Origin of the sequence: Myxococcus sp. AS-1-15 (assembly GCF_020037055.1) — a bacterium.
GTDB classification, from domain to species: Bacteria; Myxococcota; Myxococcia; order Myxococcales; family Myxococcaceae; genus Myxococcus; species Myxococcus fulvus.
In genome coordinates, this window is the sequence record NZ_JAIQDF010000014.1 from 230,687 (window position 1) to 288,357 (window position 57,671).

Sequence of the window (57,671 nt, forward strand, 5' to 3'; positions counted from 1 at the left end):
AGTGGCGCGGCTCCTCACACCAGCTCGAGCCCGCCATGGCGCTGCTCGCGTATGCCCGGCGCTTCGGCTCGGCGGTGACGGCGCTCGCCGCCAGTCGGCAGGGGCGCAAGGACCTGGCGCCCGTCATTGGCTACGCGGGCAACGTGCTCGAGGACCTGGCGCTCGCCGTGGAGCACCGCCGCGCACCGTCCCCGCTGCCCCGGTCCGCGGCGCAGGAGGGCCTGGACGTGCTCTCCCGCACCCAGATGGACCGGCTGGTGCGTCAGCTCACCGTGCTTCACAAGGCCACTGTGCGCGCGGCGCCGCAGCTCACGGGGTGAGTCCTCGAATCAGGTCCGCTCGATGCGCGCCAGCAGCCGGCGCAGGTCCTCGTTGACGCTGGCGTACTGGGTGACGCCCTGCTCGGCCTGGAGCTGCTTGCGCAGGTCCGGCAGCGACGTCTCTCGCACCTTCTTCGCCGCGTCCTGCGAGCCGTCCACCAACCACCCCATGGCGAGGATGAGCGCCAGGCGAACCTCCGTGTCGCGCTCGGACAGCTTCGCGGCGAGCGCCGGCGCGTGCTCCGCCGAGCCAGCGCGCCCCACCTCCAGCGCCGCGCGCTCCATCATCGGCTTGGTCGCCTTGTCCATGCGCTGCACCCAGCAGCCCGCGTTGCCCGTGCACGCCTGACCCGCCTCCAGCAGCGCCGCGTGCGCGGTGATTTCATCCGCGCGCTTCTTGCCCAGCCCCGCCGCGTCCTCGCAGCCTTCCTCCTGCGTGGCCTTGCAGTCGGCCGCGGTGTGCGCCGGCTCACCGGTGGCCAGCTTCTGCAGGATGGGCTGCTCGCGTGCGTCACCCAACATCGCCAGCCCCTTCACCGCCACCTCGCGCGCATACCAGTCACCCGTGCCCGCGGCCTTCTCCAGCGCGGGGAGCGCGTCGCGGCCGCCCAGCCGCACCAGCGCCTTCACGTACGCGTCACGCACCGTGGGGTCCGTCTCCAGCACCAGCGTCGTCAGCGGCTTCACCGCCTCCGTCGCGCGCAGGCGGCCCAGCGCGTCCGCCGCCTGCATCCGCACCAGCGCCTGGATCTGCACGTCCGAGTGCGAGAACGACAGCAGCTTGAGCAGCGGCTCCACCGCGCGCTTCTCACGCAAATCCCCCAGCACCGTCGCCGCCTTCATCGGGTAGCTGGCCGGGTTGACGCCGTTCGTCTTCGCCCACGCGAGCAGCTCCGCGTCACGCCCCTCCAGCGCGGGCAGCAGCGCGTCCGCCGCGGGCTGGCCCAGCTGGAACAGCGCGAAGCTGCTCTCCACGTAGAAGGACTTGCCCTTGCGCTCCTTGGTCAGCATCCGGATGAGCGCCGGCGCCGCGCGGCCGTCACCGATGTGGCCCAGCGCCTCGATGGCCTTCTTGTTGAGGAACGGCTCCACGCCCTCGTCCGTGGCCAGGACGATGAGCGGCTCCACCGCCTCCTTCGCCTTCATGCTCCCCAGGACTTGAATGGCCTCGATGCGCGCGTACGTGTCCTTGGCCCTCAACAGCGGCACCAGCGCGGGCACGGCGCGCACGTCGCCGATGGCGCCCAGCGCCGTCACCATCGCCTTGTTCGCCAGCTGCGAGGACATGTCGCCCGCGGCCGGGTCGATGGCCGCCGACAGCGCCTCCACCGACGAGGCGTGGTGCACGTCGCCAATCGCGCGGGCCAGCGCCGCCTTCACCTCGGGCTTGCGCTCCTGCGAGAGCGCCTCGTGCAGCATGGGCAGGAAGCTCTCGTTGACCTTCGTCTTCGTCCGCATCGCCTCGATGAGGCGCACCCGGTCCTCGGCTCGCCGCGTCTGCTGGAGCGTCCCGGCCCAGTAGTCGGGCGAGTTCGGGTCCGACTTACAGGCGACAAAACAGAGAACAGCGGCAACACACCACGCTGCGAGGGGGCGGCTCATCGAGGCTCCTGGGCGTCGTCTGCGGGGTTGTCCTGTCCGGAGTCGTAAACCTCCTGTCACGAAGGAAGCAAACCACCCAGGTCACCTGGGGTACGCTGGTCAACGACATGTCCGACGACACTCACAAGGCGCCGCGCCCGGGCTACACCCGACGGACCTACCTGCTCGACCGGGAATTCCAGCTCAAGTACATCCTTCTGCTGGCTGGCATCGGTGCGGGCAGCGTGGCGGTGTTCGGAGCCCTGGCGTACCGGCTCCATGCCTCCTCGGTGGACTCCGGCGTGGAAGCGGGTGACTCCATCATGTGGCTCACCGTGCTGGGCTCGGTGGGGCTGGGGGCGCTGTTGGGCCTGTTCGGCCTGCTCTTCACCCATCGGGTGGCGGGCCCCGTCCATGTGATGAGCCTGTATGTCGCCGCGCTGGCCGCCGGGCGCTATCCCCGGCTGCGGCCCCTGCGCAAGAAGGACGAATTGAAGCGCTTCTTCGACCGCTTCAGCGAGGCGGTGGACCGCATCCGCCAGCGCGAGGCGGACGAGGCGCACGCCCTGGAGGGCGCCCTGGCCGCGTTGAAGCCGGTGGCCACCACCCCTGAGGCGCGCGAGGCGCTGGAAACCCTGTCCGCGCTGTGCACGCGCAAGCGTCAAGCAGTGGACAATCCCACCGCGAGCACCTTCAAGTCCGTGGCTTGAAGCCTGCCCCGAGGAGAGCCCGAACAACATGAGCAGACCCCGCATCGTCTTCATGGGCACGCCGGATTTCGCCGTGTCATCGCTCGAAGCCTGTTTCGACCTGGGCGACGTGGTCGCCGTCGTCACCCAGCCGGACAAGCCCAAGGGGCGCGGCAACACGGTGACGGCGCCGCCGGTGAAGGAGCTGGCCGTCGCGCGCGGCGTGCCCGTGTTCCAGCCGGCCAAGCTGCGCACGCCCCCGTTCGTCGAGGAGCTGCGCCGCTTCTCGCCGGACGTCTGCGTGGTGACGGCCTATGGCCGCATCCTCCCCAAGGACATCCTGGAGCTGCCGCCCAAGGGCTGCGTCAACGTGCACGGCTCGCTGTTGCCGCGCTTCCGGGGCGCCGCGCCCATCCAGTGGTCCATCGCGCACGGGGACACGGAGACGGGCGTGTCGCTGATGGTGATGGATGAGGGCCTGGACACCGGCCCCGTGCTCGCGATGAAGCGCCTGCCCATCGGCCCCGAGGACACGAGCGCCACCATGTACCCGAAGCTGGCCGCGCTGGGCGGCGAGGTGCTGCGCGAGTTCCTGCCGGCGTACCTGAGCGGGGCGCTCAAGCCGGTGCCCCAGCCCTCGGAGGGCGTGGTGCTGGCGCCCATCATCGAGAAGGAGGAGGGGAAGCTGGACTTCACCCGTCCCGCCATCGCGCTGGAGCGCAGGCTGCGCGCCTTCACGCCGTGGCCCGGGGCGTTCACCTCGATGGGCGGCAAGCTGGTGAAGGTGCACCGCGTGAAGGTGGCGCAGGGGAAGGGCGCGCCGGGCACGGTGTTGTCCGCGGGCGCGGAGGGCATCGAGGTGGCGTGCGGCGAGGGCTCGCTCGTGCTGCTGGACATCCAGTTGGAAGGCAAGCGGGTGATGAAGGCGGCGGAGTTCCTCACGGGCCACAAGCTGGCCGTGGGCAGCCAGCCGTTCGGCACCTAGTCGATGGCCACGACGAGACGGACTCTTTCGAGTACAGGCGCATGGGTATGAGACTGCTGGTGTTGCACGGGCCGAACCTGAACCTGCTGGGCGTGCGTGAGGGCGGGCGCGGGCTGTCGGACCTGGATGCCGCGCTGAAGGCGCGCGCGAAGTCGCTGGGGATGGAGCTGACCGTCCTCCAGTCCAACCACGAGGGCGCGCTGCTGGACGCGCTCGCCGCCCATCGTGAGAAGGTGGACGGCGTCCTCGTCAACCCGGCGGGCCTGTTCGGCTCCTACGCGCTCAAGGAGGGACTGGAGCTGGTGGGGCTGCCCGCCATCGAGGTCATGCTGCGGCCGCCCGCGCGCGAGTCCGTGGTGGCCGAGGCGTGTGTCCTCCAGGTGCACGGGGCCGGTGGCTTCGAGCCGTACCTGGAGGCGCTGGAGACCTTCGCCAGCGGCGTCTTCACGCCCGGGAGCGCGAGCAAGACGCCCGAGGGTGATGACGACGAGGACCTCATCCGGTCCCCGAGGAAGTCGAAGAGCACGCCCGAGTCGAAGGGCGGCAAGACGCTGGGGCGGAAGACCGCCGCGCAGGACGACGCGCCGGAGCCCAAGGGGGGCAAGACGCTCGGGCGCAAGCCGTCCTCGGCGAAGGACGACGCCCCCGAGTCGAAGGGCGGCAAGACGCTGGGGCGGGGGACGAAGTCCGCCTCGGTGACGACGGACCTGCTCACGCGGGCGCTGGTGCACCAGAAGATCTCCGACCGGCTCGCGGGCCGGCTCACCGCCGCGGAGCTGGCCTCCTGGGCGCGCTCCCGCTATGAGGCCCTCCAGCGCGGACTGCCCGCGGAGCAGGGCCAGCGGGCCGTGCTCGAGGAGCAGCTCCAGCGCCTCACGCTGTCCCACCTCCCCTCGACGCGGCTCTCCGATGAGCAGCTCGTGGACCTGATGACCCGGCTCGACGAAGGATGAATCCCCGCGCTCTCGCCATCCTCGTGCTGGCGCGCGTCCGCGCAACGGACGCCTACCTCAACGTGGTGCTGGACACGATGCTGTCCGAGTCACCGCCCAAGGACCCGCGCGACGCGGGCCTCGCCACGGAGCTGACCTACGGCGCCACCCGCCGGCAGCTCGCGCTCGACTACGCCATCACCCGCTTCGCCGACCGCAAGCTGGACGCCATGGAGGACCGCGTGCTCGCGGCCCTGCGCATCGGCGCCTATCAAATCTTCCACACCCGCGTGCCCGCGCGCGCCGCGGTGGCGGAGACTGTGCAGGCGCTCAAGGAGGTCGGCCTCACCCGCGCGGCGGGCTTCACCAACGCCATCCTGCGCAAGCTCGCGGAGCTGCCCTCGCCGCCCTTGCCGTCGCCGTCCGACGTGGCCCACCACCTGTCCGTGCGCGAGAGTCATCCGCAGTGGCTGGTGGAGCGCTGGCTGCGCCAGTTCGGCCGCGAGCGCGCCGAGGCCATGCTGGTGGCCGACAACCAGTCCCCGCCCGTCGTCATCCGCGCCAACACCGCGAAGGTGACGCGCGACGCGCTGCTCACCCAGCTGCAGGAGGTGGGCGTCGACGCGAAGGCCGCCACCGTGTCCCCCGTGGGCATCATCCTGCCGCCGGTGGGCCGCGTGGAGGACGTCTACGGCTTCTCGGAGGGCCTGTGGCAGGTGCAGGACGAGGCCGCCCAGCTCGTCGGCGTGTACGGCGCCATCCCCGCGTCCGCCCGCGTGCTGGACGCATGCGCCGCCCCCGGTGGCAAGTCCTGTCACCTGGCGCAGGAGCACGACGTCGTCGCGGTGGACCTGCACGCCCACAAGCTGAGGAAGATCGACGGCGAGGCGAAGCGCCTGGGCCTGACGTCGCGCTTGAAGGCCTACGCGCACGACGCGGCGGAGCCGTTCCCGGAGGCGTGGGGCGAGTTCCACGCGATGCTGGTGGACGCGCCGTGCTCGGGGCTGGGCACGCTGCGCCGTCACCCGGAGCTGCGCTACCGCCGCAAGGAGGAGGACCTCTCGCGGCTGGCCACGCTGCAGCGGCGCATCCTGGAGAACTGCCAGGAGTCGGTGCCGGCGGGCGGGCTGCTCGTCTACGCGGTGTGCACCATGGAGCCGCAGGAGGGGCAGGACCAGGTGGAGATGTTCCTGCGCAGCCACCCGGAGTGGACGGCGGAGCCGCCCGTGTTGCCGGGACTCAAGCTGCCGCTCACCCAGGCCTACTTGAGGACGCTGCCGGGTCCGGAGGGCTTCGACGGGTTCTTCGCCGCGCGCCTCCGGAAGCTCTACTGAAGAAGGCTCAGGCCTCCTCGGTGGCGGGCAGGTTCGCCGCCGCCTTGAAGGCCTCCAGCACCGCCGCCGAGGCGCGGTCCAGGTACTTGCCCTTGCGGATGAGCAGGCCGATGGGCCGCGACACGGGCCCCTCCGCGAAGGGCTTGGCCACCAGCGAGCCGCCCTTCACCTCGCCCTGCGCGGTGGACACCGGGAGGATGGCCACGCCCAGGCCCATCTCCACCGCCCGCTTGATGGTCTCCACGTTGTCCATCTCCATCACCGGGTTGATGTCGATGTTCTTCTCGCGGAAGAGCCGGTCCAGCGCCTTGCGCGTGGGCGCCTCGCGGTCGAACGCGATGAAGGGCACGCCCGACAGCGCCGTGAGGCTCACCTTCGCCTTGGAGGCGAACGCGTGGCCCGGCGCGCACACGACGGCCAGCTTGTCGTCGCGGAAGGGCAGGATGTCCACGCCCGCGCGCGGCTGCGGGTACGCCACGATTCCAATCTCCGCCGCGCCCAGAATCACGTCGTCGTAGACCTGGTCGTTGCGGCGGTAGTTCAGCCGCATGTTGACCTTGGGGTGCGCCTTGAGCAGCTGCTTCTGCACCGCGTTCAATTCGTGCAGACCCACCGAGTAGATGGTGGACACGGTGCTCGTGCCGGCCACCTCCGTCGCCTGCTCGCGAATCTCCTGCTCCACCTCCGCGAAGCGGGCCAGAATCTCCTTGCAGCCGCGGAACAGCCGCTCGCCCGCCGGCGTCGGCGTCACCTGCCGGGCGCTGCGCGACAGGAGCTTCTGCTCGTAGCGGTTCTCCAGCGCGCGAATCTGCTGGCTCACCGCCGACTGCGTGACGTGGTTGAGCTGCGCCGCTCGCGAGAAGGAGCCGGTCTCCACCACATCACAGAACATTTTCAGGGACTCGAGCTGCATGGCCGCTCCCTACTCCCGAACCTAATGGCCTGGCCACTATTAATTAGTCAGCCTACGTCACACCGCCAAATGAGCTAACCCTTCAAGTCGGCCGGCTGTCGGGCGAAAGAAGGACGAGGGCCCCGGAGGGCTGGTGCTCAGGGCGCCTGGGGCGGGACGGGCGGGCGACGACGCACCAGGACGAAGAGGGCGCTGCCCAGGGCGACGAGGGCGCCGCCCGCGAGGCTCTGGAAGCGGCCCAGCTCGTGTGTGGCCTGCTGGAGCAGTTCGCACTCGGGTCCGGACAGCCCCGTGCACTCCAGCGTGCCGAACAGGCCCCTGAGGCCCGCGGCGAAGAGGCCCAGGCCGCCGAGGAGCAGACCTCCGGCCAGCCCCAGCGCGGCGGCGCGCGGCAGCGAGGGCTTGGGAGGGGGCGGCGGAGCGGAGGGCATGGTGGGAGGGTAGCTATAGCCGCGAGCGGCGGGCGGGCTCAACGGGCGAGGGGCAGGCCGCGTATGCTCGCGCACCATGCGAATCCTCTACGGTGTCGTCGGCGAAGGCATGGGCCATGCGACGCGCTCCCGCGTGCTCCTCGAGGAGCTCACGAAGAAGCACGAGGTCCACATCGTCGTCTCCGGGCGGGCCCAGGACTACCTGGCCAAACGCTTCCAGAACGTGCACGGCATCTGGGGGCTGACCTTGGCGTACGAGGGCAACTCGGTGAAGAAGTGGCAGACGGTGCTGCAGAACCTCACCGGCGCGGTGAAGGGCTGGCCGCAGAACGTGCGCCAGTACTTCGAGCTGGTGGACGACTTCAAGCCCGACGTCGTCGTCAGCGACTTCGAGTCCTTCAGCTACCTGTTCGCGCGCACCCACCGGCTGCCCGTCATCAGCGTGGACAACATGCAGGTCATCAACCGCTGTCAGCACGAGCCGTCGCTGCTGGCCGGGTACGAGGACAGCTTCGAGACCTCGCGCGCCATCGTGAAGGCGAAGCTGCCGGGCGCCTTCCACTACCTGGTGACGACGTTCTTCTACCCGCCCGTGCGCAAGCGCCGCACCACGCTGGCCCCGTCGATCCTGCGGCCCGAAATCATCGAGGCGAGGTCGGAGCCCGGCGAGCACCTGCTCGTCTACCAGACGTCCACCACCAACACCGCGCTGCCGGACATCCTCAAGGCCGCGGGCATCCCCTGCCGCGTGTACGGGCTGCGAAGGGACCTCACCGAGGACCTGGTGGACGGCAACCTCACGTACCGGCCGTTCAGCGAGAAGGGCTTCATCGACGACTTGCGCACGTCCCGCGGCGTGGTCGCCAGCGGCGGCTTCACGCTGATGAGCGAGGCCGTCTACCTGCGCAAGCCCGTGCTGAGCATCCCGCTGGAGGGCCAGTTCGAGCAGATCATCAACGCCCTGTACCTGGAGAAGCTGGGGTACGGGATGTACGTGAAGACGCTGACGGTGGACGCGCTCAAGGAGTTCCTTTCGCGCGTGCCGCGCTGCCAGCAGGCGCTCCAGGGCTACGAGCAGGAGGGCAACACGAAGATGCTCACCGCGCTCGAGGAGCAGCTCGCCCTGGCGTACGAGCACCGGGGGCACTGGGCCATGGAGATGGCCCAGGACTGACGCCCCGCGCGGCGCCCCTGTCAGTGCAGGGGCACGTCCTGGTTGTTGTTGCGCTCCGCGGCCCTGCGCGACAGCTCGGTGAGCCAGGAGCGGGTGAGGGGCGTCTGGCTGTCGACGCCTCGGTGCGCGTCCTGGCTGCTGCTCTGCGGGAGCAGCCGGTTGGCCCAGGCGAGCAGCGTGGCGGTGAGCTCGGGCGCGAGCGCGCGGCCCACCGCGCCCAGCTTCGCGGCCGCGCCCACCAGCACCTCCGCGTCGCCCCGACGGCAGCCGTCCAGGATGAGGCGCGCGGAGCGCTCGGCGCTCACGGAGACGCCGGGCAGCGAGTCGCTGATGGAGAACCACGCGTACTCCGCCTCGTGCTGGCCCTTGAAGCGCGCGTTGAGCGGGCTGCCGGTGCGCATGAGGCCCGGGCACACGGTGGTGACCCGGATGCCGTCCTGGCGCAGCTCCGCGCGCAGTCCATCCGACAGGCCCACCAGCGCGAACTTGCTGGCGGAGTAGGGCAACAGGTGCGGCACGCTGAGCCTGCCGCCCACGGAGGCGATGTTGACGATGCGCCCCTCGCGCCGCTGCTTCATCGCGGGCAGCACCGCGAGCGTCGTGTACAGGGGGCCCCACAGGTGCGTGTCCACCGCGTCCTCGAAGTCCTCCACCGTCATGGACTCCATCGGCCCCACCTGGATGGTGCCCGCGTTGTTGATGAGCACGTCCACCGCGCCCCAGTGCTCCAGCACCGCGCCCACCATCGCCTCCACCTGCACGGAGTCGCGCACGTCGCACGGCAGCGCGAGCACCTCGCCGCCCTCGCGCTCCAGCTCCTCGAGCGCCCGCTCCAGGGACTGCGTGTCGCGGCCGCACAGCGCCACGCGCGCGCCCTCGCGCACCAGCTGGCGGCAGAGCACCAGCCCCAGCCCGCGCGAGCCGCCGGTGACGAGCACCGTGCGCCCCTCGAATGAATAGCGCGGGCGTCTGAGGAGCCCGCGCAGCCCCAGCGCCGCGCCGATGCCGGCCGCCGCCAGCGTGCCGGGGGTGAAGCGCGCCGCCGTCCTGTTCTTGCGCCAGTCCGCCATGAGGTGACCTCCGGGAAGCCTTCAGGGCGCGGGAGCCGCGGCCGAGGTGTCGTACTGGGTGAAGCGCTCGAGCAGCGGGCGCACGCGCCGGGCCGCGTCCTTGCCGCACAGGTGGTGGCGCAGCCGCCCGTCCGCGTCGAAGACGAGCCACGCGGGCGTCTGCTTCACGCCGTACGCGCGGGCCATGGAGCCGTCATCCACGGCGATGGGGTAGACCAGCCCGTGCTCGCGCGCGAAGGCCTCCACCGCGTTGGTGTCTCGCAGCTCGCTGGCGGAGTGGGTGACGTCCACGCCGATGACCTTCAGCCCGCGCGGACCGAACTCCGCGAGGAAGCGCTGCAGGGACGCGAAGTCGTTGGCGTCCGCGTCCTCGGCCAGCGAGAAGAAGTGGAGGAGCACCGGCAGCTCGTCCAGCTCCGAGACGTGGACGGGCGCGTTGATCCACCCGCCATCCGGGTCCAACAGGGTGAGGGGAATGTCATGCGTGGGCATACGGGCTCCCGCGAAAGGGGCTGGGACTTGAGGGACGCTCCTCAAGCTATGCATCCCCCAACGCCCGCCCGGACCGGGGTGCCGGCCGCCTGCCCGGAGCAGAACGTCCGGCGCGGCTGTCGCTGGACGGCAGGCCCTCCGAGAGGGCAGACAGTCGCTCTCATGCGCATCCCCGATTTCAAGCTGGAGCGGTACTTCGCGCGCTGGGAGTTCGCCGCGCCCTACACGCTGTGCTCCTCCGACATCGAGGGCTGGAAGATGAAGGAGCTGCTGGCGCTCGCCGACCCGGACGCGCTGGGGCGCTGGGAGGCGCTCACGCTCGGCTACACGGAGGCCCCGGGGCTGCCCGCGCTGCGCGACGAAATCGCCACGCTCTACCCGGGCCTGTCGTCGGACGAGGTGCTGACCTTCGCGGGCGCCGAGGAGGCGGTGTTCATCCTGATGAACGTGCTCTTGGGTCCAGGCGACCACGCCGTCGTCACCTGGCCGGGCTACCAGTCCCTGTACGAGGTGGCGCGCGCCACCGGCGCCGACGTGACGCTGCTGCCCCTGCGCGAGGAGGATGGCTGGGCGTTCGACGTGGAGGCGCTTCGCCGCGCGCTCACGCCGAGCACGAAGCTGGTGGTGGTGAACTTCCCCCACAACCCCACCGGCGCGCTGCCGGACCTGGCCACGTTCCAGGCGCTGTGCGCGCTGTGCGACGAGCGCGGCATCCACCTGCTCTCCGACGAGGTGTACCGGCTGCTGGAGCACGACGCGTCGGCGCGGCTGCCCGCGGCCGTGTCGCTGTCGCCGCGCGCCTTCAGCCTGGGCGTCATGTCCAAGGCCTTCGGCCTCGCGGGGCTTCGCGTGGGGTGGCTCGCCTGCCGCGACGTGGACGTGCTGCGCCGGTGCATGGCGTACAAGGACTACACGACCATCTGCAACAGCGCCCCCAGCGAGGTGCTCTCCCTCATCGCCCTGCGCGCCAAGGAGCGCGTGCTGGCGCGGAGCCGCGCGCTGCTCGCCTCGAACCTGGCCCTGCTGGACGACTTCTTCGCGCGCCACGCGGACACGTTCCACTGGGTGCGTCCGCGCGCCGGCAGCGTGGCCTTCCCGCGGCTGCTCCGCGAACAGCCCGTGGCGCACTTCACCGACGCGCTCGTCCAGCGCGAGGGCGTGCTGCTGCTCCCCGGAGACGTCTATGACTTCCCGGGCAATCACTTCCGTCTCGGCCTGGGGCGCACCAGCCTGCCCGAAGCCCTGTCACGCCTGGAGCGCTTCGTCTCCGACACCCGGTGAGACAACACACGTGTGACAGAGGACGACGCATTGCGTCAGGTTTTGCGCCGGGTTCACGGTTTCCGTGTTCTCGACCTTTTACACCCCGAGACTCTAGAGTGGACGCTCCCCTGTCCGGTCCCCCACCCGACGGGCAGCTCCCCCACTCCGAGCCGGAGGCGTTCCACGATGAAGAAGCTGATGGGTACGGCGGTTGCCGCAGCAACGCTGTTGTTCGGTACGCAGGCCTTCGCGACCGACTACACGCTGTGGATTCACGGACGCAACGGTGGAACCACGCAGGCGGGCAACTACGCCGACTTCAGCTACTGGGGACCGGCCGGCACCGCGGCGGGCGTGAACAAGAAGGCGGTGAACTGGAACGGCAAGGAGCGCATCGGCGGGCAGAACGCGCGCATCCGCGACGCGCTCGACTGCTTCTGCACGGGCAACAACTGGTGCTACATCGCCGTGCACAGCGCGGGTGATTTGCAGATTGGCTATGCGCTCGCCATGTATGGGACGAGCCAGCGCACCAAGAAGAACGCGTCGCCCAACGCGAGCGGCGTGTGTGGCAACACGGACGGCTCCACCCAGACGGGCTGGAACATCCGCTCGGTGCGCGTGGCGTCCGGCGCCGGCGGCGGCAGCGAGCTGGCGGACCTGGGCGAGTGGGCGGTGAGCGAGCCGCTGGTGAGCGACCTGGTCACCACCACGGCGCGCACGATGTACAACCACAACGTCACGGCGGACGTGAAGTTCTACATGTACGCGGCCTCCAAGGGCACGCTGTACTCGGGGCTCCTGCCGGGCCAGGACGACGAGGCGGTGGCGTACCACTCGACGGGCGGCGTGTCGGGCAGCGCCGGCAGCTCGCTGTGCAACCCCGGTGACTGGTTCTGCGGCGGCACGCTGACCACGGGCACGGGGAAGACGAGCAACGGCCTGGCCAAGTGGCTCAACCACGACGTGAAGCTGCGGGACGACGGCGAGTCGTTCAATCACTACGCCAACGGGAACTGGGGCGGCATCGTCGCCAAGGTTCGCGAGGCCGTCGTGGCGGAAGCGAAGTAGGGACGTCGCCGCGAAGCACGCATGATGCCCGCCCGCCCTGAGTCCGCTCGTGTCTCCCTCCCGCGCCGTCTCGGGGGGGGCTTCGTGGTGATTGCGTTGGCGCTCGGAGGCGCGGCGTGGTGGCGATGGAGCGTGAGGTCCGGGCAGGGGGACGCTGACGTGGCGTCCGCCACTGCGCAAGCCGCCTGGAGGGGCTCGCCGGCCGGCCCCGCGTCCAGGATGGAGCGCATCGGTGACGGCGTGGGGCTGGCACAGGGGCCGTCGCCGAATGCGCAGGGCACGCACGTGTCGGTGGTGAACCTGGAGCAGCGCGAGCGCCTGGCCCGGCGGGAGCTGTGGGCCGAGCGACTGGCGCGGGCGAAGGAGACGCTGGAGTCGTATGTGGCCTCCACGCGATATCCGCCGCAGTCCCGCTCCATCCGCGACCATCCGGACCAGGTGGTGCTCGCCGAGCCGGAGCGCACGCGTCCGCTGAGCCGCGAGCACACCGACGTGCAGCTGCGGCTCAAGCAGGACCGGGTGTTCGTGGTGGGTGACGAGGTGGTGCTCTTCTCCGTGTCCTGTGAGGACGCGCACCGCGCGCCGAGGCCGTGCGAGGTGCTGTCCGCCACCGCGCGCGAGGCCGACCACATGCCGGGCGCGGGGGGCATGCCCGCGGTGCCGGTGGCCTTCACGGACGACGGCGCGGCGGGTGACGCGCTCGCGGGGGATGGTGTCTTCACCGGGCGCTTCCAGCCGTCGAAGCAGGGCTTCCCGCTGTACTCGGGCACGCTGCGCGTGGACGTGCAGGTGCGCTCGGGGCGCGCGGAGGGGTCGGCGTTCCTGGACATCCTCTACACGCCGACGCCGCCCGCGGTGCTCACGGGCAAGGTGCGCGAGGTGGTGGAGGATGGCTCGCTGTCCTTGTACCTGGGCATCGACGTGCGCAAGGCGGGGCGGTACGTCGTCGCCGGTCGTCTGGACGACGAGAGCGGCGAGCCCTTCGCGCACGTGTCCTTCAACGAGGAGCTGAAAGAGGGTGCGCGGGAGGTGAAGCTGACCGTCTTCGGCAAGCTCGTGCTCGACGACGCGCCCACGTTCCCGCTGCAGCTGCGCGACGTGGAGGGCTTCCTGCTCAAGGAGTCCGGAGACCCGGACCGCGAGCTGATGGCCACGAAGCGTGGCTATCTGCACACCACCCAGGTGTATCCGTCGTCCGTGTTCTCTCCCTCGGAGTGGCAGGGTGAGCAGCGCCTGCGCTACATCGACGAGTACCAGCGCCAGGTGGACGAGGCCCAGCGGGAGTACGACGCCACCTTCGAGGAGCCGAGCGAGAAGCGGCCTTGAGGGAGGGACGGGCCTGCCGCGAACGGCAGGCGTCGCCAGCGGCCCGGTGGGCTCGAGGCCGCGCGTGACGCGGCGGTTCGCGAGCTTCAGGTCGAGGTCGGCTCCGTGCCGCGCTCGGAGGCGGAGGGCTCGCCCAGGAGGTCGGCCTGGGCCACGGCGGGCTCGACGAAGACCGACTGCTCCGTGAGCGACGCCACCTGCTGCGAGAGCGCCTCGGCCGAGGCCTCGGTGACGACGCCCGGCGAGGCAAACGAATCAAGCGACGTCGCCGTGTCGACGGGCTGCGCGTCCGGCTGGAGCTCCACCGACTCCGCCACCACGTCCACGCCCTGCGCGCTCATCGCCGCGCTGACGGGCACGCTGGCCGCCGCGGGGTTCGCCGCGAGCGAGCCCATGACGCCCGCGAGCGCCGCGTCCCCCGGGCCGATGTCCTCCGGCACCATGTCGCCCAGGTCATCCAGGTCCGCGAGGAACTCGCTCGGCCCCGCCGGACGCACCGACGCGTCCATCCACTCCGCGGCCGCGTACCTCCCCGCGTCCAGTCCATCCGCGCCGCCCACCGCGTCCTCGAACCCGTCCATGTGCAGGTCGAGCGCCGGGTGCACCGGCCCCCACGCGTTGCCCGGCGGGTCCAGCATGGAGAGCAGATCCTCCGGCGCATCCACGCTGGGCGAGGACGTGTCCAGGTTCTGCAGCTCCCACGCGGCCTCGTCCGGCGACAGGATGTCCGAGGCATCCGGCACGCTCGCGCCCCCGCGACGCGACGACGGCCCCACCGCGTTGCCCGAGTCGCGAGGCGCGCCCAGCGACGAGGGAAGCTGCGAGCCCAGGCGCTGCGCGTAGCGGGGCGCGGCGGCCTCGAAGGAACTCTCCCCGGAGAAGACGCGCAGGGCGGCGTGGTCCAGCTCGCGCGTGTCGCCCGGCTCCATGTCCGCCGACTCCAGCGAGGCGAGGAGCGCGTCGGCGCCGTCCGCGCCGTCCACCTGGAAGTCGCTCTCGTCGGAGAACCCCCGGCGCACCTTCTCCACGGCCTCGAGCGACTCGCCAGGCTTCGTGGGCGCCACGGAGCCCACGTCCGCGTCCAGCGACGTGCGCCGCAGGGACGACAGGATGCTCGAGGACAGTCGGCGGATGGATGTCATCTGTCACCTCCCGGGACGCACGACGGGCTGCATCCGTATTGTCGGTTCTCCCACGGAGAAGTTGCCAGGGGACGGGGGGAGCGCGCCCATCACCTGGGGGGTACACCCCCCTTGGGATGGTCAACAATCGCGAGCCCCGGGCGCTTGCAACGTCCGCCAGCGAACGAGTGCGGGGCGCGCGCCGAGGTCCCCTGGCACTCAGGTCCCAGCCGTCACACAAAGAGAGGTATCCGTAGTGGGTGCCCACCTGGGGATGGGCGCTGGCCTCCCGCTTGCTGGGGGAGGGCCCGAGGAGGCGGTGTCATGCTGCGTTTCGAGAGCGCGGGACAGACCCATATCGGTCGCCGGCCCCACAACGAGGACTCCTACTGTGTCCTGCCGGAGCTGGGGTTGTACGTGGTGGCGGACGGGCTGGGTGGGCAGGAGGGCGGCGAGGTCGCCAGCCGCTGTGTGGTGGATACGTTCGCGGGCCTGGGCCAGCGATGGGAGCGGGAGCACGAGGCGGCGTGGCCGGAGGTGGCCGACCCCCGGCGCACGCGCGAGGAGAACCTGTTGGCGGCGTGCTCACAGCTCGCCCAGGCCAACCTGCGGGCTCAGCGGGTGGGCCGGCTGGCGGAGATGGCCTCCACGGTGGTGGCGCTCGCGGTGGGGCGGGACGGCGCGGCGGTGGTGCACGTCGGCGACAGCCGCCTGTACCGCCTGCGGGGTGGCCAGCTGGAGTCGCTCACCCGCGACCACTCGTTCATCGAGGAGCTGCGCGACGTGGGCATGGAGCCCCCCGGCGGCGCCTCCAACTGGCGGCACCTCATCACCCGGGCGCTGGGCACCGACAACGCGGAGCCCACGCTCCAGCGGCTGCATGCCCAGCCCGGCGACGTCTTCCTCCTGTGCTCGGATGGCCTCTACGAGCCGCTGGGCCTGGAGGGGCTGACTCGCAGGCTGTGTCTGTCCTCGGCGCGTGAGGTCTGCGACGCGCTGGTGGCGGATGCCTTCGAGGCGGGGGGCAAGGACAACATCACCGCCGTCGTCCTGCGTGTGGCCGACGCGTGAGAACACGTCAGTGAAGGTGGGAGGGTCAACCGGGGGCTCCCGGGTCATCCTCGCCTTACTGCGAAATCCCCGGATGTTGCGGTAGGGTGGGCCCTCCCGGTGGCGCTCCCATCCGGGGCCCTTCCCCCTCTCGTCCGACATCGCAGCGCATGACGCACAGCCTCGCCGCTCGTCTGACCGCCGCCATCACGCTGGTCATCCTGGTCCTCACCGCGCTGTGCGTGACGTTCACGGGCGTCGTGCTGCGCTCCCGGATGGACACGGAGCTGGCGCATTCCCTCACCCAGGACGAGTCCGCCTGGAGCCGGCTGGTGGCCCAGGAGGGCCGCACGCTGCGGGTCCTCCTGCGCAGCGCCGCGGCGAACGCCCGGCTGCGGGCGTTGTTGTCCGGGCCCACGTTGGACTCCGCCGCGCTCCAGGCGTTCGCCAAGGAGCAGCAGGCGCTGGTGTCGGTGGAGCTCTTGCTCATCACCCGGCCCGAGGGTGAGCTCGTCGCGGGCTCGTACGCGGGCGCGCTGCCCGCGCTCGTGGGGATGGTGAAGTCCGGCACGCCGGGCGTGCTGTTCGTGGGGGAGACGCCGTACTGGGCGGTGTCCCGGCCGGTGGAGGTGGACGGGCGTGGCGTGGGGCACCTGGTGCTCGGCAGCCGGTTCGACGACGCGCCGCTGAAGGACCTGCGCAACCAGCGGGGCGTGGAGCTGGTGCTGCACGCGGGCTCGCGGCTGGTGGCGCGCTCGGTGGACACGGTGTCGCCGGAGGCGCTGCTGGCGGCGGTGGACGCGGCGGAGGGGGAGGGACGGGTGGAGGTGGAGGACGTGAGCTTCCGCGTGGCGCGTCAGCCGGTGGGCGCGGGGCTGGAGCTGGTGCTCGCGCGGGACGAGAGCACGGAGGCGTCGCGCTTCACCACGGCGGTGGTGCTCATCGTCGGGTTGGGGTTGTTCACGGCGCTGGCGGCCGGCGGCATCATCTTCCTGTTGGTGCGGCGGATGACGGGCCCCTTGCGGGAGCTGACGGCGGCGGCGGCGCGGGTGGTGGCGGAGGGCGACTTCCGGGGCACGCTGGAGGTGCACTCGCGGGATGAGATTGGTCAGCTGGCGTCGTCCTTCGCGGAGATGATGGTGCAGCTGCGCTCGCTGCTGATGGCGCTGAAGGGCTCGGCGGAGCAACTGGAGGCCGCGGCGTCGCAGCTCACCGACTCCGCGACGGTGCAGAACGAGGCGGTGTCCCAGCAGGCGGTGGCGCTGCACGAGACGCAGCTGGCGGCGCAGCAGCTCCAGGAGAGCTCGCGCGCGGCGGCGAAGCGGGTGGAGACGATTCAGCGCGAGGCGGAGAAGGCGAGCGGCTTCGGTCAGGCGGGCGAGGCGGCGGTGTCCGGCAGCGTGGGCGGGCTCACGCACATCCGCTCGCATGTCGAGCAGATCGGCCGCACCATCTCCGAGCTGCATCAGCGCACGCGGCTGGTGGGCGACATCACCCGCACGGTGAAGGACCTGGCGGACCAGTCCAACGTGCTCGCGCTCAACGCGTCCATCGAGGCGGCGCGCAGCGGGGACCAGGGCCGGGCGTTCTCGGTGGTGGCGCGCAACATGCGCTCGCTGGCGGACCAGTCTGCGGGCGCGACGACGCGGGTGCAGGGCATCCTGGGCGACATCGGCCGGGCCATCTCGGACGCGGTGCGCATCAGCGAGGGCGGCGCGCGCGAGGTGGAGGGTGGCCTGGAGCAGGTGCGCGCGGCGGGTGAGAGCCTGCGCTCGCTGGCCGGCATCATCCAGAGCAATGGCCAGACGGTGAAGAGCATCTCGGACGCCGTGCGCCAGCAGGACGCGGGCATCGCGGAGCTGTTCGCCGCGCTCAGCTCCATGGCGGACGTGGCGGACCAGATTGTCGACCGCATGGCGGAGAGCGAGCAGGCCGCCATCCAGCTCTCCGCCGCGTCGGGCGAGCTCTCCGCCATCGTCGGCCGCTACCAGATTTGAGGGGCCCGCAGGCCCGTCGAGCGGCTCGCCCCCCCCCTGTGGGCTGCTCCGTGCGTCGAGGCGGGAGGCCGCTGATGGGCGGGACGAGGAGCGGCTCACCCCCACCGCTCGCAACCGGAGGCGTGGTGCTCCGCTTGGCGAGGCGCGGGCGGGCCGCGTGAGGCGCGACGGCCCCGTGCGTGAACGAGGGGCCGAGGCGCGGGCGCTCAGCCCAGCTCGCCGCCGTCGATGGCGTGCGCGGCGCCCGTGATGGCGCCCGCGGCGTCCGAGGCGAGGAACAGGCACAGCGCGGCCACCTCCTCCGGCTGGACGATGCGGCCCATGGCGTTCATCGACGCCAGCGCCTCGCGCGCCTGCTCTCCGCTGCGGCCCGTCGTCTGGGTGATGGCCGCCGTGGCGTTGGAGAACATGTCCGTCTCCACCCAGCCCGGGTTCACCGCATTCACCGTGATGTTCTTCTTGGCGTACTCCACCGCCAGCGCGCGCGTCAGGCCCAGCAGCGCGTGCTTGGAGGCGCAGTACGCGGACGTGTACTTCATGCCGCGCACCGCGGCCATGGAGCCGATGTTGATGACGCGGCCGCCGCCCTCCTTGGCCATCGCGGGCATCAGCTCCCGACAGAGGATGAAGGGCGCCGTCACGTTGATGGCCATCACCCGCGCCAGATCCTCGGTGCGCGTCTTGGTGAGCGGCGCGGACACGGTGATGCCCGCGTTGTTCACCAGCACCCGGGGCGTGCCCTCCGCGAGGATGGTCTTCGTCGCGGCCATCAGCGCGTCCTCGCTCGCCACGTCCACGACGAGCGGCCGGACACCCTCGCCGCCCTCCTTCGCGAGCGCCTCGAGGGCATCCGCCGCGCGGGCCAGGGCCCAGACGCGATAGCCCTCACGCGCGAAGGACAGCGCCACGGCGCGGCCGATGCCCCGGCTCGCACCCGTCACCACCACGGTCTTCTGGGTCGTCGTCATGGCGCGCGAGCCTAGCGCCCCCGGCGTCGACAAGGGGCACGTCTTCACCTGCGTTTCGCAGCCCGTCAGTGCCAACAAGCCCTCGCCCCGTTTGACGCTCCCCGAGGCGGGCACTAGGACGGCGCCATGGCACGTGCGGACATCACGGACTTGTTCCGGCTCGACGACCTGCTGTCCCCCGAGGAGAAGGCCGCGCGCGACACCGTGGCCGCCTTCGTGGACCGCGAGGTGCTCCCCATCATCGGCGGACACTTCCGCGACGGCACCTTCCCCGTGCACCTCATCCCCCAGCTCGCGGAGATGGGCGTGCTGGGCGCGAACCTGCACGGCCACGGCTGTGCGGGGATGAACACCGTCAGCTACGGCCTCATCCTCCAGGAGCTGGAGCGCGGTGACTCGGGGCTGCGCTCCTTCGCGTCCGTGCAGGGCTCGCTGTGCATGTTCCCCATCCACGCGTACGGCAGCGACGAGCAGAAGGAGCGCTTCCTGCCGGCCATGGCGCGAGGCAGGGCCATCGGCTGCTTCGGCCTCACCGAGCCCGACTTCGGCTCCAACCCCGGCGGCATGCGCACCCGCGCGCGCAAGGACGGCGACGGCTACGTCCTCAACGGTACCAAGACGTGGATTACGAATGGCGCCATCGCCGACGTGGCCATCGTCTGGGCGAAGACGGACGACGGCGGCCCCGAGTCCGTCCGCGGCTTCCTCGTGGAGAAGGGCATGCCCGGCTTCAGCGCGCGGGACATCCCCGGCAAGTTCTCCCTGCGCGCGTCGATTACCAGCGAGCTGTCCTTCCAGGACGTGCGAGTCCCCGCGCGCAACGTGCTGCCCGGCGTGGTGGGCCTGCGCGGTCCGCTGTCGTGCCTCAACAACGCGCGGCTGGGCATCGCCTTCGCCGTCACCGGCGCCGCCATCGCGTGCTTCGAGGGGGCTCGCGAGTACGCGCTGTCACGCGCGTCGTTCCACGGCAAGCCCGTGGCCGGCTACCAGCTCACGCAGGAGAAGCTGGCGGACATGCTCCAGGACATCGTGAAGGCGCAGCTGGTGGGCCTGCGCGTGGCGCGCCTCAAGGACGAGGGCAAGGTGACGCCCGTCATGGTGAGCCTGGCCAAGCGCAACAACGTGAAGAGCGCGCTGGAGATTGCCCGCGTCGCGCGGAGCATCTACGGCGCCAATGGCATCACCGACGCGTACCCGCCCGTGCGCCACATGCTGAATCTCGAATCGGTCTTTACCTACGAGGGCACCCACGAGGTGCACACGCTGGTGTTGGGCAAGGCCATCACCGGCCTCGACGCGTTCGACTGAAATGCCTCCGCGCGGGGCGCCTCCCCTCGTTCCGTTGGGAAGAGGGGAGGGCCTCGTGCGCTTCGCGGGGGCCTGACGTCAGCCCTGGTTCTCGCCGCCCTCGGGCTTGGCCGTCTCGGCGGACGCCTCGGCCTCGGCGGGGGGCGCCTCGGGGGCGGCCTCGGCCTCGGGCTCGTCGGAGACCTCGGGCGCGGTGCCAGCGGCCTCCGCCGCCTGCTGCGCCTTGAGCTCCTCGTCGTTCATGAAGCCGATGGGGCTGTCCTTCCGGTTGAGGAAGCGCACCGCCTTCTTCGAGAGCGCGAACATCTGCTCGGCCGCCGCGGCCGGCACCAGCGCGTGCTCGATTTGCGCGGGGTCCGGACGCTCCACCACGCCGAGCTCGCCGTCCTCCAGCCGCTTGGCCTGCTCTGGCGTCAGCTCCATCCGGCGCAGCTTGCCCTTGCGGGTCATGAAGTAGAACGCCGTCTCGCCCGGCTCCTGGGCCACCTGCGAGCCCATCACCAGCTCGCGCAGCGCCTTGTCCAGCTCCACCTGACGCTTGGACTCCGCGCGCTGGTAGGCCTTGGAGCCCGGCATGGGGGGCAGCTTCGGGATGGGCCGCTCGGGCGGAGCGGAGGAGGACGGCCGGCCGTGCTGGGGGGCGCCGCTGGGACGGAAGGAGCCACCGCCGCCACCGCCGCTGGGACGGAACGAGCCGCCGCCACCGGGACGACCGCCACCCGGCCTGCCACCGCCGCCACCGGGACGACCGCCACCCTCGCGGGGAGGCCGCTCCTCACTCCGCGCCGGAGGACCCCCGGATGTCCGGTGGTCATCACGTCGGGGTGGGGGACGGTTTCCGCCTGGACGTCCGCCGTCCTGGGACGAGGGCCTCCGGGCTTCCGCCTGGCTGGCCGCCGTATCAGCCTTCTTGGACTGTTCCTCGGTGACGAGGCCCGCCTTCAACAACTTGTCGCGCAGGTTCTGCATGAGATGGGCGTTCTATCCCTTGCACGGCCGCACGCAAGCCGCAGCTTGCCGCTCCTGTACGCGCCACGTAACTTGCCGCCCCCGTGGTACCCCCTCCGGAGGAGTCGTGAGCCGTTCGAAGAAGTCCGCCTTCATCCTCGCCGTGGCACTGGCGGCCTCGGGCTGCTCGGACCCGGTCGACAAGGCGGCCAAGGCCCGCATCTTCTCCCCCGAGGACCCGCCCAAGGTGGTGGCCTCCGCCCAGCAGAAGCTGCCCCCGGAGGATGTCGCGGACAACCCGCAGGTGGCGCGCCGCATCCTCGGCATGGACGCCGCCGAGGTGACCGAGCGGCTGGGGCCCCACCGCTACCAGGCCACCCTGGGCTACGAGTGGACCTCCGCCGAGTCCAACCCGGTGAAGCTCACGGAGACGCGCACCTTCCGCGCGGGCGCGGGCGGGGTCAGCGGGGACTTCCACGGCGTGCTGGAGAACTCCCGGGACCAGGGCCTGGAGGTGATGCGCATCGCGGGGCAGGTGTTCGCCCGCAACCGGTATGGCCCGTTCCGTCAGCGGCTGCGCGACCGCGGCATGGCCGAGCGCACCCGCGCGGAGCTGACCGGCGCCATCCGCGACTTCGACAGCCTGTTCCAGGGGCGGCTCAAGCTGTCGCCCCAGGGCACGGTCACCTACGAGGGGCGCACGGCGTGGCGCTACCAGGTGACGCTGGCTCCCGCCTCGGAAGGGGATGCCTCCCGGCCGCTGCCGGCGCTGCTGCAGCCCAAGAACGGGGCGGACGAGACGACGCGTCGCCGGGGGAACTTCTTCGCCCACCGGCTGCCGCGCTCGCTGGACGGCGAGGTGCTGGTGGACGCGGCCACGTCGGTGGTCCTCAAGGCGCGGCTGGACGGGCGCATCGGCGTGCCGTCGGACAAGACGCCCGAGGCGGCGGAGCTGCGCATGACGCTGGAGGCGGCCCTGACCGAGGTGGGCAAGGACCAGAAGCTGGCGCCTCCCGAGAGCTTCCTGCCCGACGCGGACAAGCCACAGGGTATCGCCGACGCGTTGGACCGCTTCGGCATCGAGCGCGCCAAGCCCGAGGGCGCCAAGGGTTCGACGGCCGGTGAGGCTCCGCCGGAGCCCGAGGACGAGGGCGGCGGCGAGTAGCCCGCTGCGGGGGCGCCCTCATGGCGCCCCTTTGATGGCCCAGGCGTGGAGGCGGGTGACGTCTCCGCCTGGGCCCGGTTCTGGGAGCGACGCGCCCGGACAATCGCGTCATGGCCCCCTCGGCCCACCGCTTCTCCGTCCGCCCGCCTGCCCTGACGGCTCCGCCCGGACGCCCGCGTCAGGGCCACGCTGAATCGCCTCAACCCACTGTTTTCACATGGGTTCCACCGTGGCGTGTGGCTTGCTCTCCCGCAGGGCCATGCGTCGTCTCCGCCCCCTCCTGGCCTGTCTCTGCGGGCTGCTCGCGTCCCGCGTCCAGGCGCAGCCCCCTGCCCGGAGCCTGGGCGTCACCGTGTTCCCGGTGGGCGCCTACGTCCTGTCGGACACGGAGGGCGGGCGCGAGGCGGGCTACAGCGCGGGACTGGCCTGGAGCTATCGCCGGGAGGCGTCCCTCCTCGAGGTGGGCGGCCACGTGGCCTCCAGTCGACAGCTCACCGAGGCGACGCCCATGTCCCTGCGAATCACGCCCCCGGGGCCCCGACGGGTCCGTCCCTACCTGGGCCTCGGGCTGAGCTTCATGGTGGCCCACGCGCTCCGGGAGGAGGGGGCGACGCGCTCCCTCCAACTGGGGGCGGAGCTGTGCGGGGGCCTGGACGTGGAGCTGGGCCGGGGACTCTTCCTCTCCGCCGAGGCCCGCTACCAGAACTTCTCCGCCACCGGCTCCCCGTTCGCCGGGGAGCGACAGGCGCTCTCGTCCGGATTCCTGGGGCTGGGAATGCACCTGTAGGCGCCTCGCGCTACAGGGCGGGCCCAACCTGTTGGAAGAAAATTTGCGCTGACTCTTGCGTCCTCTACAATCCTCGTCGGTTGCGGCCCAGACGCGTCCGACATGCTCGGAAGTTCAGTGGGCTGTACAGCAAGGGAGCGGAGATGGAGCGCAAGGTCGGGAGTAGCACGGTGACGGCCAAGGAGGTCAAGGCGGCGCTGGAGAAGACGCGCACGCTGTCGGCCGAGGAGGAGAAGGTGCTGCGCATGCGGCACGGCGCCGACGCTTCCAGCACGCGGGCTCCGCTGCCGCGCGCCGCAGGGGACAACGAGGAGCTGGGTGACGAGCTGCTCTTCATCGAGATGCAGCTGATGAAGGCCATGCGCGCCCGGGCCGCGGCCAAGACGCCCGCCACGAAGGCGGCGGCGCCCGCCGCGCCGCGTGCTCGCGAGACGGCCGCCAACCCGACGAAGGACAAGATTGTCCGGGCGCTGCGCAAGAAGAAGTAGTCGCCCGCGCGGTCACCACTACCGGTTGAGGATGGCCACGAGGCGCTCTCCCGCCTCGGGCAGCGCCAGCGGCGTGCCCGAGATTTCCGTGGCCAGTCCCTCCGCGTCATCCGTTCCACCCCGCGCGTACAGCCCCTTCAACCAGGCGGCGGCGGGCGGGTTGCGCCAGAAGTCCTCGTTGAAGCGCTCGGTGAGGCGCCCGGTGAGCCGGGCCTCCAGCGCCCACGCTCGCAGGTAGTGCGCCACGTAGAGCTGCGGGTCCACGTCGGACAGGAAGAAGCCGGGATGTGGCTCGGCGAAGAGGGCGCGGCGCTGGCCGTCGGCGTACTCGTCCGCGCGCTCGGTGGATGCGCCCTTCTGGCTCAGGGACAGCTCGTAGGACAGCTTCGCGCAGTGGCGCCGAAGCACGGCCAGGGCCTGGAACGCGGCCAGCCTCGCCGTGTCGCGCGCGAGCACCGCGCCCAGCCCCAGGTAGCGCTTGAGCCACTCGGGGGAGAGCAGCAGGCGCTCGAAGACGGCGGCGTGGGCCTCGGTGATGCCCGCGTCGCCCAGGCGGCGCAGCTCCATGGGCAGCGTCGCGGACACGTGCGCGCGGTGCTGCGCGTGGCCCAGCTCGTGGAGCAGGCTGCCCAGCGCGTCCAGTCCTCCGCGCGGCTGGAGCACCAGGCGGACGTCGTCCGGCACGCGCACGGTGACGACGAAGGGGCGCGAGGACTTGCCGGGGCGGTCCTCCTCGTCCAGCCGGATGCGGCCGTCCGCGTGCGGCGTGAAGCCCCACTCCATCAGCCAGCGCACCACGGCGGGCCACGCGTCCTCGCGGCGCAGGTGCTCGTCCATCCAGGGCGCCAGCAGCGCGGCCTGCACGTCGTGTCGGCGCGCGTCGCCGCCGGGCAGGGGCCTGAGCAGCGGGTCCACCTTCTTGAGCACGTACGCGAGCACGTCGCGGTACGCGTCCTCGGTGCGCCGGAGCGTCTCGTCCGCGGCCTTGGCGAGGTCGGCGTAGGGGATGCCGGTGACGTCCTGGCGCAGCGTGGGGTAGTCGGTGGCGCCCAGGCGCTCGGCGGCGTGGAGGGCGGCGTCGCGGCGGTCTCCGTAGAGGCCGCGCTGCTCCCAGAGGAAGTTGCCCACGGCGCGCTCCAGGCCGGCGCGGCGCGCGCGGCGGGGCTCGCGGGGGAGGCGGCCGAGGGCCTCCGTGAAGGCGTAGGTCTGGTCGTCGACGGTGAGCACCGCCTTGCTCTCGAGGTCGGCCACGGCCCGGGCGGCGCGGGCGGCGAGCGCCTCCTCGACGTGGGTGGCCACCAGCTCGCGCAACAGCTGGATGCGGCGCACCGCGAGGGGGTCCTCCTTGGCGCGGGCCTTGGCGAGCGCCTCGTTGGCGGCGATGAAGGTGTCCGGGGAGGACAGCTCGGGGAAGGAGGCGTGGAGGCTGGGGGGCTCGGAGGAGAGCCCGGCGCCGTGGCGATATTGGAGCGTGGCCAGCTCGGCGAGGAAGTCGTCCAGCCGCATACGCACCGAGTGAAGGGGGCGGTCCATGGGGCCGCGCAAGCTACCAGGGGACGCGCTCGCCCGGGGGAACAGGTGAGGGGCCCTGGTGGCTCGTGGACCTGGCGGGTGGGCCTTGTGGTGGGCCGCGCCTTTCTGTAGCGAGCGGACTGGAAGTGAGGTGCCACGAGTGAAGCGTCGGACATTCCGGGTGGAGGGCGCGGGGCGCGCCGTGGCGGAGGCGGTGGCCGGGGAGCTCGGACTGCCCGAGGCACAGGCGCGCGAGCTGGTGGACGTGGGCGCCGTGTACGTGGGCGGCAAGCGCTGCCGCGACGCGAAGCTGCGGCTGACGTCCGGGCAGGTGGTGGCGGTGGTGCTGGAGGAGGGTGGGACGAGCTCGCTGGCCCAGGCGCCGGAGGCCCCCACGTTCCGGGTCCTTCACGAGGACGCGGAGGTGCTCGCGGTGGACAAGCCAGCGGGGCTCCCCGCGCAGCCCACGGAGGCGCGCGTGGGGGGCAACCTGGTGGACCAGGTGAGCCGGTACCTGGGACGCGAGGCGGGGCTGGTGCACCGGTTGGACCGCGAGACGTCGGGCGTGACGGTGTTCGGCAAGTCGGCTCGGGCGACGTCCGCGCTGGCGGCGGAGTTTCGCGAGGGGCGCGCGCGCAAGCGCTACGTGGCGGCCACGGGGCCGGGGCTGCCCGCGTCGGGCAAGGTGGACCTGCCGCTGTCCAAGGACCCGTCGCGTCCGGGGCGGTGGCGGGCGAGCCGGGCCGCCAACGGGGTGCCCGCGTTGACGTACTTCCGCACGCTGTATGCCGGGCCGGAGTTCTGCGTGGTGGAGCTGCTGCCGCACACGGGCCGCACGCATCAGCTGCGCGCGCACCTGACGGCCTTGGGGGCACCGATTCTGGGGGACGCTCGCTATGGCGGCGCGGCGAGGGCGGCGGGGACGGAGGCGGCGCGGTGCCTGTTGCATGCGCACGCGCTGGAGCTGGCCCATCCGGACACGGGGCGGACGCTCTCGGTGGAGGCGCCGGTGCCCGAGGACCTGCTGCGCTTCTTCACCCTCGCGGGCGTCGCGGTGCCGAGCGGCGCGGTGCCCGAGAAGTAGCGCGCCTCATGCCACGCAGGTGAAGTCCCGGCCCTCGACCCAGCCCAGGTGGGCCAGGTCCTGACGCAGCTCCTCGCGGGCCCAGCGCACGCCGACGCAGACGAGGAGCGGCTCCTGTCCCGGCGGCCCCAGCTCCTCGGGGCCCACGACGGGAATCCCGTTGAGCCGGGTGCCCTTCTTGCGCGGATGCACATCGATGTAGCGCCGCACCTCCACGCCGTGCTCACGGAGCAGTCGCGTCATCCGCTTGCCGCTCGGGCCCGAGCCCCAGAGCGTGCAGACGCGGGCCTTCGAGAGGGGGCCGCGGCGGGCCACCAGGTAGCGGGCCTTGGTCCACATGAGCCTCTCGAGGCCATAGCGCGGGTCCGTCCGCGTCAGCCGCGCGGGGCTGTCGCGCCAGCGCAGGAGGACCTCGGGCAGGTTCTTGAGGGCGTGGCCCTGCTCGAGCAGCTCCAACCAGAGGGCGTAGTCCTCGGGGAAGTCCCCGTCCCGCCAGGCGCCGGTGGACGTCAGCGCGTCGCGGCGCAGGCAGACGGACGGGTGGCACAGGGGGCTCTCGATGAAGCGGGCGTGGAAGAGCTGCTCGGGGGAGGTCAGGCTGTTGATCCACCGCGCATAGGACTGGAGGGAGGGGCTCACGGGCTGGTCGTCCCGGAAGAGCTCCACGGCGGTGCCCACGCCGGCGAGCCCGGGGTCCGCCTCCAGGGCGTGGAGGCTGGCCTCGAGGCGCCGGGGCAGGGCCTCGTCGTCGGCGTCCATCCGGGCGACGTAGGGGGAGGAGGCTTGCCGGAGGCCCAGGTGGAGCGCGGAGACGAGGCCCCGGCCCTGGCCGGTGAGGACCTCCACGCGCGAGTCCCGGGCGGCCAGGGCCTCCAGGACGGCGCGGGTGGCGTCGGTGGAGCCGTCGTCGATGGCCAGCAGCCGGAGGTCCTGGAGGGTGCCGTCGAGCAGGCTCCGGGCGGCGCGGGCCACGGTGGCCTCGGCATTTCGAGCGGGAAGGAGGACGGTGACAACCGGGATGGCCATCGTTGTGTAGACTGCCGCACCCATGGGTGGCGTGAGAAACGGCAAGGGCGCCGGAACGCCGGAGCCCGCGGCCGTCCGACAGGAGGTGCCGCGAGCCGGCACGCTCGACGTCGGGTCGACGGATGAGGCGGCGGAAGGGGTGGCTCGGCACTTCCGGGCCGCCGCGCGCTGGCTGCGCGAGGGCTCCGCCGCCCGGGCGTTCGAGGAGCTGACGACCGCCCGCCGCACCCTGCCGATGACGCCGCGCCTGGCCGCCGCGCTGGTGCGCTTCGGGCGGCTGGCGGGGGCCGAAACTGTTGCCATCGGGTTGCTGGAAGCCGTGCCGCCCACCGAGTCCGCCGACGTCCGGCTCGCCGTGCGCCGACAGCTCGCGCGCCTGTTGCGCAAGACGGGGCAGGGGACCCGCGCGGTGGCGGTGCTCGACGCGCTGACGTGGGAGTTCCCGGACGAGCGCCGCGCGCGGCGGGTCCTGGAGGCGCTCCGTGCGAAGAGCACGAAGCCCGCCGCCGCGCCCGTGGGGAGCGTGCTGGAGAAGCTGCCGACGAAGAAGACGGGCGCGCAGGGCGTGTCCATCTGGGAGGAGGACGAGGTCGACTACCACGCGGCGACGGTGGTGGACACCTCGGGCGTGGCGCCGAAGGTGACACCGGTGGCGCCGCCGCGCTCGCTGACGATGGAGTTGTCGCGGGTGGAGTTCCAGGTGGAGGGACCGCCCCTGGGATTGGAGACGTCCGGGGCTGCTCGGTCGCTGGAGGGCGAGCCTCGGGAGAGCACGCGTGGTGGAGCCGTGCCATGGGAGGTGACGCCGACGGAGCCGGTGGCGCACGCGCGGGTTTCGGCGACGACGGGTGAGGCGTCGGCGGTCGAGGGTGTGTCGCGGGTCGAGGCGTCGAGCGCGGCCAGTCGGTCTTCCGAGTCTGGTGCGGGAGAGGATGTTCGGGCTTCGGCGGGAGAGGACGCGCAGACGCGTGAGCCGACGGAGGTGGCGGCCTCGCCACTCGCCAGCACGGAACCGAGTGTGAGTCGTACCGATGCGCTGGCCCTGCCACTGGGCGATGAAGCTCGCGAAGAGTCGGGCACGACGAACGGTGTCCCCGTCGAAGGGGCTCCCGATGGTTCGTCGGGCGCGGTCCCTGCTGTCGGGCTTCCGACGCGTGTTGGCCCGACGGATACGGCTGCCGATGCTTCGTCGAGTACGACCCCGGCGGTCGGCAGTGCGCTGGCTGCTGACCGCGCGGATGCGTCTGCTGGCGAAGGGGCGAGCGGGGCCTCGGCGGAAGGAAGCGAAGCACACGTCGGCCTGGGCTTTGCGGCGGCCGAGACTTCATCGGGCACGAGTCCGACCGAGCGCGCGGCTCCGAGCATCCGTCCGGAGACACCTTCGTCGTTCAGGAATCCTGCGGAACTGATTCACGCGGAGCAGGGCGCTGGAGGCGCGTCGGGTCCTCAGTCTCTTGACGCGAGCGGTTCGGCCGCCATCGGCCGGAACTGGGCTCCGGATGATTCCTCGACGGATGCCATCGAGGGCTCCGCGCGTCCGCTGCTGGAGGCTCCGCCCTCCGAGACCGACCTGCCCGCGAAGACCCAGGTCGAGATGCCCGCGGTCCACCTGGGTGCACTCTCGGTTCCCTGGGACGACGCGTCCGAGGAGCCGGCTGCGCCGCGGGCAGCACCCCCAAAGGGGAACCCGTCGGTTGTGGAGCCTCCCGTCCTCCAGCCCGCGGAGACGGAGCCGTCCGCGCGGGGCGCTGGCCCCACTCGAATCGAGGATGCTCCGCGCTCGGAGACGACGGAGGTTCCGCTCGCGGACCTCCTTGCCGCACTCGGGCGCGCATCCACGGGTGGCGATAACGCGGGTCGAGCCGCGCCTGCTCCCGTGGGAAGCAGCAGCGCCCCGATGCCGCCGCGCTCGGGACGTCCGGGGTCGGGCGAGCATGTCCACGGCGAGGACACGGAGGAGTGGGCGCACTCCCAGAAGCTGGAGGCCCAGTTCATCGCGCGTCGTGCGTGGAAGGAGCTGGCCCAGCTGTACCTGAAGCGCGCGGACCGGGCGAAGGACCCGGGGATGCGCGCGGAGGCGCTGACGCGACTGGCGGAGGTGATGGAGACCGAGCTCCAGGACCCCGCGGGCGCCGCGCGCATGTACGGCGAGATCGTCGAGCTGACGGGAGATCGCGTCGCGCTTCGTGAGCAGGTGCGGCTGTTGTCCTCTCGTGATGATGCCTCGCTGGTCCGGCGTGCGCTCGACGAGGCCATCCAGCGAGCGCGGACCGGGCGGGCGCGTGCGACGGCGCTGCTGACGCGAGGCGAGCGCTGGCTGCACATGGGGGAGCTCCAGAAGGCCCGTGCGGACTTCGAGGCCGCGGATGCGCTGGTGCCGGGGATGGTGCCCGCGCTGGCGGGGCTGCTGCTCTGTGTCGAGGGCGAAGAGAGACGCTCCCTGGCGTCTCGTCTGCGCACCGTGCTCGCGGGATTGCAGCGTCGGACGCCCGACCGGGCCGAGGCGCTTCGGGTGCTCGCGCGCACCGCCGAGGAGCAGCTGCGTGATTCGCAGCTGGCGCAGTGGGCCTGGAGTGAGGTGCTCGCCGAGAACCCCGAGAGTGAGCAGGCTCGGGAGCGGCTCTTGTGGCTCGCGCGCGAGCTGGGGGACACGCAGTCGCTGGGGAAGCTCCTGCGCGCGCAGCTGGCTCGGGAGTCACGTGGCCCCGCGGCGCGACAGGCGCGGCTCGAGCTGGTGGCCACGTTGGAGGCCGCCGGGGAGATGGAGGCCGCGCTGGGGGAGCTTCGCCAGGCGGTGCGTTTCGAGCCGGGGCACAAGGAGGCGTGGCTCCTGCTCGTGGAGCGGTTGTGGGCGCGTGGCAACCAGGGCGAGGCGGCCTGGGCGCTGGAGCATGCGGCCACCGCGACCGAGGACGAGCTCGAACGCGAGCAGACGTGGGAGCGGCTGGCACGCTTGTGGCGCGAGTCGCTCGGCAACGCGGAGCGGGCGCAGGTCTACGCGCGGCGCGCGGAAGGGTTGAGGCTGGCGCGTGAGGAGCGGGAAGCGGCGCTGCCGCCGCCCGAGCCGCCCCGCAGCGCGACGCCTCGCCGCGAGTCCAGTGGGCCGAGGTCTCCGTTGGCTCCCTCGCCCGCGAAGTCGACGTCGCTCGTGGCGGCGGGCGGAGACCTGTCCGAGGAGATCACCTCGAGCTCCGACCCGAATGTCCCTCCGGGACAAGGGAGCGTCGAGGCGACGAGCATCGCGCCTCCTCGAGGCGACAGGTTGACGGGGTCGCCGGCGACGAGTGGTGCGTCCGGGGCAGCCGCTTCACAGCCGCAGGCGGGCGCCGCTGCCGTTCCCTCCGGCGCACCACGAGCCGAGAGGTCCGCACTTCCCCCGGGGGCGAACAGCCCGAGTGCCAGGGGCGAGAGGGGCGTACCCGGCGACGTCGCGACGCCGTCGAGTACGAACAGCCCGGGTCCGCGAGGTGGGAAGTCCGCGCAGCCCGCCGACGGGCTGTCCGCCAACGCTTCCTCTCCGCGCACTCATGCGCCCACGAGTGTCTCGCCCGCCAGCGCGCCTCGTGCGGAGAAGGGTGCAGCGGCTGGCAACGCGCCTCGCGCGGAGAAGCCCGTTGCGTCCGCCGATGTCGCGCCCGGCAATGCGTCTCGTGCGGAGAGGGACCTTCTGCCCAGCGGTGGTGCGCCCGCCAGCGCGCCTCGTACGGAGAGGGGTGCGGCACCCGGCAGCGCATCTCGCACGGAGAAACCTGGTCCCTCCGCAGGTGCGGTACCCGGCAACGCGCCTCGTAATGAGAGGTCCGCTCCATCGACCGGCGCCGCTCCCGACAACGCATCTCGCCCGGAGAAGCCGGCGCCCTCGGCAGGGCCTGTATCCGGCAATGCAGCTCGTACGGAGAGGCCTGCAGCGTCCGCGGGGGCCGCATCTGGCAACGCACCTCGTCCGGAGAGTCCTGCTGCGTCCTCAGGAGCCGCAGTCGGCAAATCACCTCGCTCGGAGATGCCAGCTGCATCCGCGGGCGCAGCACCTGGCAACGCATCTCGCACGGAGAGACCTGCTGCGTCCGCGGGAGACGCTGGTGGCAACGCATCTCGCATGGAGAGACCTGCTGCGTCCGCGGGAATCGCGGAGGGCAACCCACCTCGCTCGGAGAAGCCCGCGCTCTCCACCGGCGCCGCGCCCGGCAACCCACCTCGCCCGGAGAAGCCCGCGCTCTCCACCGGCGCCGCGCCCGGCAACGCGTCTCGCCCGGAGAAGCCCGCGCCCCGCGCCGCGAAGCCTGCGCCCTCCGGTGCGCGCACGGAGAAACCCGCGCCCCCGGTCCTCGCTCGCGTGGAGAAGCCCGCGCCCCGCGAGGACAGTCTCGCCGCGCTCGGTCCGGAGCTGGAGCGTCCCGCCCCGTCGGGCTCCACGGTCGTCTTCGGCGAGAGCGCCCCCGCGCCTCGCGCGGACCCGCAGCCCCGCGCGCCCCGAGACGAGAAGCCCCGAGCCCCGAGCCCCGCGCGTCCCCCGGAGCCCCAGCCGCGAGGTGGCAGGGCCATCGACCTGATGAGCGGCGGCGCCATGGACCTCGACGCTCCGCCCGTGCCCGAGACGCGCATCATCTCCTGGGAAGCCCCGCCGGGCCGCATGGACCCCGTGCGCCGCGTCCACCGCGCCAACCGCCCCGAGGGCACCGCCGCCGGCCCCGCGCCGGGCCGCACCTTCATCGCGAAGCCCCCGCCGCCCGCCGCCCCGCTCGTCGGCGCCGCCGAGACGCGCGAGAACCCCATCGTCGTCCCCGAACCGGCCCCCGCCTCGGACACCGAGCCGGAGGTCTTCCGCCAGCTCCGCGAGCGCCCGCTCGACACCGCCACCTACGAGCAGCTCGCCGACTTCTTCGACACCCGAGGCGACGCCCCCCGCGCCGTCCTCATGCGCGAAATCGTCGAGGCCCTCGCCGGTCGCGAAACGCCCGCCCCCCGCCTCCAGCGTCCACCCCTCACCGGCGACGAGCGCGCGGGCCTGCGTCACCCGGGCCTGCGCACCGCCTCGGGCGAGCTGCTCGCCTGCGCCGGCATCGCCCTGTGCCGCCTGTTCCCCGCCCAGGGCCGCGCCGCGGACGCCTCCGAGCCCCTGCGCGCCGTCGCCGGCCCGGGCGCGCCCGCCGTCCTCGACGCACTCCACACCTCCGCGCGCATCCTCGCGATGAACCTGCCGGAGCTCGTGCTCGCCGACGACGACGGCCCGCCCTTCACCGCCGTCCACACCGACAAGCCGCGCCTGCTCGTCGGCCGCGCCGCCATCCGCCAGCCCCTGCCCGCCGCCGAGCTGCGCTTCCACGCCGGCCGCGCCCTCCTGTCCCTCTCCCCGGACCTGCTCGCCCTGCGCGCGCTCAAGGGCGCCCAGCTCCTGCGCGCCCTCGCCCTGTTGTCCACCGTCCTCAAGGACCCCAAGGACTCCAGCGCCGACGCGCGGCTCGTGCGCGACGCGCTGTCCCCGCGCGCCCTGGAGCGCACCCTGGAGCTGCTCGAGCCCGGCACCCGCGACTTCAACGCCTCCGCCCTCGCGGACGCCGCGCGCGACTCCGCCAACCGCGCGGGCCTGGTGGCCTGCGGCGGCGTGGGCCCCGCCGTCACGGTGATTCGCTCCCGCCGCTCCCAGGACCCGGAGCTGGTGGAGCTGCTGCGCTTCGCCGCGTCCGAGCGCTACCTCGCGCTGCGCGCCCCCTCGCGCTGAAGCCTCAATTCACCTGCAGGCGGATGGTGAGCGCCAGCATGCGGCTCTTCTCCCCACCCAGCTCGTGCCGGTACGCGATGTCCAGCCCGCCGCCCTGCTCCGTCATGAAGCCCAGGCCCGTGCTCAGCCGCGACGTGCGCGTGAAGCCGTCATACGAATAGCCGGCGCGGATCGGCACCTGCATCCCCATCAGGTACTCCAGCCCACCCGCGTACGTGAGCGTCGTCTTGTCGTCCGTCTCGAAGTCCGCGCGCACGTCACCGGCCAGCGTCAACATCCCCGACATGATGCCGATGTGGCCCGTGTAGTAGCGCGACAGCTCCACGTTGTCGGTGTTGATGAGGTTGTGCCCCGACACGCCGGCCACGAACGACTGCGACAGCCGCATCAGCACGCCCGTGTCCACTGTCACCGAGTTGGCATATCGCCCCGTGCCGCTCATGCGCAGGTAGCGCGCCACGCCACCAATCAGGATGCCCGGGGTCAGCGGGAACCCCACGCCCAGCGAGCTCAGATGCGCGCTGGTGCGAGCACCGCCCCGGCCCAGGCTGACCCAGTGGTAGTCCACCCCCATGGCCAGCTTGCTGGTGGCCCCGTCGATGACGGAGATGCCGAGCATGCCCTCCTTGAGCGCCGTGTCCCACGCGCCCGTGCCCTCGAAGCGGTAGGCCGGCCACAGCGCCATGGCGGCGGGGTTGCCCAGCACCGCCTCCGTGCCCAACCCCAGGGCGCGGTACGCGCCCCCCATGCCATAGGCGCGCGCGCTCATGATGTCCCTCAGGTCCTCGGAGGGCTGGGCGGAAGCGGCGGTGGAGACACACACAGCCAACAACAGGACGACGGGACGGAGCGACATGGGATGGCCATCCTAACCAGCTTGATGGGGGGGAAGGGCGCCAATAGATTCGCTGCCCTCATGTCCGCCAACACACCGAAGGCAGAGTCCCTCATCCGCAAGTGTGTCATCCCGGCAGCCGGGCTGGGCACGCGTTTCCTGCCGGCCACCAAGTCGGTGCCCAAGGAGATGCTCCCCATCGTCGACACGCCCACCCTCCAGTACATCGTGGAGGAGGCCGTGTCCGCCGGCATCGAGGATGTCGTCCTCATCAATGGCCGCGGCAAGGGCGCCATCGAGGACCACTTCGACATCGGCTTCGAGCTGGAGACCACCCTGCGCGCCCGCGGCAAGACGGCGGACGCCGACAAGCTGCGCGCCATCGCGGACCTGGTGCGCGTGGTCAGCATCCGCCAGAAGGAGCCCAAGGGCCTGGGCCACGCGGTGCTCTGCGCCAAGAGCGCCATCGGTGACGAGCCCTTCGGCGTCCTCCTGGGCGATGACATGATCGACGCCGAGGAGCCGGGCATCCGCCAGCTCGCCCGCGTGTTCCGCAAGTACAACCAGGCCGTCATCGCGCTGATGGAAGTGCCCGACGACGAGACGCACATGTACGGCATCGCCGCGGGCACGGACCTGGGCGACGGCGTCATCCGCATCGACCGCGTGGTGGAGAAGCCCAAGAAGGGCACCGCTCCCTCCAACCTCGCCGTCATCGGCCGCTATGTGCTGCCGCCGGAGATCTTCCCCATCCTGGAGAAGCAGACTCCCGGGGTCGGCGGGGAAATCCAGCTCACCGACGGTCTGGCCACGCTGCAGCAGTCGCACGGTCTCTTGGGCTACAAATTCAAGGGTCAGCGCTATGACGCGGGCGACAAGGTGGGGTACCTCAAGGCGAACATCGCCTACGCGCTCAAGCGCCCCGAGCTCCGGGGCGGGCTGCTCGAGTACATGCGTGAGGTCGTGAAGACGGAGAAGCCGTGAAGCGCATCGTCGCACTCGTCGCAGTCCTGCTGTCCTTCACCGCTTTCGCCTACGTGCTGCCCGGGGGCTCCATCCTCCGGCGCATGGTGACCGAGCGCGACGAGCTCAAGCTGTCCGGGCTGCGCGTGGAGGGCTCGCTGAGCTTCCTGGGTCCCGCGGTGAAGGAGGCTGGCGCCGCGCTGGGCGCGGCGACGGACCGTCCCGACGTGCAGGGAGACGGCGTGCTGTACCTGCGCATGCCGGGGCGCTGCCGCTTCGAGGCGTCCGTGCCGGATGGCAACTCGCGCTCCGCGGTGGTGCAGGTGGCGGGGCGTCGCCGGCTGGAGGGCAACGAGATTGCGTCCCTGTCGGTGCTCGTCGCGCAGGTGTGCCCGCTGTTCGCCGCGGGCGGCGGCCCCGTGCAGCAGCTCAAGGAGTCCGTGCAGCAGTACCTGCAGGGGCTGGGCGTCGACACGACGCGCACGGGCCTGGCGCGCTTCAGCGGAGAGGTGACGTACGTGCTCGGCGAGCAGGGGGAGAACCGTCCCCAGTTCTGGGTGTACAAGGACTCGTTCCGCCCCGCGCGGCTGCGCTACACGGACGCGGCGAAGGTGGCCTGGGACGTGCGCTTCCTCGACTACAACTCGCCCGCGGTGGGTGAGGCCATGCCGCGCACCATCGAGGTGTGGCGTGGAGACCAGCGCGCCGTGCGCTTCACCGCGCTGAAGGGCGACACCCGGGCCACCGTGCCCGACAAGCTCTTCACGCCGTAGCCAGACACCGCTCCCCTCGCCGGAGACGTTGACGCGTCACGGCGAGGCGCGAGGGCGGTGCCGGGTGTTCCTTGCGACTCGCTTGCGACGTTCCGGTGGCGCGTTGAAGAGTCACGCCCGTCCGGTCGCTGTCCGCCGGCCCACTGACGGAGGAACGCACATGAAGGTCTTTGGCCATCCGCTGAGCACCTGTACGCGCAAGGTCCTCGCCACGCTGGCGGAGAAGGGGCGCGAGGCGGAGCTCGTGCTCGTCGACCTGACGAAGGGCGAGCACAAGTCGCCGGCGCATTTCGCGCGGCATCCGTTCGGCGTCATCCCGACGCTCGAGGACGATGACGGCTTCATGCTGTACGAGTCGCGCGCCATCATCCGCTACCTGGACCGCGTGCTGCCGGGGCCGTCGCTCACGCCCGCGGCGCCGAAGGCCTACGGCTTGATGGAGCAGTACCTCAGCGTGGAGCAGTGCTACTTCTCTCCCTCGGCCTTCAAGGTGTCGTGGGAGCGGCTCTTCAAGCCGCACATGGGCGGCGGCCCGGTGGACGAGGCCCGCGTGGCCGAGGGGCGTCAGGGCGTGGCGAAGGTGTTCGCCATCCTCGACCCGGTGCTGGCGAAGCAGCCGTTCCTCGCGGGTGACAGCTTCTCGCTCGCGGAGGTGGCGTGGCTGCCGGACCTGACGTTCTTCCTCACCTTCGACGAGGAGAAGGCCCTGCTGGCCGAGCACAAGCACGTGGCCGCGTGGTGGGAGCGCATCAGCGGCCGCCCCGCGTGGCGCAAGGTGACCGGAGCGTAGCCGAGCGGCGACGGGGCCGTGCTCGCCCGTGAGCGCGGTCCCGTGGGCTTTGAGCGGGAGGTGCTGTCGCGCGGCTTCGCATCGGGCCCGACGGCCGTGGACGGATGCGCGTCGAGCCCGGTGCCGCGCGTGTGGCGGTGCGGCGTTTGTCGGGAGCCCCCTCTCGCGCGGGCGAGGTCCCTCGCTCGACGTGCTTCGCGCATGCAGTGGTGTGTCGCTCGTCGGCGGACCGCCACCTCGCGCGAGATGCTCGCGGGTGCGTCCTGCTATGCCCCCGAGGTGCGCCGGGCGACGTCGGAGTCAGCTCGGGGCGCCTCGTGCGCGGGCGCGGGGCGCCACATGAACCACTGCGGCGGGCCGCCGTCGAAGCAGGGCTCGGTGCGCTGCAGGTCGAAGCCGAAGCCCTGATACCAGTCGCGGTTGGAGGCCTTGGCCGTCTCCAGGAAGCACGGCGCGCGGGTCTCCTCGGCCAGCGCCAGCCCCGCGCGCATCAACCGCGCGCCCACGCCCTTGCCCTGGTGCGCCGGGTCCACGGCGATGGTGGCCAGGTACCAGTGGGGCGGCGTGTGCGGGTGGTATCGCTCCAGCCTCGCCAGCGCCTGGAGGGCCAGCCGCGCGCGCCCTGGGAAGTACCGCAGTCCGGCCCAGAGCGTGGGCAGGAAGACGGCCTGCCGTCCGAGTGACTGGGGGAAGCCGCCCGGACTCAACCACGCCGCCACGCCCGTGAGCTGCCCGTCCGCGACGGTGGCATGCACCACGCCGTGCGCGAGGCAGTCCTCCACGGTGGCCCGATAGAACTCGGCCGACACCCGCGCCCGGCGCTCGGAGGGGCCGGGGAAGAGCTCCGCGAGGAACGGGTAGTCATCGAAGGCACGCGCGCACATCGGGCCCACCTGTCCCAACAGCTCCGGCCCCAGGCTCTCGATGCTCACGCTCATGCGTCAGGGACTGTAGCCCGGGCTCACCCTGCGCGGGTCCGTCATCCCGCTCGTGCCGTCCGCCTGCTCTGAAGTCAGGCGCCTCCGCGGTGCGCCATCCCTGGAGCGAGCCTCACCACCCAGGGCCTCCGCCGAGCACCTGGTGACACGCTCGCCTTCGTGCCAGCCAGGTCGCGGGCGAACCGACCGGCTTCACGTCGGAGCCCTCGCGTCACGTGGGCCCTGGCCGGGATGGGGACTCGTTCTATGGTGCGCCCCGATGGGTGTTCGACCACGATGTGACGGGGGCCAGGCCACCCCCGGGCCGGCGCGATGCGATGACAGGAGCGGACGACTCCGTGGGCTCGTGCTCGCGCTCGTCCTGACCTCGTCGGTGGCGTGGGCCCAGGCGCCTCGGAACGCCACGCTCCAGGACTTCCATCACACGGCGTGGACCCAGAAGGACGGCGCGCCCGCCGGAGTCTGGGCCATGGCGCAGACGCGCGATGGCTGGCTGTGGTTGGGGACGGCCTCGGGGCTGTATCGCTTCGACGGCGTCCACTTCGAGCGCCACGACCTGCTGCCCGAGGGGAGCCTCGCGTCGCGCTCGGTGGGCGTGCTTCACGCCCTTCGCAACGGAGACCTCTGGGTCGGCTACTCCTTCGGCGGCGCGAGTGTCCTCGGGGCGGGCGGCGAGGTGCGCCACTTCGCCCCGGGCGGGCTGCCCGAGGGCAAGCCCGTGGAGTCCTTCGACGAGGACGGCGACGGGCGTGCCTGGGCCCACACGCCCCAGGGGCTGCATGTCTTCGAGGCGGGCGGCTGGTCGCGTGCGGACGCTCGCTGGGGGCTGCCGGAGGATGAATGGTCCGACAGCCTCCAGGACGTGAGCGGCGCGTTGTGGATGGTGGGCTCGAGCGGCGTGTACGTGCTGCGACCCGGGACCCGTCGCTTCGAGCGCGTGGAGCACGACGGCCCCACCTTGCATTCCCTGGTCCTGGGCCACGATGGGAGCCTCTGGCGGTACGACGAGCGCGGCGCCAGCCCCCTGCGAGGACCTGGCTTTCCAGCGCCCTCGGCCCACGTCCCAGCCGAGGCGTGGAGCAGCCACGCGGTGATTTCCGTCTTCGACCGGGATGGCTCCAACTGGCTCGTCGGGTGTCCGCAAGGCGGTATCTGCCGGGTCGCGAAGCCCTTCGAAGGGGGGCGGTTCGTCCGGCGCACCGAGGCGACCGATGTCTTCGGCGCTCGCGAGGGGCTCTCGTCGGACGCGGCCATGACGCTGTTCCGGGACCGCGAGGGCAACGTCTGGGTCGGCACCCAGCTCGGCGTGGACCGCTTCCGGCGCAATGACGTCGCCACCCTGCGCTTCCCCACGCATACGAGCTACTTCGCGCTCGTGGCGGACCGTCAGGGCCGCGTGTGGTCGGGCTCCGCCATGCGGGTGCGCAACACCGACTTCTGGTGGCGGTTGGAGGCATCCCCGGTCCGCGTGCCCGGCATCGAAGGGGAGATGACCGCCACCTTGCTGGACTCGGACGGGCGCCTGCTCCTGGGCGGCTCGTCGGGCTTCTGGCGCTTCGACCCGGAGACCGGCCACGTGGAGACCCTCTCCCGCCCCGAGCAGGAAGAGGAACAGCGCATCCAGGCCATCGTGCGCGACGCCGAGGGCCGGCTGTGGGTCTCATTCCGCGCCTCGACGGTGTACCGGCTGGATGGGGAGACCTGGACGCCGAAGGGGGGCCTCGCCGCGCTGCCGGACCTGCCGCCCGCGCGCGCGGTGCTGGATGACCAGGGCCGCCTGTGGTTCGGCTACAGCTCCAACCAGGTCGTCATCCTCGAGGGCGCGCACGTGCGCTCCTTCACCGAGGCACAGGGCCTGCGCACCGGCACGGTGACGGCCATCCTCCCTGGAGAGACCACGCTGGTGGGCGGCGCGCTGGGGCTGGCCGCGTTCGACGGCGCGCGCTTCCGGATGCTGAAGGCGACGCAGGCCGAGGTGCTGACGGGCCTCACCGGCCTGGTGAAGACGGACGACGGAGCACTGTGGCTCAACGGCCAGGCGGGTGGCGCGCGCATCGCCGCGGAGGACCTGCGCCGCGCGCTGGCGGAGCCGGACTTCGTGATGCCCGTCGAGCGCTTCGACATGAACGACGGCATGCCCGGCGGCGCGCAGCAGATCCGCCCGTTGCCCACGCTGGTGCGGGGAGCAGACGGTCGGCTCTGGTTCGCCGCCGTCAACGGCCTGGGCTGGATGGACCCGCGCCGCATCGAGCGCAACGCCTTGCCCCCGCCGGTCATGATTCGCTCCGTGTCCTCCGGCGAGACGTCGTACGCGGGCACCGCGCGACTGGCGCTCCCGCCGCGCACGCGCGAGCTGCGCATCGCCTACACGGCGCTGAGCCTGGGGATGCCGGAGCGGGTCACCTTCCGCTACCGGCTCGAAGGCGTGGATGACGGCTGGAAGGACGCGGGCGCCCGGCGCGAGGCGACGTACACCAACCTGGGGCCGGGCCATTATCGCTTCCAGGTGATGGCGGCCAACGAGGACGGCGTCTGGAACGAGCAGGGCGCGTCGCTCGAGGTCGACATCGCGCCGACCTTCTTCCAGACGCGCGCGTTCGCGGTGCTGTGTGTCGTCGGAGGCGCGGGGCTCCTGTGGCTGCTGTACGCGCTGCGGATGTGGCGCGTGACGCAGCGCTTGCGGTTGCGCCTGGAGGAGCGCCACGCGGAGCGCGAGCGCATCGCCCGGGAGCTGCACGACACCCTGCTGCAGGGCATCCAGGGGCTCGTGCTCAACGTGCACGTGGTGACGTCGAGTCTTCCAGCGGGGGATGCGCGGCTCGGGCTCGAGTCCGCGTTGGACCGCGCGGACTCCGTGCTGACGGAGGGCCGGGACCGGGTGAGCTCCCTGCGGGACACCTCCGCGAGCAAGGACGACCTGGCCGAGGCCTTCACGTCCCTGGCGCGGGAGCTCGACGAGCGGGAGGGGCCCCGGCTGCGCATGGTGGTGCGGGGCGAGGCGCGCACGCTGGAGCCCCTGGTCGCGGACGAGCTCTATCGCATCGGCCGCGAGGCCATCGGCAACGCGTTCGTGCACTCCCAGGCGCGCGAGGTCGAGGTGAGCCTGCTGTTCGAGCACCCCGAGCTGCGGCTGTGCGTGCGTGACGACGGCCGAGGCATCGACGTGGCCACGCTGGAGCGGGGCGGACGCGCCGGGCACTGGGGCTTGCGCGGCATGCGCGAGCGCGCCGAGAAGGTCGGCGGCCGGCTCGACATCATCAGCGGCGAGGGACGCGGGACCGAAATCCAGGTCGTGGTGCAAGCCCAGCGCGCCTATCTGCGCCGGCCACTGGAGGGACTGCGGCGACTGGTGCCTCGGCTCGGTCGGCGCTGAGGTCCGCGTGCCGGAGTCGGACGGCTCGCACGCCCGGACGGGTGGTGGGCGAGCACGCGCTGGCGCCGGACGGCCCACGTCCCTCGGGACGCCCATGTCAGACAGCCCTGGCACTGTGGACCCCGGTAGCAGGACGGACGGGGCAGGGGCGGTGGGTCGAAGGGAGCGCCATGGAACAGCGACCGTTGTGGGACGAGCCGACGGCGGACGACGCGGAGGAGGCCTCCACCAGGGGTTCCATCCCGCTGCGTACCTTGGGTGCGAGACGTCGCCGGGAACTGTCCCAACCGGAACAGGCCGCTACAGTGGCGTTCGCAGTGAGCGAGCACCCTCCCGTCCTGGCCTCCGTCGCCGTGGCCCGCCCCGTCCGGGGTGAATTCACCTACTCCGTGCCGGAGGCCCTCCTGGGGAACCTGGCCCCGGGGCAGCGCGTGCTCGTGCCCTTCGGCCGAGGCACCGCGCTCGGCTTCTACCTGGGCCCCTCCACCGTGACGCTGGGCGAGAAGGTCCGGCTCAAGCCCATCCAGCGCGTGCTGGAGGACTCGCCGTCACTGCCCAAGGACCTCATCGCGCTCCTGCGCTTCGCGGCCGAGCACTACCGCTACCCCCTGGGCGAGGTCATCCGCGGCGCGCTGCCCCCGGGGTTGTCCAAGCCCGTGGACGGCAAGGAGGCCCAGCCAGATGTGCAGCAGTTCGCGGTGGCGCTCGTCAACGAGGTGCCCGCGGCGCTCGCGCGCGCGCATGCCCAGTCCGCCGCGCTCGCGTACCTCTTGGCCGTGGGCGGCAGCGCCCCGCTGGAGGAGGTGAGCCACGCGATTCCCGGCGCGAGAGCGCACCTCAAGAGCCTGGCCACCAAGGGCCTCGTGCGCATCGAGGAGAAGAAGCTGGAGGCGGGCGTGAAGGAGGGGCTGATTCAGGGCCGCCCCGACCGCCTCACCCCCGAACAGGCCGCCGCCGGTGAGCAGCTGCGCGGCGCCCTGGACGCGGGCGCGTTCCAGCCCTTCCTCCTGCACGGCGTGACGGGCAGCGGCAAGACGGAGGTGTACCTGCGCGCGGCCGAGCACGCGCTGTCCCTGGGCAAGAGCAGCCTCATCCTCGTGCCGGAGATTGCCCTGACGCCGCAGCTGGTGGGCCGCTTCCGCAGCCGCTTCGGCGCGGAGGTGGCGGTGCTGCACTCGGCGCTGAAGGACCGCGAGCGGCTGTTCCACTGGCAGGCCCTGCGTCGGGGCGAGGTGAAGATTGCGGTGGGCGTGCGCTCGGCGGTGTTCGCCCCGGTGGAGAACCTGGGGCTCATCGTCGTGGACGAGGAGCACGACCCGTCCTTCAAGCAGGACGACAGCCTGCGCTACCAGGCGCGTGATTTGGCCGTCGTGCGCGGCAAGCAGGCCAGCGCGGTGGTGGTGCTGGGCTCGGCCACGCCGGCGCTGGAGACGCTGGAGAACGTCAAGAAGGGGCGCTATCGGCTGCTCGAGCTGAAGCGGCGGGTGGATGACCGGCCCATGCCCTCCATCGAGCTGGTGGACCTGCGTCAGGAGCGCCCCCGCGAGGGCATCGTGACGGAGGAGGCGCCCATCCTGAGCCCGCCGCTGCTGCAGGCCATGGAGGAGACGCTCGCCAAGGGCCAGCAGGTCATCCTGTTCCTGAACCGCCGGGGCCACAGCACGGTGCTCCTGTGCGAGGTGTGCGGCCTGTCGCTCAAGTGCACCTCGTGCGACGTGTGCCTGACGCACCACCGCTCGCAGAACCGGGTGGTGTGCCACTACTGCGGGCTGACGATGCCCGTGCCCGAGCGGTGCCTGGAGTGCACGGGCCCCATCCTGAGGCTGGGCATCGGCACGGAGCGGGTGGAGGCGGAGGTCGTCGAGCGCATCCCGAACGCGCGGGTGGCGCGGCTGGACCGGGACTCGGCCACCAGCGCGGAGCGGCTGACGGAGCTGCTGGCCTCGTTCGCCCGCCGGGAGCTGGACGTGCTGGTGGGCACGCAGATGGTGGCCAAGGGGCACGACTTCCCGGGCGTGACGCTGGTGTGTGTCGTCATGGCGGACACGTCCCTGGCCATTCCCGACTTCCGGGCCGCCGAGCGGACCTTCCACCTGTTGACCCAGGTGGCGGGGCGGGCGGGGCGGGGCAAGGACCCGGGGCGGGTGCTGGTGCAGACCTACAACCCGGACGCGGAGCCGGTGAAGCGGGTGCTGGCGCACGACTTCGACGGGTTCGCCCAGCAGGAGCTGGAGTGGCGCAAGGCGTTGGCGTACCCGCCCTTCGCGCGCATGGCCTCGATTCGACTGGAGGGGGAGCACCCGGAGCAGGTGGCCAGCGTGGCCCGGCACCTGGGCAACCTCGTCTCCCGGAACATGCCCCCGGCGTCGGCGGGGGTGCGGCTGTTGGGGCCGGCGGTGGCGCCCATCGCCAGAATCCGGGGGAAGACGCGCTGGCAGCTGCTCTTGAAGGGGCCGACACATGTGGCGCTCGCCCCGCTGCTCGCCAGGGTGGAGACGGCCCTGGCCGACGTTCCTTCCGCGGTGAAGGTCGTCCTCGACGTGGATCCGGGGGCCATGCTGTAGACTCGGTGCCCCCCCATGGGCGCACCGGTCCTCCTCGTCCACGACGACATCGCCACCATCGCCGCAGTGCGGCGTCTGCTCACCCGTGAGGGGCACGAGGTCATCCTCGCGACCTCCGCCGCGGATGCGCTCATCGCCTACGGGCATCACCTGCCGGCGCTCATCGTGCTGGCTCCTGGCGTGGAGAGCGGCCGGGGTCGGCTGGTGCTGGAGGAGCTGCTCCAGCATCCGGACGGCAAGGTGGCCCGGGTGCTGTTGTTGGGCGAGCCCATCGCGGGGTTCAGCGCGCCGGTGGCGCCGCTGCCGTTGGATGGGACGAGCTTCGTGGAGCTGGTGGACTCGCTCATCCGCGCGCCGTCGGCGGCGGACGCGTGGCATGTGCTGGAGAACCGGAGCCTGCCGGGAATGCCCGAGGCGAAGGGGGCGGAGGACGCGGAGACGTGGCACGCCACGGCGCCCGGGTCCGCGGTGGGTGGGGACCCGACGCTGGCGAACGCGCTGTTCGGCGACCTGGCGCCGCTGCACCAGACGGACTGGGAGCTGGCGGCGATGACGCGCGAGGAGCGCAGCGAGCACGAGGAGCAGGCTCGGCGCGCGCCGCTCGACGTGCAGTCGACGCTGGAGAAGGTTCAGCAGGAGGAGGAGGCCGCGGTGCTGGCCTCGGCGCAGACCGCGTTGGCGGGAGGCGGCGAGGACTGGGGCGCGGCGGTGGCGGGGGAGGGCGCGTTCGACGAGAGCGCGCTGCCCGCGGACGAGGTGTTCCGGGGCGAGGGCGAGTCCGCGTTTCCGGGCGATGGCGCCGCGGGGCCCCAGGCGGATGCACCGTCGTGGGAGGGCGAGGCTCCGGCGACGGAGAACGCTGAATGGACCGAGCAGGAAACGGCCCCCGCTGCGAATCCGGAAGCAGCCCACGGTCCGCAGACCTGGTTCGACGACGCGGCGGAACAGGGCACGCCTTCGGGCGCGGACGCCTACGGTGGCGATGGAATGACGGAGGGGACTCCGGAGCACGGCACCACACCCGGCCTGGACTCCGTGAGCACGAACGACGGCACGGATTGGACAGGTGTCGCTCCCGAGCAGGGAGATGCGTCGGATGACTACGGCGCCGATGCATGGGGAACACCGCCAGGCGTGGCTCGTGTCGGAAGAGACACCCGCGTGTACGGCGACGCGCCGTGGACGGGAGCCGTCACCGACGAGCGCGGCGACCTCCTGGGCGAGGGCGCTGACGACGCGTCCATCGGCGACGAGTGGACGAGCGAGCCCACGGAACAGGGGGCGTTCGAGGCCACGTCGCCCCAGTCCGCGGAGGCCCGCTTCACGGCGGCCACGACGTCACCCGCTGACGCGCAACTGTCCGACGGCGCGGATGCGCCTCCCGCGGAGGGAACCGACACGGGGTACGCAATGGCTCCGGGCCCCGACGCGATGGTGGAGGGAGCGGGAGACGACACGTTCTCGGCTGGCTTCGAGCCTCCCGCGTCAGACGCCGGGAGCACGAGTGGCGCCTCAGGCGGTCCAGCGACCGTGCTGTATGGCGTGAGTGGTTCCGACACGGGGGCCGTCTCCGCGGAGTGGTCCGCCGCGTCCTCGGCGGGGGACGAAGCCCCGTTGCCGGTGGGCAAGCTCGCCTGGACGGAGGAGCCCGTCTCCGCCGCCACTCGGCCCGAGACCCAGTCGCCGCAGCTCGGTGAAGAAGGCTTCTTCGACGTCGACGCTCCCGCGCCACAAGGCGATGCGCTCTCGGCGGCCGAGGCGGAGCTGGCCGCGATGCGTGATGCCGAGCAACGCGTACCCGAGCCGGTCGACGCGTCTGCCTGGACCGAGCTTCCGCCCGACCCCGAGGTCGAGAACGCCGCGAAGGGCTTCACGACGTCGGATGAACCGACCCTGCCCGCGCACATCGACGCGAGCGCGGATGCACCTTCAACCGAGTCCTCCGCCGAAGCGACAGGCGAAGAAGAAGAGGCCTTGCCTGCCTCGCCCTGGGACGTGTTGGAGGCCGAGCTCCAAGCCAAGGTCCGAGCCGAGGACGAAGACCCCGCGAGCACGCCTCCCGAGTCCGCCAACAACCGCCAGGTGGGCGAGGACTGGTTCGACTCCGAGTCCGACGAGAAGCAGTCGCCTCCGGACGTCACGGCCTCGAGCGGCAGCGACCTCGAGGCGCCCGCCCTCGACACTCGAGAGGGCACGACGGAAGCAGCGCATCCGGAGCCCTCCGGTGATGCACCGGAGTCGGCCGAGTCCACGACTCCACCCGCTGCCCTCGGAGAGTCGGAGCCAGGGGACGACGACGATTGGACCAGCGCCAGGGCGGACGCCTCGGCATCCGGCGTGGCGGTGAGCTGGGGGACGGCGGGAGCCAACGCCGACACCTCGATGGCGGACGTCGCCGCGGGCTGGGCTGACACGGTCGAGCCCTCCGACCCCACCGCGTCGGGAGCGGATGCGGACGCGCGAGCCGTCGCGTCTCCCGAAGAGCCCGAGGCCTCCTCCGGTTGGTTCGACGCGGAGCCCGAGCTGCCTGCTTCGACGCTGCCCTCCGCGAGCGAAGGGTGGTTCGACGCCGACACGGAGTCTCCGGATGAGACCGCGAGGACCGCCTCTCCCGACGAGCCCGGGCCGAATGAGCCCTCCGTCGGAACCGCGCCGGAGCAGACCGCGGACGCGGTGTCGGCGAGCACCGTGGACGACCCGACCCTGCGCGCGCGCTGGGAGGAGTTCGAGCGCCAGTTGGAGGAAGCGCACGAGCGGGTCCACGCGCTGAAGGCCGCGTTGGATGAGGAGCGCGCGCTTCGCCAGGAGACCGAGCGACAGGCCCAGGAGGCCCGCGAGCTGAGCGAGTCCCTGCGCACCATCCTGGACCGCGAAGCCGCGCTGCGCGTGGACGCGGAGACCGCGCGAGACCGACAGACGGAGCAGCTCCAATCGCTCCAGACGCGGCTCGAGGTCCTCGATGAGGAGCGCTCTGGCGACGCGACGTTGCTGGCGGAGGTGGACCAGCAGTTCCAGGAAGCCCGAGCGAGAGAAGACGAGAACGCGGCGGCGCTCGCGCGGGAGGCGCGTGCGCGGCGGGAGATCGAGGCCGAGCTGGAGCTGCTTCGCCAGCGTGAGTCCGAGCAGGGTGTGCGCAGTGGCTCGGAGGCGGAGACCCTGCGCACGGAGCTCGCGAAGCTCCAGGCGCGACTGGTGGAGGCGGAGGCGCTCGCGGAATCAGAGGCGCGCGCGCGGGCCTCCGTGGACGAGGCCGCGAAGGCGACGCTCGGACGCATCGAGTCGCGAGAGCAGGACTTCATCGAGCTGCGCGCGTTGTTGGAGACCTCGACGTCGGAGGCGCGCGAGCAGGCGAAGCAGTCGGCCGAGTCCCTGGCGCGCGCGGAGGCGGAGGTCCGCGAGGCGCTCATCGCCCGGGATGATGCGCAGGAGCGCGCCGACCGTGAGTCGCTCGCCCGGGCGGAGGCGCAGGCCCGGCTCGTGGAGCTGGAGGCGAAGCTCGCGGAGTCTGAAACGCGAGAGGCCGCGTCGGCGCAGGCGATGAAGGAGGTCGAGCTCCGCCTCGAGGACGAGGCCGCGGGCCGTGTCGACGCGGAGGCGCGAGCCGAGGCGGAGGTCCGTGCGAGACAGGCGCTCGAGGCACGAGTGAAGTCCGCGGAAGTGGCGCTCGTCGAAGCGGAGGCGAGGGCGGGCGCGGAGGCCCTGGCCCGAGCAGAGGCCGAGGCCCGGGCGGAGGTCGCGGATGCGGCCCGGCTCGAATCGGACTCTCGAGCGAGGGCGGAGTCGAGGGCTCGCGCGGAAGCGGAAGCCCAGGCGGAGCTGGAGTCGCGAGCGAGGAGCGAAGCCGAGGCGCGAGCGGAAGCGGAAGCCAAGGCGCGCCAGGAGGCGGAGGCGCGCGCCAGGGCCGAGGTCCAGGCGCTCACGCAACTGGAGACCCAAGCCTCGTCTGAGGCACGAGAGCGCTTCGCGCAGGAGGCCCAGTCGCGCGAAGAGGCGGAAGCCCGGGCCGAAGCCCAGGAGCAGGCTCGCGCCGAAGCCGAAGCGAAGGTCGAGGCCGAGACGAAGCTTCGTGAAGAGGCCGAAGCCCGAGCGGAAGCGGAAGCCAAGGCGCGCGAGGAGGCCGAGGCGCGAGCGGAACTCGAGGAGAAGCAGCGAGAGGAAGCCACCGCACGCGCCGAGGCTGAAGCCAAGCGCCGCGAAGAGGCGGAAGCGAGAGCCGAATCCGAAGCGAAGCGCCGCGAAGAGGCGGAAGCGAGAGCCGAATCCGAAGCGAAGCAGCGCAAGGACCTCGAAGCCCGAGCCAAGGCCGAGGAGAAACAGCGCAAGGAGCTCGAAGCCCGAGCCAAGGCCGAGGAGAAACAGCGCAAGGACCTCGAAGCGCGCGCCAAGGCCGAGGAGAAGCAGCGCAAGGAACTCGAGGCCCGAGCCAAGGCCGAGGAGAAGCAGCGCAAGGACCTCGAAGCGCGCGCCAATGCCGAGGAGAAGCAGCGCAAGGACCTCGAAGCCCGCGCCAAGGCCGAGGAATCACGGCGCAAGGAACTCGAGGCTCGCGCCAAGGCCGAGGAGAATCAGCGCAAGGAGGCCGAGGCCCGCGCGGAGATTGAGGAGTCGCAGCGCAAGGAACTCGAGGCTCGCGCCAAGGCCGAGGAGAAGCAGCGCAAGGAAGCCGAGGCCCGTGCGGAGATTGAGGAGTCGCAGCGCAAGGACGCGGAGGCGCGAGCCGAGTCCGAAGCGAAGCAGCGCCAGGAAGCCGAAGCGAGGGCGGAGGCCGAGGCAAGACAGCGCGCGGAACTCGAGGCCCGAATCGAAGCCGAGGTGAAGCGGCGCGAGGACGCCGAAGCCGAGGCCGCGTTCGAGGTGGAGCTGCGCGAGGAGGCCGAGGCCCGAATCGAAGCCGAGGCGAAGCGGCGCGAGGAAACCGAATCCGAGACGAAGCAGGCCCAGGCGCTCGCCGAGTCGGAGGCCCGTCAGCGCGCCGATGCCGAGGCCCGAGCGGACACGGACGCGAAGCAGCGAGTCGTCGCGGAGACGCGAGCGGAAGCAGAAGCCCGTCAGCGAGCGGAGGCGGACGCGCGAGCCGCCGCCGAGGCCGAGGTCCGCGCGGACGCCGAGGCCCGCGCCCGAAAGGCGGAGCAGGCCCTGGTCGACGCGGAGGCTCGAGCCAAGACGGAGGGCCGTCACCGCACCGCCCTGGAAGTGCGCCTGGAGGCGGAAGCCCGTCAGCGCGCCGCCGTGGAGACGCGCATCGAGGAACAGGCCCAGGCGTTGAGCGCCGCCGAGGCCCGCGCCACCCAGCTTCAGGGACAGCTCGAGCAGACGGATGCGGAGCTCGCGCGCCTGCGCACGGAGCACGAGGAGGCCCGCGCGGCCCTGGAGGCGCTGCGCGAGGAGAAGGCCCGCCTGGAGAAGGACTCCGCGGAGGAGCGTGTCCGCGCCGAGCAGGAGCGACTGGAGCTCGAGGAGCGGGGGCGTCGCGAGGCCGAGGAGGCCGCCGCGCAGGCCCGAGCGGCGCTGCTCCCCCTGGAGGCACCTCCAGGACGTCCGGAGCTCGCGGTCTCGCGCAGCGGCAGCGTCACACAGGAAGGTCTCGCCCGACTGGTGCTCCGGCTCTGCGAGGCGCGCATGGAGGTGCGCCTGGAGCTGAAGGTGATGAACGCGCTGCGCGTGCTGTGGCTGCGAGACGGCCTGCTCGTGGGCGCCGTCTCATCGGCTCCCGGTGAGTCGCTCATCGACCGCGCCCGTGCGGATGGCCTCATCGACGCGCGGCAGGAAGGCGAGCTGCGGCTGGTGCGCAGCGCCACCACCGGCGCGCTGCTCGACGCGCTCCGGGGACGCGGCTATCTGCGCGAGTCCGAGTCCGTGCCCCTGGTCCAGCGCTACACGGAGCAGGTCTTCCTCGACGCCCTCTCCGAGCCCTCCACGCTGTACCGACTGGTCCAGGAGCCGGTGCCACACGAGGTGGCGCTCGCCGCCGCCACCCGGCCGCCCCTGTTCCTCCTGGCCGAGTCCCTGCGCAACACGCTGACCGCCGAGTCCCTGCTCGAGGCCGCCGGCAGCCTGCGCGCCCGCGTCACCCGTGGCGACCTGCACCTCGCGCCCGACGACTTCGGCCTGCCCGCCAGGGACCTGCAGCTGCTCTCCCAGGTGGACGGCGAGCACACGCTGGAGGCGCTGCTGCTCGGGGCGGGGCTGCCCCAGGACTCGGCGCTGAAGGCCCTCTCGGTGGCGAGGACGCTGGGCCTCATCACCCTCCAGCCCGCGAGCACCGAGGACTCCGACGAGCTGCCTCCCGAGCTGGACGTTCGCCGGCTGGAGTCGAAGTTCGAGGAGATTCAAGACGCGGACTACTTCACCGTGCTGGGGCTGGCGCGCACGGCGGGCGGCGAGGAGGTCAAGCGGGCCTACGAGCTGCTCACCGCCGAGTTCCACCCCCTGCGCTTCGCGGGTCATCCGGACCCGGCCCTCCAGCACCGCGCGCAGCAGATTCGCAGCGTGTTGTCCGAGGCGGCCCAGGCCCTGGGGGATGACCGACTGCGCGCCGAGTATGCACGGAGCCTGCTTGACTGACGTGGGGTGGACGTCCTGCGCGAAGGGAGGGCGGGCGGCGGCCGGGGCGGGGTTGCCCGTCCGCGCGGGGGGCGTTAAGACGGCCCGCATGGTTCGTGAAATCCTCATCTGGCCCGACCCCATCCTGAAGCAGAAGGCCAAGCCGGTGACGAAGGTGGACGACTCCGTCCGCGCGCTGGTGAAGGACATGTTCGAGACGATGTACGCCGCCGATGGCGTGGGGCTCGCCGCGCCGCAGGTGGGCGTGCTCCAGCGCGTCATCGTCCTGGACACCACGCCCCGCCAGCCCGAGTCCAAGCCCCTGGCGATGATCAACCCCGAAATCATCACCCTGGAGGGCGAGACGACCTACACCGAGGGTTGCCTCTCCATCCCTGGTGAGTCGGAGGACGTGGACCGCGCCGCCGTCGTCACGGTGAAGTACCTGGACGTGGACGGCAACGAGCAGACGCTGCGCTGTGACGAACTGCTCGCCATCGCCGTGCAGCACGAGACGGACCACCTGAACGGCACGGTGTTCGTGGACCACGTCTCCACGCTGAAGCGCGAGTTCATCCGCAAGCGGATGAAGCGCCTCAAGGCTTCGCGCGAGAACGAGCTGGGCGCTTCGCGGTAGCCGTCTTCTTCACGCGAGCCGGGGACTTCTCCGGCCCCGCCTCACGCGCATCGACGCCCTTCTTCGGGCACAGCTCCGCCACGACGCAGCGGGCGCACTCGGGCGAGCGGGCGAAGCACGTGCGTCGTCCGTGCCACACCAGGAGCTGGTGACCCATCATCCAGCGCTCCGGGGGCAGGACGGCCTGCATGTCGGCCTCCACCTTGTCGGGGTCCTCCTGGAGGGTGAAGCCGAGCCGGTACGCGAGCCGCTTGACGTGCGTGTCCACGGGGAAGGCGTTGTCGCCGCCCAGATGGATGCACACCACGCCCGCCGTCTTGCGGCCCACGCCGGGGAGCTCCGCCAGCGTGTCACGCTCGAGTGGCACCTTGCCGCCGTGTTTCTCGGCGAGGATTTTCGCCGCCGCGACGATGTTCTTCGCCTTGGCGCGGTACAGGCCGCAGGTGCGGATGAACGGCTCCACGTCGGTCGGTTTGGCCTGGGCGTACGCCTGGGTGTCGGGGAAGTGTTGGAAGAGGGCGGGCGTCACCATGTTGACGCGCTTGTCGGTGCATTGGGCGGACAGCATCACCGCCACGAGCAACTGCAGGGGGGATTGGTAGTCCAGTTCGATGCGCGCGTCGGGCATGGAGGCTTCCAGTCGCTCCATGACCTTCACCGCGCGCTCGCGCTTCGCCGCCGCTGTCTCACGTCCGGGCACGCGGCCGTTGTATGTCACCCTTGCCGGGTCCCCAAGCACCGGCTGTGTCCACTCTCGGGAGAACCATGAAGCCCATCGACTTTCGCTCCGACACCGTCACGAAGCCCACCGCGGCGATGCGGCGAGCCATCGCCGAGGCGGAGGTCGGCGACGACGTCTATGGCGAGGACCCCACGGTGCTGCGCCTGGAGGCGAAGGTGGCCGAGCGGCTCGGGCTGGAGGCGGCGCTGTTCGTGCCCTCCGGCACGCAGGCCAACCAGCTGGCCATCGGCGCGCACTGCCGGCAGGGGGACGAGGTGCTGACCGAGGCGGGCAGTCACATCCTGCACTACGAGGGCGGCGCGGTTCCGGCGCTGTGGGGCGTACAGCCGCAGCCTTTGCCGGGCGAGTGGGGTGTGTTGTCGCCGGAGGTGGTGGCGGCGGCGGTGCGCGAGGAGAACATCCACAATCCGCGCACGCGGTTGTTGTCGCTGGAGAACACGCACAACCGGGGCGGTGGCGCGGTGTGGTCCGTGGAGCGCTTCGCCCAGGTGGTGAAGGTGGCGCGTGACGCGGGGCTGGCGGTGCACCTGGATGGCGCGCGGTTGTTCAATGCGGAGGTGGCGGCGGGAGTCCCCGCGTCGTCGTGGGCGAAGCTGACGGACACGACGGCGGTGTGCTTCTCGAAGGGGTTGGGAGCGCCGGTGGGCTCGGCGTTGGTGGGACGTGCGGACCTCATCCGCGAGGCGCGCCGGCTTCGCAAGCGGTTGGGCGGAGGCATGCGTCAGGCGGGCATCCTCGCGGCCGCGGCGCTGTACGCGTTGGAGCATCACGTGGAGCGGCTCGCGGAGGACCACGCGAACGCGCGTCGCCTCGCGGCGGGGCTCGCGGAGGTGCCGGGCGTGAAGGTGGACGTGAAGCGGGTGGAGACGAACATGGTCTTCGCCGAGTTCGCGCGTCCGGCCCGGGAGGTGGTGCCGCTGCTGAGCACCCAAGGTGTGTTGACGAACCCCGCGGGCGGCCCCCACACGGTGCGCCTGGTGACGCACCTGGATGTGTCCGCCGCGGACATCGACGAGGCCGTGGCGCGTGTGCGTCGCGCGCTGAAGTAGCGCGCGTGCCGCGCCCGGCGGCTTGAGCTGGACCGTGGAGGGCCGCACCTTGCGAAGGTGTCCGCCACGGGCCTCGAGACAAGGCCACGGCGTGCGTACGTCGCACGCTGCCGTCGCGCGTGAGTGCCCGGCAGCGCGAGCTGTGCCGTGGGGTGACACCGCGGAGCACGTCCGCCACCGGCATCGACAAGGCGATTGCCTGCGTCCACCGCGTGCTCAGGTCAGGCCCCTCTCGTTTCACTTCGATGCGATGGGTTGCCGTCATCGTGGACACGGCATCCGCGCTTGCTGTGCCGGCAGTCGCCGCCGGGCAGCCTGGGCGTTCAATCCGTGAGCATGTCGCGCGGTGGCCGCGGGACGCAGCGCCGCAGGGCAGGGCCCGCGGCGACTCTGGTGTGCCCTGGGCGCAACGCGGATGCGGGCTCGGCGCCAACGGATGGAGCCCCTCGGCCGAGCTCCCTTGCCTGCTGCACCGGGGGGCGGGGTGGGCATGCCTCGCGGCAGGGGCGTGGTACGCTCGCCGGGCCGTGCGTCGACTGCCCCTCCTCGCCTTCGTCGGTCTCTGTGCCTGCTCCTCGACCCGGTCGGAGCAGAAGATGAGCTTTGACGAGGTCTACGACACCTCGGAGTACGTCGACACCGAGCCCGCCCCGGTCGCTCCCCGCGAGCCCCAGCCCGCCCCCGCGCGGACGCTCTCGCGCATGGCCTCGCCGGAGCCCTCCGAGGCGCTGCAGGGCGCCCTCTCCACCTTCGCGGAGCGGGCCCGCGCCCATCGCCGCAAGGTGGCCCGGGGCGGCCCGATGCCGCTGGCACAGGTGCAGGGCTGGGAGGTGATGAACGGCGTCCTCGACGCCTTCCTGGAGCGCGCCCTGGAGCGCACGGACGCCCGCGACGTGGCGAAGGCCCGAAGCGTCCTGGAGACCGAGCTGGAGCAGGACGGCAGGACGTACGGCGACATGCCGGGTGCGCTCGCCGAGGCGGTGGTGCTGAGGGTGGGACGGCTCGCGGTCCGCATGGCGGAGCTGCGCCGGCTCGAGCACCCGGAGAACGCGGACGGCCTGCCCCGGCTGGCCTGGCCCGTGGACCCGGTCACCATCACCAGCGTCTTCGGTCAGCGCTGGCACCCCATCCGGGGCGAGCAGCGCCGTCACCTCGGCGTGGACCTGGCGGCGAAGCAGGGGCAGATCATCTACACCGCCGCGAAGGGCGTGGTGCTGCGAGCGGGCTGGAACGGCGACCATGGCCTCCAGGTGGAGGTCCAGCACGAGGGCCGCTGGCTCACGCGCTACAGCCACCTGTCCCGCGTGCTGGTGGAGCCCGGCGAGATACTGGACCCGGGCCACGCGGTGGGGCTCGCGGGCGAGACGGGGCTGGCCACGGGCGTGCACCTGCACTTCGAGCTGTGGAAGGACAGCGAGGTGGTGGACCCGCTGGACGCGCTCGAGGACGCCGGTGACGAGCGCCCTCGCGCGCCGCCCGTGGCCCGCGGCGCGACGGGCTCTTGAGGCCCGCAACGCATCAGGGGCGCCACCCACGAAGGCAGCGCCCCTGAGGAGGAGCCCGGCCCAGCGCGAGTCCCGGGGACTCCGCGGGCTGGACCGGGGTGGCGTCAGCTCACAGCGAGTTCTTGAGCTCCTTGGCCGGGCGGAAGCCGATGGTCTTCGACGCCTTGAGCTTCATCATCTCGTTCGTCTGGGGGTTGCGGATCTTGCGCGCCTTGCGGGAGCGCACGGACCACGTGCCGAAGCCGGGGTAGCTGAAGCGCGCATCCTTCTTCACGGCCTTGCCGATGTTCGTGAAGACGATGTCGAGGATCTGCGCCGCCGACTTCTTGGTGAGACGTGTCTGCGCCGCCACCACCTCGACGAGCTCTGCCTTGGTCATTACGCCCCTCCGTCCTGCGTTGTCTGGCCTTGAATGCGCGAAAGCCAACCGGTGGTAACAAATCGTTCTTTTCCCTGTCAATGCTGACCGCGTTCCGAGGCCGGAAAATCGGCCTCCGGACGAAAAGTTGGCTCGGTGAAACACCGGGCGTAGACAGAGTGGGGAATCCACGTCGGAGCCACCGACACACCGCGCGGAAATCACACGCCAAAAGCACTCTGGCTGATCGTGATTGGAAGAAAGTCTTTGAGATTCCGATCGTTTGGCGTGTGTGGCTGATCGCGCCCGGGCGGGGCGGGGCCGGAATGGGGTAGGCTGCTGCCTCTCGTGCGTTTCCGAACGTTTCCGACCGTCGTGATCCTGGCGCTGGGCGCCTGCCGGAGTCCGGGCCCCTCGGCCCAGGCGCCCGCGGTCGTCTCCAGGCCGGAGTCCGGGCGGACGGAGCTCTGGGTGGACGGTACGACCCCGGGGCCAGGGGACGGCACGCGCGAGAGACCGTGGTCGTCCCTGGCCGAGGCCCTGGGGCGGCCAGGGGTGGTGACGGTGCACCTGGCGGCGGGGGAGTACCGGGGGAGCTTCACCTTGCCCGAGGGTGTCCGGCTGGAGGGCGAGGGGCCCGCCACGGTGCTGGTGGCGGAGGGCCCGGAGGCCGTGGTGCTGCGAGCCGAGGGAGCCGAGCAGAAGGTCCTGCCCCCGGTCCTCGACGCGCCGAGCCCGGAATCACGAAGCGCCGCGGACGCGGCTCACCCCCTCGTTGCCGAGCAGGGCGTGACGCTCCTTCGCAACCTGTCCATCCGAGGGGGGGCCTGGGGGGTGGAGGTGACGCGTGGCCGGCAGGTGCGCGCGGAGAAGGTGTCCTTCACCGGGCAGCGTCGAGGCGGCGTCCAGGTCCGCGCCGGCCGATTCGACGCCGAGTCCTCGCGCTTCGAGGCGAGCATTCCGGAGACCGTGGGCGTGGTTCTGGAGGCCCCGCCGGAGGCCGCGGTGGCGCCCGTGTCACCGAGGACCACGCGCCTCCGGGACATCCATTTCACGGGCCCCTTCCGCCGGGCCGTGCGCGTTCGCGGCGCGCAGGCCTCCGCCTTGTTGGAGGAGGTGGTCGTCTCGGGCGCGGTGTCGGCCCTGGGGATGGATGGCGGCCACGCCGAGGTACGGCGCTCGTCGGCCCAGGCGGGAACAGGCGCGGCGTTCTCGGTGGTGGAGGGCACGCTGGTGCTGCGGGAGGTAAGTGTGGCGGGCCACGAGCTCGCGCTCTCCGTGGTGCAGTCACCTCGGCTCGAGGTCCGCGGCTTCCAGTCCGTGGGCGCCGGGCGCGCGGGGCTCGCCGTGGTCGCCTCGCGAAACGTGGTGTTGCAGGACGTGGTGGTGCGGGGCAGCGGCAGCCACGGCGCGCTCCAGCTCACGGGCTCGCAGGTGGAGGTGCGGCGGCTGCGTGTGGAGGCCGCGGAGGAGTATGGGGTGCTCGCGGTGGGAGGTCGCCTGCGGCTGCGAGATGCCATCGTGTCGCGCGTGCACTCGTCGGACGGCATCACGGGTGACGCCCTGCACCTGCGCCAGGTCGTCGCGGACGTGGAGGGCGTGGTGGTGCGGGGCGCCTCGGGCGCCTGCGTGCTGGCGACGCAGAACGCACGGGTGGCGCTGCGTGACGCGGACCTCGAACGCTGTGGTCAGGCCGCGTTGCTCGCGGACACGCTCGCGACGCTCGATGCCCGGAGCGTGGAGGTGCGCGACAGCGCGCGGACGGCCCTGTCGGCCATGGGCGACGGTGTCCTCCGCGTGGACGTCCTCCGCTCGAGAAAGAGCGGCCAGGGCCTGGTCGGGGCCGAGTGCACCGGGGCCACGCGAATCCATCTGGGGCGCGTGGACAGCGAGGACTCGCGTGGCACCGAGCTGCCTTGCGTGAAGCGAACGGTCGAGCCCGCACCGGGGCCGCGCTGAGCCGCGGGCACGCGGCGGCTCAGGCGGGCGGCGGGGGCGCGGCGGAGGCGCCGAGCGGCGTGGCATGCTTCTCGAGCCACTCACGGATGACGGGATAGACCTCCGTGGGAGCGCCCTTGCCGAACACGAGGTCTCCGTGGCCGTAGTCCATCGCGTCGCCGCGGTCCTTGCCGAAGACGTGGAGGGTGCGGTCCGGCGCGGTGACGAGGGCGAACTGGCTCTCCACGTTCTCCGCGGTGGCGAGCCGGTCCGCGCTTCCGCCCATGACGAGGATGGGCAGCTGGAGCCCGGCGATGCCCGCGCGCCAGTCGCGGGTGCGGTCGAACGAGCGGAACGCATCGTGCTCGATCCAGTCCTGGAACTGGAGCAGCACCTTGCGGCTCATCGACGACATCATGTTCGCGTACACCTGCCGCTGGATGCGCGGAGGGATGTGCAGCGGATTCACCACCAGGTCGGACAGGGGCAGCGTCACGTAGCCCAGGAACGGCGCCAGGCTCGCGCTCATCCACTCCTGTCGGAAGCGGGCCGGCCACGCGGCGCGCACGCCGAGCGAGATGAGCGTGCGCAGGAACGGCTCGGACTTGAAGTGCACGGGCGCGCCGAGCGTGAGCAGCCCCGCGAGCTTTTTGCCCTCCGGCCCCTGGGCCAGCCCATAACCGACGAGCCCGCCCAGCGAGTGCCCCAGCCAGAACGCCCGCTTCGCGCCCGTCTCATTCAGCGCCAGCTCCAGCAGCGCGGGCCCGTCCTGCAGGATGTGGTCGTCGATGGTGAAGTCGGTGTACCGCCGCCCTCGCGGTGGCAGGCGTGAGTGCCCGGTGCCCCGCCACTCCACGCTGAAGCAGTCGAAGCCCGCTTCGGCCAGGTAGTGGGCCACGGAGTAGGGGGGCTCGAAGTCGAACGTGAACCGGTTGGCCGCCAGCCCATGGCACAGGAGCACCGGCTCCTCGAAGCGCCTCACCGGCGCGCGCCGGACATGGACCGCCACCTCCCACCCGTCCGCGCACCGTGCCTTGAAGGCCTGGGGAAGGGGCGTGCGTAGACGGTACCACCGCCGGACCAGCGCCACCCAGAGGACATTCCCCAGCACCACGACGAGGCCAGCGACCAGCACCCACACGACCCAGCGCCCGTCTCCCATCGCGCCTGCTCTCCTTGCCGACCCCTGGGTCTGACGGTTCCTCGAATAAAACCCTGCTAAGGTTCGTTCTCCGGCCGTCCTGCTGCCAGGAACTCATGGGCATCAGAGGAAGTCGAGGGATCGATGAAGTTACGGAAACTGATGTTCGTGCTGCCGAACCTCTTCACTGTCACGTCCATCTTCTGTGGCTTCTATGCCATCACGCTGTGCGCGGGCGAGGCGGAGCCGGTCCACCTCTACCAGGCCGCGTTGGCCATCTTCTTCGCGATGTTCTTCGACGGGTTCGACGGCCGCGTCGCCCGGTTGACCAAGACGCAGAGCGACTTCGGTGTCCAGCTGGACAGTCTGGCGGACGTCGTCTCCTTCGGGGCGGCTCCCGCGCTGCTGGTCTACAAGTGGGCGCTGGCGCCCCTGGGCTTCGCGGGGCTGTTCGTCTCGTTCGCGTTCGCCGCGTGCGGCGCGCTGCGGCTGGCGCGCTTCAACGTGCTGGCGGCGCGCAATCCCCACGGGGGGGGCGGGAGCTTCTTCGTGGGCCTGCCCATCCCGATCGCCGCGGGCATGCTCGTCTCGGTCATCATCTCCCATCACGTGGCCTCGCAGGGGGAGTCTCTGCGCGAGTCTGCCTACGTCCCGGTGGCGGTGGCGGTGGCGGGCCTGTCGCTGCTCATGGTGTCGACGGTGCGCTACCGCACCTTCAAGGACACCCGCCCCAACCGGAAGAGCGCGGCCGTGTTCATGTTGATGGTG

43 protein-coding genes (2 of these 43 running past the window's edge) are annotated in these 57,671 nt (G+C 71.9%); 28 read left to right on the top strand and 15 right to left on the bottom strand.

The window, feature by feature from the left end; genetic code table 11:
• Positions 1–320, top strand: the 3' end of a protein-coding gene (locus K8625_RS32110) for an FUSC family protein (RefSeq protein ID WP_223784854.1). Its footprint begins 1,792 nt before the window's first position; only the last 320 of its 2,112 coding nucleotides appear in the window; its start codon lies beyond the left edge, outside the window; its stop codon occupies positions 318–320.
• A gap of 9 nt (positions 321–329) precedes the next feature.
• Here K8625_RS32110 and K8625_RS32115 read toward each other — a convergent pair whose 3' ends face one another.
• On the bottom strand, positions 330–1,922 hold the full coding sequence (locus tag K8625_RS32115) for a HEAT repeat domain-containing protein (RefSeq protein ID WP_223784855.1): 1,593 nt from the start codon (positions 1,920–1,922) through the stop codon (positions 330–332).
• 107 nt (positions 1,923–2,029) lie between these two features.
• Between K8625_RS32115 and K8625_RS32120 the strand changes: the two genes are divergently transcribed.
• From K8625_RS32120 to rsmB, 4 genes are read left to right on the top strand one after another with little or no spacing between them, the layout of a single operon-like run.
• Complete coding sequence (locus K8625_RS32120; protein WP_046711492.1) at positions 2,030–2,611, top strand: hypothetical protein; 582 nt, start codon at positions 2,030–2,032, stop codon at positions 2,609–2,611.
• A gap of 28 nt (positions 2,612–2,639) precedes the next feature.
• On the top strand, positions 2,640–3,575 hold the full coding sequence (gene fmt / locus K8625_RS32125; RefSeq protein ID WP_074949816.1) for a methionyl-tRNA formyltransferase: 936 nt from the start codon (positions 2,640–2,642) through the stop codon (positions 3,573–3,575).
• A 47-nt stretch (positions 3,576–3,622) separates the two neighbouring features.
• Entirely contained in the window at positions 3,623–4,528 is a 906-nt protein-coding gene (locus K8625_RS32130) for a type II 3-dehydroquinate dehydratase (protein WP_223784909.1), read from the top strand.
• Positions 4,525–5,841, top strand: a complete 1,317-nt coding sequence (rsmB, locus tag K8625_RS32135) for a 16S rRNA (cytosine(967)-C(5))-methyltransferase RsmB (RefSeq protein ID WP_223784856.1) — start codon at positions 4,525–4,527, stop codon at positions 5,839–5,841. The genes K8625_RS32130 and rsmB overlap by 4 nt, the downstream gene beginning before the upstream one ends.
• 7 nt (positions 5,842–5,848) lie before the next feature.
• On the opposite strand, the gene K8625_RS32140 is transcribed toward rsmB, so the two are convergent.
• Both K8625_RS32140 and K8625_RS32145 read right to left on the bottom strand, forming a co-directional pair.
• On the bottom strand, positions 5,849–6,754 hold the full coding sequence (locus K8625_RS32140) for a LysR family transcriptional regulator (protein ID WP_046711496.1): 906 nt from the start codon (positions 6,752–6,754) through the stop codon (positions 5,849–5,851).
• Positions 6,755–6,891: 137 nt separating this feature from the next.
• Positions 6,892–7,263 (bottom strand): hypothetical protein, encoded by a 372-nt coding sequence (locus tag K8625_RS32145; RefSeq protein WP_223784857.1) that lies wholly within the window; start codon positions 7,261–7,263, stop codon positions 6,892–6,894.
• Between K8625_RS32145 and K8625_RS32150 the strand changes: the two genes are divergently transcribed.
• Complete coding sequence (locus K8625_RS32150) at positions 7,262–8,359, top strand: MJ1255/VC2487 family glycosyltransferase (RefSeq protein WP_223784858.1); 1,098 nt, start codon at positions 7,262–7,264, stop codon at positions 8,357–8,359. The genes K8625_RS32145 and K8625_RS32150 overlap by 2 nt on opposite strands.
• 20 nt (positions 8,360–8,379) lie before the next feature.
• Here the strand turns inward: K8625_RS32150 and K8625_RS32155 are convergent, their stop codons facing one another.
• Both K8625_RS32155 and K8625_RS32160 read right to left on the bottom strand, forming a co-directional pair.
• The gene (locus K8625_RS32155; RefSeq protein WP_223784859.1) at positions 8,380–9,429 is read right to left on the bottom strand and encodes an SDR family oxidoreductase; all 1,050 of its coding nucleotides are present in this window, start codon (positions 9,427–9,429) and stop codon (positions 8,380–8,382) included.
• Positions 9,430–9,450: 21 nt separating this feature from the next.
• Positions 9,451–9,921: a TlpA disulfide reductase family protein gene (locus K8625_RS32160; protein ID WP_141332529.1), complete on the bottom strand. Its 471-nt coding sequence runs from the start codon at positions 9,919–9,921 to the stop codon at positions 9,451–9,453.
• A 162-nt stretch (positions 9,922–10,083) separates the two neighbouring features.
• Here K8625_RS32160 and K8625_RS32165 point away from each other — a divergent pair, with 162 nt between their 5' ends.
• From K8625_RS32165 to K8625_RS32175, 3 genes are all read left to right on the top strand, one after another.
• Positions 10,084–11,202 carry an aminotransferase class I/II-fold pyridoxal phosphate-dependent enzyme gene (locus tag K8625_RS32165; RefSeq protein ID WP_223746428.1) on the top strand — a complete coding sequence of 373 codons (1,119 nt, stop codon included), beginning with the start codon at positions 10,084–10,086 and terminating at the stop codon, positions 11,200–11,202.
• A 168-nt stretch (positions 11,203–11,370) separates the two neighbouring features.
• A complete protein-coding gene (locus tag K8625_RS32170) occupies positions 11,371–12,255 on the top strand; it encodes a hypothetical protein (RefSeq protein WP_223746429.1) in 885 nt (294 codons plus the stop codon).
• Between the two features lie 21 nt (positions 12,256–12,276).
• Positions 12,277–13,581: a choice-of-anchor X domain-containing protein gene (locus K8625_RS32175; protein WP_370640319.1), complete on the top strand. Its 1,305-nt coding sequence runs from the start codon at positions 12,277–12,279 to the stop codon at positions 13,579–13,581.
• 86 nt (positions 13,582–13,667) lie between these two features.
• On the opposite strand, the gene K8625_RS32180 is transcribed toward K8625_RS32175, so the two are convergent.
• Positions 13,668–14,723 (bottom strand): hypothetical protein, encoded by a 1,056-nt coding sequence (locus K8625_RS32180; RefSeq protein WP_223784860.1) that lies wholly within the window; start codon positions 14,721–14,723, stop codon positions 13,668–13,670.
• A gap of 303 nt (positions 14,724–15,026) precedes the next feature.
• Here K8625_RS32180 and K8625_RS32185 point away from each other — a divergent pair, with 303 nt between their 5' ends.
• Both K8625_RS32185 and K8625_RS32190 read left to right on the top strand, forming a co-directional pair.
• Positions 15,027–15,773: a PP2C family serine/threonine-protein phosphatase gene (locus tag K8625_RS32185; RefSeq protein WP_194869534.1), complete on the top strand. Its 747-nt coding sequence runs from the start codon at positions 15,027–15,029 to the stop codon at positions 15,771–15,773.
• Positions 15,774–15,922: 149 nt separating this feature from the next.
• On the top strand, positions 15,923–17,749 hold the full coding sequence (locus K8625_RS32190) for a methyl-accepting chemotaxis protein (RefSeq protein WP_223784861.1): 1,827 nt from the start codon (positions 15,923–15,925) through the stop codon (positions 17,747–17,749).
• 206 nt (positions 17,750–17,955) lie between these two features.
• Here the strand turns inward: K8625_RS32190 and K8625_RS32195 are convergent, their stop codons facing one another.
• On the bottom strand, positions 17,956–18,717 hold the full coding sequence (locus tag K8625_RS32195; RefSeq protein WP_141332554.1) for an SDR family NAD(P)-dependent oxidoreductase: 762 nt from the start codon (positions 18,715–18,717) through the stop codon (positions 17,956–17,958).
• Between the two features lie 126 nt (positions 18,718–18,843).
• Here K8625_RS32195 and K8625_RS32200 point away from each other — a divergent pair, with 126 nt between their 5' ends.
• On the top strand, positions 18,844–20,025 hold the full coding sequence (locus K8625_RS32200; protein ID WP_141332553.1) for an acyl-CoA dehydrogenase family protein: 1,182 nt from the start codon (positions 18,844–18,846) through the stop codon (positions 20,023–20,025).
• Positions 20,026–20,103: 78 nt separating this feature from the next.
• Here the strand turns inward: K8625_RS32200 and K8625_RS32205 are convergent, their stop codons facing one another.
• Positions 20,104–20,994: a DUF2058 family protein gene (locus tag K8625_RS32205; RefSeq protein ID WP_223784862.1), complete on the bottom strand. Its 891-nt coding sequence runs from the start codon at positions 20,992–20,994 to the stop codon at positions 20,104–20,106.
• Positions 20,995–21,100: 106 nt separating this feature from the next.
• Between K8625_RS32205 and K8625_RS32210 the strand changes: the two genes are divergently transcribed.
• From K8625_RS32210 to K8625_RS32220, 3 genes are all read left to right on the top strand, one after another.
• Positions 21,101–22,138, top strand: a complete 1,038-nt coding sequence (locus K8625_RS32210; protein WP_141332551.1) for a hypothetical protein — start codon at positions 21,101–21,103, stop codon at positions 22,136–22,138.
• Between the two features lie 259 nt (positions 22,139–22,397).
• Entirely contained in the window at positions 22,398–22,925 is a 528-nt protein-coding gene (locus tag K8625_RS32215; RefSeq protein ID WP_141332550.1) for a hypothetical protein, read from the top strand.
• A gap of 143 nt (positions 22,926–23,068) precedes the next feature.
• Entirely contained in the window at positions 23,069–23,413 is a 345-nt protein-coding gene (locus tag K8625_RS32220) for a hypothetical protein (RefSeq protein ID WP_046711509.1), read from the top strand.
• Positions 23,414–23,431: 18 nt separating this feature from the next.
• Here the strand turns inward: K8625_RS32220 and K8625_RS32225 are convergent, their stop codons facing one another.
• Complete coding sequence (locus K8625_RS32225) at positions 23,432–24,946, bottom strand: peptidase M3 (protein WP_223784863.1); 1,515 nt, start codon at positions 24,944–24,946, stop codon at positions 23,432–23,434.
• 139 nt (positions 24,947–25,085) lie between these two features.
• On the opposite strand from K8625_RS32225, the gene K8625_RS32230 reads away from it, so the two are divergent.
• Positions 25,086–26,009 carry an RluA family pseudouridine synthase gene (locus K8625_RS32230; RefSeq protein ID WP_223784864.1) on the top strand — a complete coding sequence of 308 codons (924 nt, stop codon included), beginning with the start codon at positions 25,086–25,088 and terminating at the stop codon, positions 26,007–26,009.
• A gap of 6 nt (positions 26,010–26,015) precedes the next feature.
• On the opposite strand, the gene K8625_RS32235 is transcribed toward K8625_RS32230, so the two are convergent.
• Positions 26,016–27,035 carry a glycosyltransferase gene (locus K8625_RS32235; RefSeq protein WP_223784865.1) on the bottom strand — a complete coding sequence of 340 codons (1,020 nt, stop codon included), beginning with the start codon at positions 27,033–27,035 and terminating at the stop codon, positions 26,016–26,018.
• Positions 27,036–27,057: 22 nt separating this feature from the next.
• On the opposite strand from K8625_RS32235, the gene K8625_RS32240 reads away from it, so the two are divergent.
• Entirely contained in the window at positions 27,058–32,754 is a 5,697-nt protein-coding gene (locus tag K8625_RS32240) for a hypothetical protein (protein WP_223784866.1), read from the top strand.
• Between the two features lie 4 nt (positions 32,755–32,758).
• On the opposite strand, the gene K8625_RS32245 is transcribed toward K8625_RS32240, so the two are convergent.
• Positions 32,759–33,610, bottom strand: coding sequence for a hypothetical protein (locus K8625_RS32245; RefSeq protein WP_223746439.1), 852 nt, complete (start codon positions 33,608–33,610; stop codon positions 32,759–32,761).
• 60 nt (positions 33,611–33,670) lie between these two features.
• On the opposite strand from K8625_RS32245, the gene galU reads away from it, so the two are divergent.
• The 3 genes from galU (at position 33,671) to K8625_RS32260 (ending at position 36,115) form a co-directional block, all read left to right on the top strand.
• The gene (gene galU, locus K8625_RS32250; protein ID WP_223784867.1) at positions 33,671–34,573 is read left to right on the top strand and encodes a UTP--glucose-1-phosphate uridylyltransferase GalU; all 903 of its coding nucleotides are present in this window, start codon (positions 33,671–33,673) and stop codon (positions 34,571–34,573) included.
• A complete protein-coding gene (locus K8625_RS32255) occupies positions 34,570–35,325 on the top strand; it encodes a hypothetical protein (RefSeq protein ID WP_223784868.1) in 756 nt (251 codons plus the stop codon). Before galU ends, K8625_RS32255 begins: the two co-directional genes overlap by 4 nt.
• 160 nt (positions 35,326–35,485) lie before the next feature.
• Positions 35,486–36,115 carry a glutathione S-transferase family protein gene (locus K8625_RS32260; protein WP_141332251.1) on the top strand — a complete coding sequence of 210 codons (630 nt, stop codon included), beginning with the start codon at positions 35,486–35,488 and terminating at the stop codon, positions 36,113–36,115.
• Positions 36,116–36,381: 266 nt separating this feature from the next.
• Here the strand turns inward: K8625_RS32260 and K8625_RS32265 are convergent, their stop codons facing one another.
• Complete coding sequence (locus K8625_RS32265; RefSeq protein ID WP_223784869.1) at positions 36,382–37,053, bottom strand: GNAT family N-acetyltransferase; 672 nt, start codon at positions 37,051–37,053, stop codon at positions 36,382–36,384.
• A gap of 346 nt (positions 37,054–37,399) precedes the next feature.
• Between K8625_RS32265 and K8625_RS32270 the strand changes: the two genes are divergently transcribed.
• The 4 genes from K8625_RS32270 (at position 37,400) to def (ending at position 50,170) form a co-directional block, all read left to right on the top strand.
• Positions 37,400–40,426 carry a sensor histidine kinase gene (locus K8625_RS32270; protein ID WP_223784870.1) on the top strand — a complete coding sequence of 1,009 codons (3,027 nt, stop codon included), beginning with the start codon at positions 37,400–37,402 and terminating at the stop codon, positions 40,424–40,426.
• Positions 40,427–40,596: 170 nt separating this feature from the next.
• The gene (priA, locus tag K8625_RS32275) at positions 40,597–42,990 is read left to right on the top strand and encodes a primosomal protein N' (RefSeq protein ID WP_223784871.1); all 2,394 of its coding nucleotides are present in this window, start codon (positions 40,597–40,599) and stop codon (positions 42,988–42,990) included.
• Positions 42,991–43,005: 15 nt separating this feature from the next.
• On the top strand, positions 43,006–49,554 hold the full coding sequence (locus tag K8625_RS32280; protein WP_223784872.1) for a response regulator receiver protein: 6,549 nt from the start codon (positions 43,006–43,008) through the stop codon (positions 49,552–49,554).
• Positions 49,555–49,642: 88 nt separating this feature from the next.
• Positions 49,643–50,170: a peptide deformylase gene (gene def, locus K8625_RS32285; RefSeq protein ID WP_223746446.1), complete on the top strand. Its 528-nt coding sequence runs from the start codon at positions 49,643–49,645 to the stop codon at positions 50,168–50,170.
• On the opposite strand, the gene nth is transcribed toward def, so the two are convergent.
• Complete coding sequence (nth, locus tag K8625_RS32290; protein WP_223784873.1) at positions 50,130–50,888, bottom strand: endonuclease III; 759 nt, start codon at positions 50,886–50,888, stop codon at positions 50,130–50,132. The genes def and nth overlap by 41 nt on opposite strands.
• A 47-nt stretch (positions 50,889–50,935) precedes the next feature.
• Here nth and ltaE point away from each other — a divergent pair, with 47 nt between their 5' ends.
• Together ltaE and K8625_RS32300 are read left to right on the top strand one after the other, a co-directional pair.
• Complete coding sequence (gene ltaE / locus K8625_RS32295) at positions 50,936–51,961, top strand: low-specificity L-threonine aldolase (protein WP_223784874.1); 1,026 nt, start codon at positions 50,936–50,938, stop codon at positions 51,959–51,961.
• Between the two features lie 596 nt (positions 51,962–52,557).
• Positions 52,558–53,466, top strand: a complete 909-nt coding sequence (locus K8625_RS32300; RefSeq protein ID WP_223784875.1) for a M23 family metallopeptidase — start codon at positions 52,558–52,560, stop codon at positions 53,464–53,466.
• 109 nt (positions 53,467–53,575) lie between these two features.
• Here K8625_RS32300 and K8625_RS32305 read toward each other — a convergent pair whose 3' ends face one another.
• Positions 53,576–53,845 (bottom strand): HU family DNA-binding protein, encoded by a 270-nt coding sequence (locus tag K8625_RS32305; RefSeq protein ID WP_002635502.1) that lies wholly within the window; start codon positions 53,843–53,845, stop codon positions 53,576–53,578.
• Positions 53,846–54,295: 450 nt separating this feature from the next.
• On the opposite strand from K8625_RS32305, the gene K8625_RS32310 reads away from it, so the two are divergent.
• Positions 54,296–55,783 carry a hypothetical protein gene (locus K8625_RS32310; RefSeq protein WP_223784876.1) on the top strand — a complete coding sequence of 496 codons (1,488 nt, stop codon included), beginning with the start codon at positions 54,296–54,298 and terminating at the stop codon, positions 55,781–55,783.
• 19 nt (positions 55,784–55,802) lie between these two features.
• Here the strand turns inward: K8625_RS32310 and K8625_RS32315 are convergent, their stop codons facing one another.
• Positions 55,803–56,924: an alpha/beta fold hydrolase gene (locus tag K8625_RS32315; protein ID WP_223784877.1), complete on the bottom strand. Its 1,122-nt coding sequence runs from the start codon at positions 56,922–56,924 to the stop codon at positions 55,803–55,805.
• Between the two features lie 123 nt (positions 56,925–57,047).
• On the opposite strand from K8625_RS32315, the gene pssA reads away from it, so the two are divergent.
• On the top strand, positions 57,048–57,671 hold the 5' portion of the coding sequence (gene pssA / locus K8625_RS32320) for a CDP-diacylglycerol--serine O-phosphatidyltransferase (protein WP_223746452.1). The gene runs 237 nt beyond the window's last position; only the first 624 of its 861 coding nucleotides appear in the window; it begins with the start codon at positions 57,048–57,050; its stop codon lies beyond the right edge, outside the window.

Bases quoted from the DNA above. Each gene is read 5' to 3' on its own strand.
- K8625_RS32115 (WP_223784855.1), bottom strand. From the start codon at position 1,922: ATGAGCCGCCCCCTCGCAGCGTGGTGTGTTGCCGCTGTTCTCTGTTTT.
- K8625_RS32120 (WP_046711492.1), top strand. From the start codon at position 2,030: ATGTCCGACGACACTCACAAGGCGCCGCGCCCGGGCTACACCCGACGG.
- fmt (WP_074949816.1), top strand. From the start codon at position 2,640: ATGAGCAGACCCCGCATCGTCTTCATGGGCACGCCGGATTTCGCCGTG.
- K8625_RS32130 (WP_223784909.1), top strand. From the start codon at position 3,623: ATGAGACTGCTGGTGTTGCACGGGCCGAACCTGAACCTGCTGGGCGTG.
- rsmB (WP_223784856.1), top strand. From the start codon at position 4,525: ATGAATCCCCGCGCTCTCGCCATCCTCGTGCTGGCGCGCGTCCGCGCA.
- K8625_RS32140 (WP_046711496.1), bottom strand. From the start codon at position 6,754: ATGCAGCTCGAGTCCCTGAAAATGTTCTGTGATGTGGTGGAGACCGGC.
- K8625_RS32150 (WP_223784858.1), top strand. From the start codon at position 7,262: ATGCGAATCCTCTACGGTGTCGTCGGCGAAGGCATGGGCCATGCGACG.
- K8625_RS32145 (WP_223784857.1), bottom strand. From the start codon at position 7,263: ATGGTGCGCGAGCATACGCGGCCTGCCCCTCGCCCGTTGAGCCCGCCC.
- K8625_RS32155 (WP_223784859.1), bottom strand. From the start codon at position 9,429: ATGGCGGACTGGCGCAAGAACAGGACGGCGGCGCGCTTCACCCCCGGC.
- K8625_RS32160 (WP_141332529.1), bottom strand. From the start codon at position 9,921: ATGCCCACGCATGACATTCCCCTCACCCTGTTGGACCCGGATGGCGGG.
- K8625_RS32165 (WP_223746428.1), top strand. From the start codon at position 10,084: ATGCGCATCCCCGATTTCAAGCTGGAGCGGTACTTCGCGCGCTGGGAG.
- K8625_RS32170 (WP_223746429.1), top strand. From the start codon at position 11,371: ATGAAGAAGCTGATGGGTACGGCGGTTGCCGCAGCAACGCTGTTGTTC.
- K8625_RS32175 (WP_370640319.1), top strand. From the start codon at position 12,277: ATGATGCCCGCCCGCCCTGAGTCCGCTCGTGTCTCCCTCCCGCGCCGT.
- K8625_RS32180 (WP_223784860.1), bottom strand. From the start codon at position 14,723: ATGACATCCATCCGCCGACTGTCCTCGAGCATCCTGTCGTCCCTGCGG.
- K8625_RS32185 (WP_194869534.1), top strand. From the start codon at position 15,027: ATGCTGCGTTTCGAGAGCGCGGGACAGACCCATATCGGTCGCCGGCCC.
- K8625_RS32190 (WP_223784861.1), top strand. From the start codon at position 15,923: ATGACGCACAGCCTCGCCGCTCGTCTGACCGCCGCCATCACGCTGGTC.
- K8625_RS32195 (WP_141332554.1), bottom strand. From the start codon at position 18,717: ATGACGACGACCCAGAAGACCGTGGTGGTGACGGGTGCGAGCCGGGGC.
- K8625_RS32200 (WP_141332553.1), top strand. From the start codon at position 18,844: ATGGCACGTGCGGACATCACGGACTTGTTCCGGCTCGACGACCTGCTG.
- K8625_RS32205 (WP_223784862.1), bottom strand. From the start codon at position 20,994: ATGCAGAACCTGCGCGACAAGTTGTTGAAGGCGGGCCTCGTCACCGAG.
- K8625_RS32215 (WP_141332550.1), top strand. From the start codon at position 22,398: ATGCGTCGTCTCCGCCCCCTCCTGGCCTGTCTCTGCGGGCTGCTCGCG.
- K8625_RS32220 (WP_046711509.1), top strand. From the start codon at position 23,069: ATGGAGCGCAAGGTCGGGAGTAGCACGGTGACGGCCAAGGAGGTCAAG.
- K8625_RS32225 (WP_223784863.1), bottom strand. From the start codon at position 24,946: ATGGACCGCCCCCTTCACTCGGTGCGTATGCGGCTGGACGACTTCCTC.
- K8625_RS32235 (WP_223784865.1), bottom strand. From the start codon at position 27,035: ATGGCCATCCCGGTTGTCACCGTCCTCCTTCCCGCTCGAAATGCCGAG.
- K8625_RS32240 (WP_223784866.1), top strand. From the start codon at position 27,058: ATGGGTGGCGTGAGAAACGGCAAGGGCGCCGGAACGCCGGAGCCCGCG.
- K8625_RS32245 (WP_223746439.1), bottom strand. From the start codon at position 33,610: ATGTCGCTCCGTCCCGTCGTCCTGTTGTTGGCTGTGTGTGTCTCCACC.
- galU (WP_223784867.1), top strand. From the start codon at position 33,671: ATGTCCGCCAACACACCGAAGGCAGAGTCCCTCATCCGCAAGTGTGTC.
- K8625_RS32260 (WP_141332251.1), top strand. From the start codon at position 35,486: ATGAAGGTCTTTGGCCATCCGCTGAGCACCTGTACGCGCAAGGTCCTC.
- K8625_RS32265 (WP_223784869.1), bottom strand. From the start codon at position 37,053: ATGAGCGTGAGCATCGAGAGCCTGGGGCCGGAGCTGTTGGGACAGGTG.
- priA (WP_223784871.1), top strand. From the start codon at position 40,597: ATGGAACAGCGACCGTTGTGGGACGAGCCGACGGCGGACGACGCGGAG.
- K8625_RS32280 (WP_223784872.1), top strand. From the start codon at position 43,006: ATGGGCGCACCGGTCCTCCTCGTCCACGACGACATCGCCACCATCGCC.
- def (WP_223746446.1), top strand. From the start codon at position 49,643: ATGGTTCGTGAAATCCTCATCTGGCCCGACCCCATCCTGAAGCAGAAG.
- ltaE (WP_223784874.1), top strand. From the start codon at position 50,936: ATGAAGCCCATCGACTTTCGCTCCGACACCGTCACGAAGCCCACCGCG.
- K8625_RS32300 (WP_223784875.1), top strand. From the start codon at position 52,558: ATGAGCTTTGACGAGGTCTACGACACCTCGGAGTACGTCGACACCGAG.
- K8625_RS32305 (WP_002635502.1), bottom strand. From the start codon at position 53,845: ATGACCAAGGCAGAGCTCGTCGAGGTGGTGGCGGCGCAGACACGTCTC.
- K8625_RS32315 (WP_223784877.1), bottom strand. From the start codon at position 56,924: ATGGGAGACGGGCGCTGGGTCGTGTGGGTGCTGGTCGCTGGCCTCGTC.